General features: G+C 31.7%; 51 protein-coding genes and 1 pseudogene (1 of these 52 running past the window's edge). 35 read left to right on the top strand and 17 right to left on the bottom strand.

All coding sequences use genetic code 11. The features are described 5' to 3' along the window. Positions 1-1,630 carry the 3' portion of a TniQ family protein gene (locus ACWNMZ_RS20530; protein ID WP_016204949.1) on the top strand. Its footprint begins 182 nt before the window's first position, so only the last 1,630 of its 1,812 coding nucleotides appear in the window; its start codon lies off the left edge, out of view; its stop codon occupies positions 1,628-1,630. A gap of 76 nt (positions 1,631-1,706) precedes the next feature. Here ACWNMZ_RS20530 and ACWNMZ_RS20525 read toward each other — a convergent pair whose 3' ends face one another. The 5 genes from ACWNMZ_RS20525 to ACWNMZ_RS20505 form a co-directional block, all read right to left on the bottom strand. Then, the gene (locus tag ACWNMZ_RS20525; RefSeq protein ID WP_449598873.1) at positions 1,707-3,599 is read right to left on the bottom strand and encodes a TniQ family protein; all 1,893 of its coding nucleotides are present in this window, start codon (positions 3,597-3,599) and stop codon (positions 1,707-1,709) included. Between the two features lie 166 nt (positions 3,600-3,765). After that, complete coding sequence (locus tag ACWNMZ_RS20520) at positions 3,766-5,028, bottom strand: DUF3854 domain-containing protein (protein WP_016204951.1); 1,263 nt, start codon at positions 5,026-5,028, stop codon at positions 3,766-3,768. A 23-nt stretch (positions 5,029-5,051) separates the two neighbouring features. After that, a complete protein-coding gene (locus tag ACWNMZ_RS20515) occupies positions 5,052-5,345 on the bottom strand; it encodes a DUF4258 domain-containing protein (RefSeq protein WP_016204952.1) in 294 nt (97 codons plus the stop codon). A gap of 188 nt (positions 5,346-5,533) precedes the next feature. Next, a complete protein-coding gene (locus tag ACWNMZ_RS20510; protein ID WP_047943232.1) occupies positions 5,534-6,895 on the bottom strand; it encodes a hypothetical protein in 1,362 nt (453 codons plus the stop codon). After that, positions 6,867-7,103 carry a helix-turn-helix domain-containing protein gene (locus ACWNMZ_RS20505; protein ID WP_226793382.1) on the bottom strand — a complete coding sequence of 79 codons (237 nt, stop codon included), beginning with the start codon at positions 7,101-7,103 and terminating at the stop codon, positions 6,867-6,869. The genes ACWNMZ_RS20510 and ACWNMZ_RS20505 overlap by 29 nt, the downstream gene beginning before the upstream one ends. Before the next feature lie 379 nt (positions 7,104-7,482). On the opposite strand from ACWNMZ_RS20505, the gene ACWNMZ_RS20500 reads away from it, so the two are divergent. Genes ACWNMZ_RS20500 through ACWNMZ_RS20470 form a run of 7 tightly spaced genes read left to right on the top strand, consistent with a single transcriptional unit; the run spans position 7,483 to position 12,878 of the window. Continuing rightward, positions 7,483-8,466 (top strand): Rad52/Rad22 family DNA repair protein, encoded by a 984-nt coding sequence (locus ACWNMZ_RS20500; RefSeq protein WP_053215732.1) that lies wholly within the window; start codon positions 7,483-7,485, stop codon positions 8,464-8,466. Positions 8,467-8,522: 56 nt separating this feature from the next. Continuing rightward, a complete protein-coding gene (dnaN, locus tag ACWNMZ_RS20495) occupies positions 8,523-9,662 on the top strand; it encodes a DNA polymerase III subunit beta (RefSeq protein WP_016204957.1) in 1,140 nt (379 codons plus the stop codon). A gap of 51 nt (positions 9,663-9,713) precedes the next feature. Then, entirely contained in the window at positions 9,714-10,058 is a 345-nt protein-coding gene (locus ACWNMZ_RS20490) for a hypothetical protein (RefSeq protein WP_251628549.1), read from the top strand. Between the two features lie 14 nt (positions 10,059-10,072). Beyond that, entirely contained in the window at positions 10,073-10,627 is a 555-nt protein-coding gene (locus ACWNMZ_RS20485; RefSeq protein ID WP_251628550.1) for a hypothetical protein, read from the top strand. Next, positions 10,605-11,318 (top strand): prokaryotic E2 ligase family D protein, encoded by a 714-nt coding sequence (locus ACWNMZ_RS20480; protein WP_251628551.1) that lies wholly within the window; start codon positions 10,605-10,607, stop codon positions 11,316-11,318. Before ACWNMZ_RS20485 ends, ACWNMZ_RS20480 begins: the two co-directional genes overlap by 23 nt. Positions 11,319-11,345: 27 nt before the next feature. Beyond that, positions 11,346-12,299 (top strand): hypothetical protein, encoded by a 954-nt coding sequence (locus ACWNMZ_RS20475; protein ID WP_251628552.1) that lies wholly within the window; start codon positions 11,346-11,348, stop codon positions 12,297-12,299. After that, positions 12,300-12,878: a ThiF family adenylyltransferase gene (locus ACWNMZ_RS20470; protein ID WP_251628555.1), complete on the top strand. Its 579-nt coding sequence runs from the start codon at positions 12,300-12,302 to the stop codon at positions 12,876-12,878. Positions 12,879-12,943: 65 nt separating this feature from the next. On the opposite strand, the gene ACWNMZ_RS20465 is transcribed toward ACWNMZ_RS20470, so the two are convergent. Then, complete coding sequence (locus tag ACWNMZ_RS20465; RefSeq protein WP_251627554.1) at positions 12,944-14,281, bottom strand: ISLre2 family transposase; 1,338 nt, start codon at positions 14,279-14,281, stop codon at positions 12,944-12,946. Positions 14,282-14,519: 238 nt separating this feature from the next. On the opposite strand from ACWNMZ_RS20465, the gene ACWNMZ_RS20460 reads away from it, so the two are divergent. Beyond that, positions 14,520-14,798 (top strand): hypothetical protein, encoded by a 279-nt coding sequence (locus tag ACWNMZ_RS20460; protein WP_251627555.1) that lies wholly within the window; start codon positions 14,520-14,522, stop codon positions 14,796-14,798. 81 nt (positions 14,799-14,879) lie between these two features. On the opposite strand, the gene ACWNMZ_RS20455 is transcribed toward ACWNMZ_RS20460, so the two are convergent. The 10 genes from ACWNMZ_RS20455 to ACWNMZ_RS20410 form a co-directional block, all read right to left on the bottom strand. Then, positions 14,880-15,206, bottom strand: coding sequence for a hypothetical protein (locus ACWNMZ_RS20455; RefSeq protein ID WP_251627556.1), 327 nt, complete (start codon positions 15,204-15,206; stop codon positions 14,880-14,882). A 98-nt stretch (positions 15,207-15,304) separates the two neighbouring features. Then, on the bottom strand, positions 15,305-15,673 hold the full coding sequence (locus ACWNMZ_RS20450) for a hypothetical protein (protein ID WP_251627557.1): 369 nt from the start codon (positions 15,671-15,673) through the stop codon (positions 15,305-15,307). A 395-nt stretch (positions 15,674-16,068) separates the two neighbouring features. Further along, positions 16,069-17,346 carry an IS110 family RNA-guided transposase gene (locus ACWNMZ_RS20445; RefSeq protein ID WP_031536138.1) on the bottom strand — a complete coding sequence of 426 codons (1,278 nt, stop codon included), beginning with the start codon at positions 17,344-17,346 and terminating at the stop codon, positions 16,069-16,071. A gap of 193 nt (positions 17,347-17,539) precedes the next feature. Beyond that, on the bottom strand, positions 17,540-18,409 hold the full coding sequence (locus ACWNMZ_RS20440; protein ID WP_251629748.1) for a hypothetical protein: 870 nt from the start codon (positions 18,407-18,409) through the stop codon (positions 17,540-17,542). After that, the gene (locus tag ACWNMZ_RS20435) at positions 18,406-19,065 is read right to left on the bottom strand and encodes a hypothetical protein (RefSeq protein WP_251629749.1); all 660 of its coding nucleotides are present in this window, start codon (positions 19,063-19,065) and stop codon (positions 18,406-18,408) included. The genes ACWNMZ_RS20440 and ACWNMZ_RS20435 overlap by 4 nt, the downstream gene beginning before the upstream one ends. Continuing rightward, positions 19,062-19,637, bottom strand: coding sequence for a hypothetical protein (locus tag ACWNMZ_RS20430; protein WP_251629751.1), 576 nt, complete (start codon positions 19,635-19,637; stop codon positions 19,062-19,064). Before ACWNMZ_RS20430 ends, ACWNMZ_RS20435 begins: the two co-directional genes overlap by 4 nt. A 164-nt stretch (positions 19,638-19,801) precedes the next feature. Beyond that, positions 19,802-20,635 carry a tyrosine-type recombinase/integrase gene (locus ACWNMZ_RS20425; RefSeq protein ID WP_251629752.1) on the bottom strand — a complete coding sequence of 278 codons (834 nt, stop codon included), beginning with the start codon at positions 20,633-20,635 and terminating at the stop codon, positions 19,802-19,804. Positions 20,636-21,107: 472 nt separating this feature from the next. Then, positions 21,108-22,052, bottom strand: a complete 945-nt coding sequence (locus tag ACWNMZ_RS20420) for a hypothetical protein (RefSeq protein WP_251629754.1) — start codon at positions 22,050-22,052, stop codon at positions 21,108-21,110. A 708-nt stretch (positions 22,053-22,760) separates the two neighbouring features. After that, a complete protein-coding gene (locus ACWNMZ_RS20415) occupies positions 22,761-24,215 on the bottom strand; it encodes an FtsZ/tubulin family protein (RefSeq protein ID WP_251629756.1) in 1,455 nt (484 codons plus the stop codon). Positions 24,216-24,249: 34 nt separating this feature from the next. Continuing rightward, entirely contained in the window at positions 24,250-24,624 is a 375-nt protein-coding gene (locus ACWNMZ_RS20410) for a hypothetical protein (protein ID WP_251629758.1), read from the bottom strand. A gap of 1,190 nt (positions 24,625-25,814) precedes the next feature. On the opposite strand from ACWNMZ_RS20410, the gene ACWNMZ_RS20405 reads away from it, so the two are divergent. The 26 genes from ACWNMZ_RS20405 (at position 25,815) to ACWNMZ_RS20280 (ending at position 55,899) form a co-directional block, all read left to right on the top strand. Then, positions 25,815-27,107 (top strand): replication-relaxation family protein, encoded by a 1,293-nt coding sequence (locus tag ACWNMZ_RS20405; protein ID WP_251629759.1) that lies wholly within the window; start codon positions 25,815-25,817, stop codon positions 27,105-27,107. Next, on the top strand, positions 27,082-29,709 hold the full coding sequence (locus ACWNMZ_RS20400; protein ID WP_251629760.1) for a type IV secretory system conjugative DNA transfer family protein: 2,628 nt from the start codon (positions 27,082-27,084) through the stop codon (positions 29,707-29,709). The genes ACWNMZ_RS20405 and ACWNMZ_RS20400 overlap by 26 nt, the downstream gene beginning before the upstream one ends. A gap of 203 nt (positions 29,710-29,912) precedes the next feature. Beyond that, positions 29,913-30,815, top strand: coding sequence for a S1 RNA-binding domain-containing protein (locus ACWNMZ_RS20395; protein WP_251629761.1), 903 nt, complete (start codon positions 29,913-29,915; stop codon positions 30,813-30,815). Beyond that, positions 30,815-31,765 carry a replication-relaxation family protein gene (locus ACWNMZ_RS20390; protein ID WP_251629762.1) on the top strand — a complete coding sequence of 317 codons (951 nt, stop codon included), beginning with the start codon at positions 30,815-30,817 and terminating at the stop codon, positions 31,763-31,765. The genes ACWNMZ_RS20395 and ACWNMZ_RS20390 overlap by 1 nt, the downstream gene beginning before the upstream one ends. 354 nt (positions 31,766-32,119) lie before the next feature. Next, positions 32,120-32,566: a hypothetical protein gene (locus ACWNMZ_RS20385; RefSeq protein ID WP_251629763.1), complete on the top strand. Its 447-nt coding sequence runs from the start codon at positions 32,120-32,122 to the stop codon at positions 32,564-32,566. Next, positions 32,559-33,170, top strand: a complete 612-nt coding sequence (locus ACWNMZ_RS20380) for a hypothetical protein (protein WP_251629764.1) — start codon at positions 32,559-32,561, stop codon at positions 33,168-33,170. The genes ACWNMZ_RS20385 and ACWNMZ_RS20380 overlap by 8 nt, the downstream gene beginning before the upstream one ends. Positions 33,171-33,610: 440 nt before the next feature. Beyond that, the gene (locus ACWNMZ_RS20375) at positions 33,611-35,080 is read left to right on the top strand and encodes a P-loop NTPase family protein (RefSeq protein ID WP_251629765.1); all 1,470 of its coding nucleotides are present in this window, start codon (positions 33,611-33,613) and stop codon (positions 35,078-35,080) included. Beyond that, on the top strand, positions 35,077-35,826 hold the full coding sequence (locus ACWNMZ_RS20370; protein ID WP_251629766.1) for a hypothetical protein: 750 nt from the start codon (positions 35,077-35,079) through the stop codon (positions 35,824-35,826). The genes ACWNMZ_RS20375 and ACWNMZ_RS20370 overlap by 4 nt, the downstream gene beginning before the upstream one ends. Positions 35,827-35,841: 15 nt before the next feature. Then, a complete protein-coding gene (locus ACWNMZ_RS20365; RefSeq protein ID WP_251629768.1) occupies positions 35,842-36,996 on the top strand; it encodes a P-loop NTPase family protein in 1,155 nt (384 codons plus the stop codon). A 15-nt stretch (positions 36,997-37,011) separates the two neighbouring features. Then, positions 37,012-38,550: an ATPase, T2SS/T4P/T4SS family gene (locus tag ACWNMZ_RS20360; protein ID WP_251629770.1), complete on the top strand. Its 1,539-nt coding sequence runs from the start codon at positions 37,012-37,014 to the stop codon at positions 38,548-38,550. Next, the gene (locus ACWNMZ_RS20355) at positions 38,543-39,523 is read left to right on the top strand and encodes a hypothetical protein (protein WP_251629772.1); all 981 of its coding nucleotides are present in this window, start codon (positions 38,543-38,545) and stop codon (positions 39,521-39,523) included. The genes ACWNMZ_RS20360 and ACWNMZ_RS20355 overlap by 8 nt, the downstream gene beginning before the upstream one ends. A gap of 22 nt (positions 39,524-39,545) precedes the next feature. Beyond that, on the top strand, positions 39,546-40,454 hold the full coding sequence (locus ACWNMZ_RS20350; protein WP_016205133.1) for a hypothetical protein: 909 nt from the start codon (positions 39,546-39,548) through the stop codon (positions 40,452-40,454). A 194-nt stretch (positions 40,455-40,648) separates the two neighbouring features. Beyond that, positions 40,649-40,804, top strand: coding sequence for a hypothetical protein (locus tag ACWNMZ_RS20345; RefSeq protein WP_193224519.1), 156 nt, complete (start codon positions 40,649-40,651; stop codon positions 40,802-40,804). Between the two features lie 16 nt (positions 40,805-40,820). Further along, complete coding sequence (locus ACWNMZ_RS20340) at positions 40,821-40,997, top strand: hypothetical protein (protein WP_162837589.1); 177 nt, start codon at positions 40,821-40,823, stop codon at positions 40,995-40,997. A gap of 64 nt (positions 40,998-41,061) precedes the next feature. Then, positions 41,062-41,433, top strand: coding sequence for a hypothetical protein (locus tag ACWNMZ_RS20335; RefSeq protein ID WP_016205132.1), 372 nt, complete (start codon positions 41,062-41,064; stop codon positions 41,431-41,433). A gap of 9 nt (positions 41,434-41,442) precedes the next feature. Beyond that, positions 41,443-41,943 (top strand): hypothetical protein, encoded by a 501-nt coding sequence (locus ACWNMZ_RS20330; protein WP_016205131.1) that lies wholly within the window; start codon positions 41,443-41,445, stop codon positions 41,941-41,943. A gap of 341 nt (positions 41,944-42,284) precedes the next feature. Continuing rightward, positions 42,285-43,331 carry a hypothetical protein gene (locus ACWNMZ_RS20325; protein ID WP_016205130.1) on the top strand — a complete coding sequence of 349 codons (1,047 nt, stop codon included), beginning with the start codon at positions 42,285-42,287 and terminating at the stop codon, positions 43,329-43,331. A gap of 179 nt (positions 43,332-43,510) precedes the next feature. Beyond that, the gene (locus tag ACWNMZ_RS20320) at positions 43,511-47,620 is read left to right on the top strand and encodes a PKD domain-containing protein (RefSeq protein WP_251629773.1); all 4,110 of its coding nucleotides are present in this window, start codon (positions 43,511-43,513) and stop codon (positions 47,618-47,620) included. A gap of 363 nt (positions 47,621-47,983) precedes the next feature. Continuing rightward, the gene (locus ACWNMZ_RS20315; RefSeq protein ID WP_016205128.1) at positions 47,984-48,280 is read left to right on the top strand and encodes a hypothetical protein; all 297 of its coding nucleotides are present in this window, start codon (positions 47,984-47,986) and stop codon (positions 48,278-48,280) included. A gap of 343 nt (positions 48,281-48,623) precedes the next feature. Next, complete coding sequence (locus ACWNMZ_RS20310; protein WP_016205127.1) at positions 48,624-49,154, top strand: copper resistance CopC family protein; 531 nt, start codon at positions 48,624-48,626, stop codon at positions 49,152-49,154. A 436-nt stretch (positions 49,155-49,590) separates the two neighbouring features. Beyond that, complete coding sequence (locus ACWNMZ_RS20305; protein ID WP_016205126.1) at positions 49,591-50,190, top strand: copper resistance CopC family protein; 600 nt, start codon at positions 49,591-49,593, stop codon at positions 50,188-50,190. A 381-nt stretch (positions 50,191-50,571) separates the two neighbouring features. Then, a complete protein-coding gene (locus tag ACWNMZ_RS20300; RefSeq protein ID WP_156827888.1) occupies positions 50,572-51,282 on the top strand; it encodes a copper resistance D family protein in 711 nt (236 codons plus the stop codon). A gap of 291 nt (positions 51,283-51,573) precedes the next feature. Further along, positions 51,574-52,527: a cation diffusion facilitator family transporter gene (locus ACWNMZ_RS20295; protein WP_016205123.1), complete on the top strand. Its 954-nt coding sequence runs from the start codon at positions 51,574-51,576 to the stop codon at positions 52,525-52,527. Positions 52,528-52,698: 171 nt separating this feature from the next. Then, positions 52,699-54,267, top strand: coding sequence for an IS1182 family transposase (locus ACWNMZ_RS20290; protein ID WP_251629777.1), 1,569 nt, complete (start codon positions 52,699-52,701; stop codon positions 54,265-54,267). Between the two features lie 126 nt (positions 54,268-54,393). Further along, complete coding sequence (locus ACWNMZ_RS20285; RefSeq protein ID WP_016205121.1) at positions 54,394-55,425, top strand: flavin-containing monooxygenase; 1,032 nt, start codon at positions 54,394-54,396, stop codon at positions 55,423-55,425. Between the two features lie 174 nt (positions 55,426-55,599). Beyond that, positions 55,600-55,899: an ArsR/SmtB family transcription factor gene (locus ACWNMZ_RS20280; protein ID WP_016205120.1), complete on the top strand. Its 300-nt coding sequence runs from the start codon at positions 55,600-55,602 to the stop codon at positions 55,897-55,899. A 76-nt stretch (positions 55,900-55,975) separates the two neighbouring features. On the opposite strand, the pseudogene ACWNMZ_RS20275 reads toward ACWNMZ_RS20280, so the two are convergent. Beyond that, positions 55,976-57,547, bottom strand: a pseudogene (locus ACWNMZ_RS20275) (LTA synthase family protein); the annotation flags it as partial. Between the last annotated feature and the right edge of the window lie 124 nt (positions 57,548-57,671).

Here is a 57,671-nt window from a genome sequence, read left to right as displayed (position 1 = left end):
TTCAAACTTTTTACGCATCGAATATCAGCTTGCAAACAGTATGACTTTTACTTATCTATTAGAATTTCACGGTTTAAGAGTAGATTATACCAAGAACACTATTAAGTGCCCTTGGTTTTCATACCAAACAACAAAGGTTTGTCCAGTATGTTTAATAGAGGAACCGATTCACCGTTTAGACTGGAGTTTTACATATAGTTTTATATGTAGAAAGCACAAATTATTTCTAATTGATAAATGTATGTATTGTTCTAGAGATATAAATATTAAGACCGTTATTTCCGATAAATGTGTTTGTGGGATGCCTTTATCTTCAGCTAAACCCAAAAATGTTACATTATCTCTTCTATTTAATTATCAACAAGAGGTTGATAAATTTTTCTCCCATGATAAAACTGTTAATATTAATGATTGGATTTCAAATTCTTCGACATTCTATTATGCATTAGAGTTTTTAGCAACTTGGATACCACAAACAATCAATATTGATGAGATTATAACATTAGATGGTTTTAAATATAGCGGAAACGCAGTTGTTAATAGCCGTTTAAAAAAATCAAAAACACTTATTCAATCTTGTCCTTTATACATACACGCTTACATATTATTGAGGGATTGGCCAAAGCAATTTTATACATTCATTAGATTGATGAAAAATAAAAACAACCTTAATAGTTTTCGTCTATTTTGTAATGCTGTTAATAAGTTAATTGGCACTAATTTGGAACCATTGCACACTGAGTTTATGAACTATATACTTAAGAATCAATTACCAAATAGTTATCCAAATCAATTTATTAGTATAAAAAAGGCATGTGAAATTACTAAATTAAAAGAAGATACAATTAAAAGAAGTGATTATTTTCAGCTGTTTATGTGTAACTTCAAGGAAATGGAATTTTTCTTTGTGAAAAAAATTGAAATCGAAAAATGGTTGTCCCTTTACAAAGAATCGATTTCAAAAGAACACTTACGGAATACTTGGCGGACAAGCCCAAAAGTTACTTTTAACATACTTTCCAATAATGTATTATGGCCAGCTATTAACATACAAACTGGTTCTGTAATGCAATGGCAAATCCCTATTGGCAAATTAGAAGAAATCACTTTAAGGTTACAACAGAGAACCACTCTAATAATTGGACCAAAAATTATTTTAAATAAAGCCTTTCAGTGGGTTGGTGTACATTACTCTTTTGTTGTAATTAAAGCAATGTTGGCAGGGTGCTTACCATTCGAATTAGATAAAAAAGTTTTGGGTAATTCTTTGGTTTCAAAAAGAGTACTTTTTAAAATAGTTCGAAATATTGTTGTTAAACTGGCTAAACAAAGTGGAGTTTTATCGCAAAAAGATGTTGCCTTCTTGTTTGGTGTTAAGAAAAAGGATATTGAATATTGGATTTGTACAAATAGACTTAAAACTAATAGCTCAGGGGCTATTACAAACGATTCCTTTACTAAATTTGAATCCAAGTACTTTACAACCTTTCAAATTTCTATGATTAAATCTATTAGTACAAAAAGAATATTAAAAAAATATAATAAGGGGAAATTGATTGCTGTTTCAGGACCTGAATTAAACGATGGTAAACGCTTATTATTCTTAAAAAGCGTAATTAACATAATCTAATAAAGATTAAAATAGCTTTCTAATGACTGAATCTACTGAATTTTATTAATTATTCAAAAAAGCTGAGATTTTATATTTATTCTTCTATAATTAGCTTTACATCACTTTTACTATATATTTTAAATTTATTCTGGAAATGATTTAATACAGGGCTAATGTCTTTACTAGTTAATGTGTTTAACAGTAAGTCAATGTCTTGGGAAACAAGATCACTAAGCTGAGATAAATTAATATAATTATTTTTGTATTTTTTTGCTTCATTTACTGAAAAATATGGCTTTTCCATTAGTTCGGTTGGTTTTAATAGCCCATATTTGATTAACAAACTAATTTGACTATTTTTTATCCCTAGGTATTTAACTAGTTCCAGTCGAGATAATACCCCTTTTCCTGTTTCTAACTTATTTTTTAATGACTCTTCCCATACTTCATTTTTTCTAATAAGATATCGTTTTAAGCCTGTATCTTTCACTCTTTTATCAACCACACGTATTTTCCCCTTGACTATAAGTGTAATCATATCGGATAAATTAGTGCCTACTGAATATTTAATACTCTTTGTAATATCTGTTAGCTCTTCTTCATTACAAGAAATTTGATTACTTTGTAAACAATATCTTTCATACCTTTTCTCTATAATTCGGAAGATTTGGTCAATCTTCCGCCGGTCATATAATACTTCATTAGTACCATTAATGATTGGAGAACTTTTTACTTCCAAAAGAGTCTTTTCTAAAGAAATCACACCGTTAAGTGATATGTTTAAAATACTACTTGTTACTTTTCTATTAACCAAGAATCTTTTATTTGAAAGATATCTATTAACACTTTCTCTTGATATTAATAAAAATTCTTCTCTCTCCTTGGTAATACTCGCTTTAAGAAATCCATTAGCTATAAGTTTTTTTACAGTAACATGTTTGCATTTTAACATGTTAGCGACTTGTGATAATGAAAGATAATAAGCACTATAAATATCCTTGTTAAAACTCCTACTATTTGAAATTAATGAACTATCCCAGTTTTTAAATATATAATTTTCAAATTCATTTCTTAAGAAGTCCATTTGAGGATGATTATACTTATTATATAAATCAATAAAAAAGTAGCCAAAGTTATTAATATAACTGCCTCTATCATATTTAGGCTTACACTTCTTAAAATTTCTGTACAATTCCAAAAAATCAGAATAATTAACAGGCCAATTTTCGAATCTTTTTGTAATGTTCATAATTAAGGTAGTAAATTCCCTATCTTCATATTCAAATGGAATTGAAATACTCCCTACTCTACTCTTATCTCTATAGTACAATCTTATAAAAAAGTGATAAATCAATAAGATATATTTTAGATCAAGTTTAGTTAACAAATTTAGATTACTTTCTTTAAAATTTCTGGTATCAGAGTTAAATTTATAATAGATGATTCTTGACACGAAGGAATTGCTTTCGTCAGCATTTTTAACTTTTAAGGTCCTTAAGTCCTTATTACATTTACAATAATAAAACTTCTTTCTATATTGTTTAATTGGTTTTCCACAGCTACTACATGAAGAAACAAGGAAACAATTATGTATTGGACATACTAAAAAAATTCTTATATCCCATAATTTATGATGAATACCAACAGTTTCAAGGCATCTAGGACATACCTTAGCATGAGCATTCATCAAACTGTCTTGATACAAAGTAAAATTAAAATGCTTAAATTTTCCTTTTTCATAATCAAACTCGTTATAAAATGTAGTTATTAATAATTCATTAAGTGACAAGCCAGTTAAATTCATTAAAGATGAAAAATCAAATTTCCATGGTAGCAGATTGCGAGGACCAATATAGTGATTAAAATCAGAATCGTTTAATATCCATGTATTTGTTTCATACATATTTTCAATTGATAATCTATTAATATAACTAAAGATATTTTCATCTTTTCTAGGTTTAACTACACAAAGTAATTTTTGTTCAATAAATAATCACCCCCAAAAAAGTTATTTTACTTATAAGTTTAAAAGATATAATAATATATAATTGAGTAATCTTAAATCAATTTAAGATTACTCAATTTTTCATTCCGAATAATTATGAAAAACTATTCCGGTCAATTATGAAATTATTCCGGAGAATTATGAAAAATCACAAATAAATCCTTTTAATGTTAGGGATTTTATTTTTTAATAATAAATCATCAATCCCTTTTCCATCCGATTCTTTCCAAACAATTAAATTAGCATGAAATTTTTGTTTTTTTAATTCCTTTGCACACTCCAATAGATGTTTTTTTACATAAACATTCTCAATAGCATCTGCATCGAAACAAATATTAATAGTTTGAACCCCCATCTCTTTCAATACTGGGATTGCTAACCTCCATGCTCCTACACCAGGAAGACTAATGAAAGTATCTCCAATTTGATCTATCTCTAATGGATCATATAGATTAGCCATTAAGTCAACTGCTATATCTCCTTTTAAAGCTCCTTCACCAAGCCACACGGTTTTAGCTTTATAAAGAGTACCAGGAACCCATTTTTTTAACTTTGTACTAGGAATTGATACATGAATAGGTGCTGGATTACCAGAACCTGTCCCATTAGGTTTATTGGCAGAACTTAACCAGTAATATCTATTCGCTTTTTTAACTCTAATCCATCCCAATAACTCATTATTATCTGTAATAGTAGTCCATTCCTTTTGTAGAGGAACCTCGCCTTGAAATATGATATTTCCTTTATATTTTACTTCTACAACATTTGGCTGTTTGATTACTTTAGCCTGAAATTCTTTCCCATTAAGTTTAACTTCCACTATATTCGGTGGGTTATCAATTCTATATTGAAAGCCTTCGATTTGGTTATATTGGTTTCTGTAAGGAATGAGAATTCCTTTCATTCCTGCTATACTCCAATAACCATTTTGAAAATAGAACCCTGGTATCCCTTGAAAATCATTTATCCCTAAATCATTGCTAATGGCTTTAACAATAGTCCACGGCTTATCAGGGAATGATTTATAATTTCTGATAGTTATTTGTTCATCACTCAATTTGCGTTCATTTGAAGTTAAATGATTATAATGAAAATCATCTAAAATTAGATTATCTAAAAGCGCATGATAGATTGTATCTAATGTGATACTGTCCTTTTTGGGAAATCCATTTACTTCTTCAGCCATTTCCTTTACATTCACTTTATTTCTATTATCTTTTTTTAATACATGCAAGTAACTAATTAACGCGGAGTTTTTTGAAAAATGAATGTCACTTTCTACTCGAATGCATACTACTTTGCTATTATCTTCATTGGTCATGCATGCTCCTGTTTTGCCACAAATAGGACAAGGAGTACGATAATATTCATAAAACCCTTTTACTTTTGTTTTTCTATATAAGGAATTCATACTTATCCTCCTCTTTCGTCTTGTTAAATACAATATTTAAATCTACTACGATCAATTGGTGGCATAGTTGTAACAATCTTAAATTGATGATTTGATACTTTTGCAATTACTACAACCACTGGATTATCGTCAGTATCTCTTCCAAGTACTGCAACTTTTGAAATGGATTGCCTTTCCACTATTTCTCCATTTAATATGGCAGTAACTATATCTGCTTTGGTATAACCTCTTTGCTCTAATCGCTGCATAGTATGAATGCTGATTATGATTTTGCCTTTTCCACTAAATAGTACTTTTTTTACTTCTTGTAATTTCATCTCCTTCACCTCCAAAAAAAAAGACTTTGGTATGTAGTTAAAGGACAGAAATACTCCTCAAAACTACGAACCAAAGTCCGCTATTATTAATTATTAAACCGCTTATCAAAAAGAAAGCAACAAAATACTAAAATATATACAATTTATGTATTTATCATAGCACTTTATTTAAGTTCTATTCAACCTCTTCATTGGAAAAGTTTTTTGATAATTGTTTTGAGAGGCAATTTTTTTGGATTTGATATGGAATCCAATTGAAATCCCGCCTTAATAAGATGTTCATAATTCTCTTTTACTTTTTCCCTTACTTCATCAAATGAGATAAGAGGCTTCTTTTTATATTGTAATCGAATATATTCTTCTGTTAGATCCGGAAGGGTGCCTATTATCGGGAGTTCAAGGCCATTCACTAAAGAGTTAATCTTACTAAATGGAAAACTACGATTATAGATTAATTTCATTGATATTCCATGTCTTTCTCTTAATTGGTGAATATATTTTTTCCACATTAAAATATCTACAATTGAATTGTCTACCATTACCCAAAGTTCATCTATATTTTGAAGTACTTTTTCTGTTTCTTCGGTCATCTTTCCACTTGGCAAATCTGTTAAAATTACATCATGATATCGAAAAAATTGAAAATACACCTCTAAAAAGTCCTCAGTCCAGTTATAAACATAATCTTTTTCTCCAATAGGCAGCCACAGAACTCCCATATATTGCCAATTCGTTTTGTGATAATCTAATTCCATAAGTTCATATTCTTCTAAATGAAACACTTCTATAAAAGAACGAAAATTAACCGGCATTGGTTCATATCTAGACAAAACACTAGATAATTTTGGAGGTTGCATTGCCTCTATAACAGCTGTTTGTATTTTTTGTTCTTGAAGGTATATTGCAAAGTTTAGAATAAAACTCGATACTCCTATACGATGAAGTGGAGACCATACAGCAATCGTTTTGTTTTGTGGGTATTGTTTCCCTTTGTATACATATTGCTTTCTCATAGCTTCAATTTTATTTGTACTGAAATGACTAATACTAATAGGATATTCCGTCGATGGGAAATCATCTTTAATATTCACCGGTGGTGCATTATTACAATCAAAAGTTTCAATGGAGTCAGTTATTTTATTTTCTTGTGCCTCACCTGTAATTGAAGTATGTAAAGGTCCCTGGTCAACTTGAATCTCCATATTGAGTGTATTCTCAGAAGTACTAATATCTTTATCTTGATTATTTTTTACTTTCTTTGGCCAGATGAATAGAGCCTTTCTGAGCGAATCCTCATTCTCAAAGAAATACATGTTTCTCCTATTTGCTTTATTGTCATTTGAATTACCCAAAATGTAAATATCATGGACTTTAAGAGACGTAAGGAACTGATTGTTTATTTCATCTGAAGTAATAATTAACAAATTAAAGATGTAATTTTCTTCTTCATGGTTAATGAAGTTAGAATCATAGAATACAATTTCTACATCATTTGATTGTATTGCCCCGATGATCTGTTCATCACTTATAGAGGTTAGAACCTTTTTCATAGATTAAATGCTCCTGTTTTAAGTATTCATCAATTTTTTTTCGGAATTTAAATGGAAAAGGAATTGTTCTACTTTCCACTTTTCTTAAATAGCTGCTACTGATGCCTATCTCTTTCGCGAATTGAAATTGATTTAACTTCAATCGTTTCCTCAAAATAATAAGTCTTTCAACATCATCTTCAATACAAATTTGGTTTAAATTTCTCATCATTTTTCCCCTTCTTTCCAAAAAAATAAAAAAAACCGCTAATACCCCCTTAGATAAGAGGATACTAGCGGTTATCGCTTTCATGTTTACTATTAATCTAAATAGAGTATATCATAGACTTTAAAAAATATATAGAATGAATTATTTAATAGTTGTTACAGTTGGAGACAAAATGTATAATTTAATTATAACTTTTTTATATTTTTTAATTTTTTGGCGATCCTTTTGGATTTGCGGTTTCTAAAATAAACATACAGCCTTTGGGTTGATAGATTTTAAGAATAGCATTTTGCTATTCTTTCCCTATCTCTCCAAAGGCTTTTTTATGTTTATCGATGTAAAAGAGTTATAAATTATTCTAAGAAAGGGAGAGAAAAAAATGACGACGCAATCTACAGAAGAAATTCTTAACAAATTAAGACAACCATTCTCACAAAATGATATAGAATGGAAAGTTCAAACAAGTAACAAAGGTAACAACGGAGCTTATGCTTTTGTAGTAGCTTACGTGAATAACAGAGCTATTCAAAATAGACTAGATGAAGTATTTGGTATTGGCGGCTGGAAAAACTCATACGTAGAATTCTCCGGTGGTATAATTTGTGAACTTAGTTGTTATATTAATGGCCAATGGATTACCAAATCGGATGGTTCTGAACCTTCTAATTTTGAAGCCTTTAAGGGTGGTTTATCGAATGCGATGAAGCGAGCTGCTGTACAGTTTGGTATTGGGCGTTATTTATACAAATTAGAGCCTATATATGTTAAAATCTCTGAAACTAAAAGTAATAATTCTATCTACTTGAATGATAAAAAAAATAAAGTAGTGGGATATTATGATCCACCGCGTTTACCTGATTGGGCTTTACCACCTAATGAGCAAAAACAAGGAAAAAACAAAGAAACAACTAGTACTACCGATAATAACAATAAAAAAAGAGAAATTGATAAGAAGACTGGAAATAACAATTTCAATAGGAATTCTTATTTTATTTCCATCACAGAATTTATAAATAAAATCAATCTTAAACCAAGAGCAGCAATGGAGTTATTTCATCATATAAATTCTGATACTAAATCTGATTGTGTTGAAATAAAAGATATTAAGGAAAAGGCTACTGACAAAGAGTTAATTAAATACTATGATACTTTAAAACCCGTAAGTGACTTAGTTAAAATGAGTATTCATTATAAAATACCTGTTGAAAATGTATTAAATTATGTGAGAATTTTAAAACCACAAGAGAAAATCGATAGCCTTCATTCTTGTTTAATACGTTTGAACAGAGAAGATATTAAAGAAATCAATGGATTTATTGAAGGTGATATAAAAAATAATATGTTTGAACATCAAACAGCGTAAACAAACACAAAAATACTTTTGTGTTATTTTTTTAACCTTTTTTAGGAGGAAATTACATGGAATTTATTATTAATAAAGAGAGTTTATTAGAGGTCCTTTCAAAAGTAGAGAAATTAGTAAAAACTAAAACATCAAATCCAATACTACAAGGTTTTTATTTAGAAGTTAAGTCAGATAAGATAATCGTTATTGGATCTGATTTAAACACTACTATCCGTTATGAATTACCAGTTTTATTCGAAGATGAGTCAATACTTATTAATAAAGAAGGTAAGGTAGTTGTTCCCTATCAGTTATATGAAATTGCTAAGAAAGTTAAAACCGAATTAAGCATTTCGTTAGATGATACGCAATTAGTAATAAAACATGGGAAGAAAAAAAAGAGTGAATTTAAACTATCAGTTTTTAAGGCAGAAGAGTATCCTAAATTACCTAGATTTGATGGTATAGAGCCAACTCTGTCTATTAAAGGAACCGAATTTAATTCATTTATCAAAAAAACAGGGTATGCAGCTTCAAGTTCTGATGCTAGACCAGTTCTACAAGGAATTTGTTTTGAAATTACAGAAGATAAGCTACGACTTGTCTGTACGGATTCTCACCGTTTAGGCGTTATTGACGTCACAGAATCTCATAAGGAGTCCAGGAAGATTATTATCCCAGCAAAATCAATATTGGAAAGTTTGAAATCCTTTGATTTAAGTGAGAAAGTTACTGTGTTTTGTGAAAATGATCGAATGCTTATTTTACAAAATAATAATCTCACTTTTTATTGCCGTCTATTAGAAGGAACTTATCCAGATGTAAGCCGCTTAATTCCAAAAGAGCATCTTGCTGAAATGAAAATAAGCAGAAAAGAATTTTTGGAAGGCTTTGAAATGATTAATGGTTTGACTAATGCAGCAGATAATGAGACTAAAGGAATCGTTAAACTCCATGTAAATGGAGTTGCGACTTTATCAACATATCAAGCGCAAACTGGAAGCGGAAAAATTGAAATCGATTATGAAAGTTTAGAAGGTGAAGATAATTTTGATATTGCCTTTAATAATAATTATATGATCGATACATTAAAAGCAATGGAATCAGAGTATGTGTCCTTTAAATACCAAGGTTCTATGCGTCCATTTTTATTAACACCATGTGATTCTTCTCATGAGGAAATACAATTGATTCTTCCGGTGAGAAATAAATAACAAAATGTAAGAAGAAAGGCTCTCCTTTCTTCTTTTTCTATTGGAGGATTTATGAAAATAAATATGAGGAAACTCTCACAGGAAATTAAAAATAAAAATATTATTGTTAAACCAAATTCATCGGAAGCAGGAATGGCCTACTTTATGGATATAGTTATTAACCATTCTGCAACAGAAAGTATTAATTTCAATTCATTTACCTATGATGAAGCAATTCTTGCCTTCAATGAATTCTATTATTTACCATCGGATGAATATACGGATGATTTTTCTGAAGAAGACTATGACAATATAAAAAATAATATGTGGTCCTCTTATATGCAAACCCAAGAATTTTTTGTCCGTTGGAGTCAAGAAAGCAAAAAAATGTATTGTTATGAGGATGATTTTATTTAGAGAGGTGTAAAAAAATGACATCAATTTTGATGGATGCAGAGTCAAAGGCAAGTTATGAATATTCAATTTCTAACTTATTAATGTTAAAGATTCTACATGACGCTAATGTGGATGTAAGTGGATACGGCAATTATCGAGTAGAGATAGGTTTTATGTCTAATCCTGGATACGATTTTTTAATGCGAGGTATGAATGATTTGGGTTTCGTTACAAAACACGCAACAATTTATACTGATGATCCAGAAGAAATCTCACTTGCTAAACAAATCGAGAGTGTAATTAACCGAAAAGCAGAATGGTATATAGTGTTGAATAGCTTTAAAGTGGAAAAAATACTACGTTCTAGTAGTCAAAAAGATGAGTATATAGCCTTTGTTAAGTCAACTTTGAATCACATTGATTTAGAATGTGAAGCATTTGTAGAGGAGTCTTTGGGTATTATAATTGGGTTCATTTTTGATGGATTTTATCATGAATTATTATCAGCTCTAATAGAGGTGGCTGATGAGACTAATAATATTTACGAAAAACTGGAGGAACAGCAAAATGGACATTATCTTTCGGCTTAGTGATGAACCACAGCACTTAAATGCACAAGTCGAAGTGTTACAAATCACTTCTGATTTCAATAATACTTTAGAGTCATTGGATCAAATGATTAAGTTAAATGGAAGAATGGTAGAGGGATTATATAACATTACCCTCCCTAATCTTTTTAGTATTCTTCAAGAAAGTATAGAGGATAACATAATTGATTCTCAAACTCCAATTCTTCCAAAAAATTGCGTGAAACATGTTTGGATTAATGAATTAGCAAAGCATCAACTAGTATATATAGAGGTACCAAAACAACAACTTGATATGCGGTATGGAAAAACTCTATTTAAACAGGTTGGACTTCCAAGACTAATCTTCTTATATGAAGTAATGGAGAAAAAAGTAACATTGAAAAACATTGTTGCTGTTAAAGGCTCCAAATTTTTGACAAAAGATACGGAAGTATTTCTTTTCCCCTTTTCACATGTATCTTTAGGCGGTCATGTCTGCATGGGAGGAAATACTTTTCCTGAAATAGATGACATCTATCAACTAAACAGTTTGCATTTATTATTTTTACAGGCACCTTTTGGAGAAGATTATGGAGCAAAAACAACTACTAATTTAAGTGTGGCAGCATTATTTGAAAAATATGAAAATAAACAATTTGATGATGAAATCTTATTACCACATTCGAAAATTCAAATTTTAGAGAAACTATAATAAAAATACAATATGGAGGAATTCAAAATGACAATAAAACAGGATGATATCTTTTCACTATTTGATATTGAAGTGGAGACTAAAAAAGTGGACCTTAATAAAATGAATGATATAAAGGAAAATAAACCAAAGCTAAAGACTGATACTAATGATAGTTCTACAAAGAGTTCAACAAATAAGAAAGATAGCTTTAAATTAACAAGTAAAACCATTATTCGTTTTGGGATGAATGAATATCCAGTTACTAATTATTTTTCCAAGGACGAAATTGAAAGAGGACTTCCATCTAAAAAAACTTCTGAGGATGGAGAAATTGAATATAAACCTATTAGTGAGGAACAACTTAGAAAGAAATTAGAAAAAGACTTTCCAATCTTAGTACCTAAATATACCACCTTGGTATATGTAGAAAAACAAGATGTGGTTATTCCTATTATGCAAGCAAAGAAAAATGGCAGCATGGATAATAAAGAGTTCTCTTTCGAGGGCTCTTCTTTAAAACAACAAAAAAAGAAGATTCCATTTCAAATCTTATTAGATTTTATCCATATTGCTAAGCACTTTTCAGATAATCACGGTGCTGAAGTATTCGCTAATATTTACTTTGATCATGAAACCGAGGAATTTTTTATGGATATTCCTTCCCAAAGAGTTAGCAGATATTTAGTCACTATTACAGAAGAGGCACAAGAGACCGCTCTTAAGCTCATAGAGAGAAGATATTCAAAGGTAATGGAAATACATTCACATCATATTTTAAGCACCACACCGTCAAAAATAGACGATGACAACCAGCGTGCTCCTATTTTATATGCCATTATTGGTAATATTAATGGATTATTCCCTGATGTGTTAGTTCGTACATTCAATAAAGAATTAAATGAACATATTATTATTGATAGTAGCAAAGTATTTGAATTTACATTGACAACTAAACAAAAGGTAAATGGGTATGATCTAACTGTAGTGGAGGTTGAATAGATGCAACCTATTTCTATAGATTTAAGCCGCTCTTATCAAAGTGAAGTATATTATCAGATTCTAGTTATAGGCGCAGGAGGTACTGGAGGAATTGTTATTCAGCAATTGTGCCAAATGTTGAGTATGTTTGAGATATCGGCAAAGTTAATAATTGCTGAACCAGATATTTATGAAGAAAAAAATAGAAATAACCAACTATGCTTAGCAAAAGATGTAGGTAAAAATAAAGCAGATGTCTTAGCAAAAAGGTATCGTGCTGCTTATCAACTAGACATAGCCACTTTCACTGGAGGTTATGTAGAAGACACTAAAACAATAGACACATTGTTCCAACTCAATTATGAAAGAATTCCATATAACTATAGAATAGTCCCTATTCTTATTTCTTGTGTTGATAATAACTATTCAAGAAAGATATTCCATGAGTATTTTAACACCGCTCAGACCCTACTATATTTTGATGTAGGCAATGAAAATGTTATCTTACCAAAGGATCACAGAAATAGACCAATTGAGTCCTGGACGAGATTGAGTCAAGTTTTTGTGGGAGTTTTTTTTAGCTCCCTTTTTATAAAGTAAAACTTTTAATTTTGTATCCGCTTTCTAAACATTTTCTTTCATCAAAATTTCGTTTTTTTCTTTTTTTAAAAACCTTTTAATCCCTGTAAGGCAAAGTGAATGGGTTTTCCAATCGCTTGATTTAAGTATGGCATGTTCTGACGCACGGTTTCTGTTACTAATTTTGTGGGTATTTTTCTTTTCGGTCGATGCTCTTTCTTTGATTTTTCCGTGGTCTTTTCCCATTTTCCATATATCGTTTGGATGGATAGGTCATCCTTCAATCCAATCCACAAGCGCGCCATGCTCATGACCCCTTTTTTGCTCCATGCTCTTCCATTTTTTAATCGTTTGGCTAATTGATTCATCATTGCTTCTGCACTTCCCATTGGTCGATATGCTGCCGTGTCCACGCCTTTCTCTTGTAACCAACTACGATAATCTTTTATGGTTTCCTGATGATGCGTTAAAAAGGCGAGGAAATGCGCTAGTTTTTCTTCTTCTTCTGGTGTATCCATTGTTCCTACTGCACTATTCAACTCTAAAAATAAGGAATCAACCTGATAATTTCTTAACGCTTTTTTCATGTAGCGATATCGAGGATGGTTTTTCATAAGCTGCTTCATCGAACGAGCGACATGAAAACGATCCATGGTGAAAAAGGCTCGTTCCCGAAAATACTCTCGACATGCCGTTATCCAGCCTGCTCCATCGCCATTAATAATAAGCAAGGTTTGGGTTGGATCATACGCATAATGATTCTGTAAGAATGTTTCAAAAGCTTCCCAAAAGGGTTCTTTTCCTTCATAGAGAAAATGCCTTTTATTTCGGAGCCTGACTCGCTTTCCGTTTTCTTTCCATCCCTCATGTACAGCGGCGAATTTCAACTCCCATCCACGCTTTTTCTTTTCTTGACTCTTCACATATAATCCATCTACTTCGACAAACAATACCTTTTGAAAAGGGCGTTTTTCCTTAGCGGGAAGGACGCTTGTATGAAGAAGATGTTGCCGTAATGCTTCGTGGCTCATCGCCGAATAACCTAAAAATTGTTCGAATGTTTCCACCGCCTTTCGATAGGAAGAGCCATTTGTCGCTAATTCTAGCCCCCATTCTTCTAATAGTGGACTAAACCCTTTATTCCCTTGAAACTGTAAGTAGTGATCTAACAGACAAATATATTTTTTGGTTACACGATCGAAATAATAATTACGCTTCAACGCCACTGCTCCAAACGCTGTATCTACTCGTATTTCTCGTTTATCTCGTAAAGCAAATCTTCTTTTGTCTCGTTGCTGAGCAATCTCTTGATCCCAATTTTCTAATGTTTGAACAAGGATTTCTTGAAAGGACATTTGTAGTGTTCGAAATAAAGTTTTTTCCAATTCTTTTAATGATGGTAATTTTATGTTACATTCATTCATGAGAGCCTCTCCTTTTCGTAGCGTTCTAGGCAAACTCTACTTTACAAAAGGAAGCTCTCTTTTTTAATGCTTAATTTTTTCCAGCTACCGCGCTCTCGCTTGGTGGCCTTTTTGTCTAGTTGGGGGACGAGTCCCCCAACTAGACAAAAAGGATATTTATTCTCCCACAAACATTTTACTCATACCCTGGACGAAAGAGGAACTGGAAGAATATAAAGATTCAGGTTTCACTGGACAAATGGTTTGTGGCTTCAAGTCTGATTGGAAAATACTTTCAGAACCAATAGGTACGTTATATCCAGATATTTTAGAGGACAATGATGAAATAGCTCCTTCTCAATTAAGTTGTCAGGAACTAGCTGCATCCAATCCTCAGAGATTAATAACTAATCGTTATAGTGCTATATCTGTAATTACTGTACTGAATGAAATATTTGAAACTAAAAGTCTATCAACTCACAGGATTCTATATCATGCAAAAAGAGGTTATATGAAAAGTGAACCAATTTTAGGGTAAAAAAAGTAGCACAGACATAGATTATGTTTGTGCTACTTTTTTAATTAAAAGTTGCTATGTTTTGAAATAAGATTGATTAACCTATAATGTTTTTGTGAATATAGTTAGGTAATCTTCTAATCCATAACTATTCATAAAACTTTTTGCAATTTGCTTATATTGTTCTCCACATTGATGAAGTTCGGTTTCATATTCATCAAACAATTCTTTGATTTCGGGAAATATTAAAGAATCTTTATGTTGACATAAACCTACTCCTGCAATAGTAGTCTTAATAAATAGGGAAGCTACTTTATGATCTATCTCTGAATTTCTTTTATTTAGGATTCGAATGAATTCATTTAATTTTTCATAACCTCGATTACTAAGGCATCCGTCTATCCCATTATTCATTACTTGATAATCCATATATTTTTTACTTCTATTTCTTTTTCATTTAGCATATTTTTTCCCCTTTACACAGAAGAAAATCATTAAATGGTTTTTATAAAACAATAATTAAAGATTTAATTTTTACTATTATCCAACTTTGCTTTTCCAGCACCTACTAATATATCTATTTTGTCGCCTTCTTTGTATCTATTAAATTCACTTTCTGTAACCAATATATCATAAGGTTTTTCATTAACGAATATTTTAAAGTATAGCTTAATTTCTTCTTTTGATGTTGTTATCGGTACACCAGCTGCAGTCATTACAGGGTCAATTTCCATTGCTGTTTCTTTATTAGCAAATTTACTCGCTAACTCGACTTGATATTTTACACTAGTTGATTCGAATATATATCCTTCATAAAAATAAAAAAATATAGTTATTAGAGAGAGCATCCCTATCACTAAGAAAAACGGAGTTAAGAAGTTTCTAGTATCCGTCATTCATTCCCTCCCTCTATAAATATTGATTTATCAACGGTTTGAGCCGTTGTTGGGGTGTCAAAAAAATATTTTTCGACACGATTCCTAACAGAATTTATATATTATGTGTAATTATTCCAACCTACGGGTACGCTACGCGGTCACTACTGGATAATTATAGAAAGTAGTGATAGGGAATTATGCGATGCACAATGGATCTCTGCGTAGCTTATGATGACGTACCCTCCCATGTCTCTGGGCATCTATGTGCCTACATTCCTTCGTTCGGTCTAGTCATAAGGCAGAGGCTAGCGAAGCTCCTTTAGGGACTCAAGGTCGAATGGAAAATATATTGCCAGCTTCTCCGTGTCATCCTGTTGTCTAGGTCTTATTGTCTTATTAAGGGGATGTAGGGTTTAAACAGCCTCTGCGAGACCTGGAATATCCCTCATCATTCGCTGTGCGTCAAACGCTTTGTGCTTGGTACTAATTCCATGTAATACTTTTAATAGCTTACCGCATAAAACCACGATAGATTGCTTCTTGCGTAATGGATTAACCTGACGGTTTGTGTAATACTCGTGCAGCTTTCTAAAGGCTTCATTATGGCGAATCATAGGCATCATAACTCGGAACAGGAGGGCACGTAACTTTCGTCTGCCCCGTTTAGAAATACGTTTTTGTCCTTTATGCAGACCAGAGGAATTTTCACGTAACGTTAATCCCGCGAGTTTGATAAGTTGGCGTGGATCTTCGTAGTGTGAAAAGCTTCCAATTTCGGCTAATAAGTCAACAATGGTGGTATCTCCAAGTCCTTGGACGGTTGATAGCCATTCATACTCTACAGACGTTTTTACAAGTTCAACTAAGTGCACCGTAATGTTTTCGATATCTTTCTCTAATTGATGGTAACGGCGAACGAGCGTGGCGATTTCAATGTGGGCCATCTCACGTCCTTCTGTTACCCCGATAGAGTTAGCCGCGACTTCAATAAGGCGCACTGCTTTTGGTCTTTGTGGGGATTTTAGCCCCTCGACCTTTCGATAAAGGGTTAAGACTTCATCGGGTTGTTTTTGGTGAAAATCACTCGGAAATGGAGTACATTCAAGTACAGCTAAAGCCATTTTTCCGAATGAAGGAAACACCTGAGTAAACTCTGGGAAATAGCGATCTAACCAGCGAATCATCATGTTTTTGAGAGAGCCTAACTCCTCTACCAACTTGCTTCTAAAAGTTGAGCCAACACGAAGTTCTGCTTCCATTTCCTTTAAAATACGCGGATAACTGAAACGACCGTCTTTAATAAGACGAGCAATTACTAGCGCATCTTTTCGGTCATGTTTAGTTGGAAGATTGTCGTCTAACTCCTTTGAACGTTTGACGTGCATCGGATTTGTCATTACTAAGGGGATGCCCCGTTCCTCAAGGAAATAAGCTAAATTGAGCCAGTAATGGCCAGTAGGTTCAATCCCAACAATAACCTCTGTTTTTTCATTTTCTTTCATTGCGGTCAAAATACGTTGATAGAAATAATTAAAACCGCTATTAGACTGGGAAACAGCAAAAGACTTTTGAAGCACACGACCGCGATCATCTACAAAGCAAGCGTAATGCGTACGCTTGGCAATATCGATTCCGACCACAAGTGTTTTCTCGGTGACTTGATTTATTTTCTGATTTTGTTTAAAATCCATTATGGAGTCCTCCTTGGTTACAAATTAGGGGTCATTTCGTCGACGATTTGACACCCCGCATCATACCAAGAGGGCTCTTTTTGTTCAAGTCCCCGAAAATCCTTCTAACAGGAATGCTCCTTTCAATAATATATAATAGTATTTTTTGAAGAAAGTTTAGACTACTAAAGATTTTCATGCAGTAATTCCTTTATTAGTCTTCCGAATTTATCGATTCATCAAAATTTTCTTCTCTTATTTCAAAGAACTCTTCTACCACGGCCATAGTCTTAATCAATTTACCTGTTTTATAGTACTCTTTAAGTAAACCTTCAATTTGATTAAAAATCATGTTTCTTTGAACAAGAGATAATGAATTTTTCATTATCACATTTAAATAGAGATCACCAACTGAATTTTTGGCCACGAATATATCGCCTATCTTGTCGAAAGCATTCCAAAAAGATTGGGTAATTGTCCATACCTCTACATTGTTATTTACAATTGAAATATTCATAAAGACATCAGGAAAAAGGAAGTGTGTATCTTCTATATTAGCTAATATTCCCCCCTCTTTATTTTGATTCGGTAAATTTATCTCTCTTTTATTCCGTTCATCTTGAAAGGCAAGCTGTACACCTAAAACTGTTGTATAAAAAGCATAGTTCATTAATGTTGGAAGAATATTTTCATATTCTGTTACTAGCTTAGCAGTTAATTTTTTATGAGGTTCTGTAATTAACACATCCTCGATATTTTCCCCTAAGACATGACGAAGCATATCAAAAGTTTGTTGTTTAAGGTTAGCATTGCTTTGTTCAAATATTTCATTATCTTTAAATATCTCTTCAAGGTTGTTTAATATTTCCATACCTATAAAATAACCATTGAATAAAAGAGATTTTGATACAGTATAAAGTTGTTCCTCATATTCCTTAATCTTCTCAGTTTCTATAAACTGCTCAAGGTGTATACGAACATATTGGTTCAGAAGGAAAAAGTCTTTGTTAAATTCTCCATTTGTTTGATAGTGATACATTAACATTTCCTCTGTTTTCCCCTGAATTTCTTCTAATGTTATCATTCTTCTTCTCCTCCTTGGGTTTCTTCAAAAAAAGGGTCTGACGGTTCATCAGTAACGTATTTCCAAGCACCATCTTCTTTGAAAATGGAAGTAATAAAATAGTTTATACCTTCAGTACTAAGTACTTTTCGATAAAAATATCCCTGTCTTTTAAATCTATCTAAATTGATTACTGTAATATCATAAGACTCTCCTTTCACATTCGCTTGTATATAAGAATCTTGTATTGTTTTGAAAATATTAATGGCATCTTGTTTTTGTGGTAATTCTTCAACCGTCTGAATACTTCCATAGTTTAAAATAAAGTTGTAGAAATCTTCAGGTGATATTTGAAGAGATTGGAATTTGTATAATATATCTGCCGCATACCTTGCAAACTCCTCTGGATCTTCATAAGCAGCTTTTACTTCCACTTCTTTTTTATCTAGTATTTTGACTGATTCACCGTCCAATTCAGCTACAACTTCTTCTATAGGTCTAGCTTGATCTGCATAGAATGATTCTAAGTCGGAATTACTATCAGTTTCAGTTTCTTCATGTGTATCCTTTGTTTCATTTATTTTTTTTGCTTCCTTAACAAATGGATCATTACTACACGCAGAGAGTAAGATAGAACCTGAGATAAAAAGCGATAAATAACATGGTTTAAAGCTCATAATAAACTCCCTTCCTTTATTTCTTTTTTCTCTTGTTCTGTAAGAAAATCAACAAGTTCCACTATATGAATAGTCGAGGAATTTCTAAAAACATTCATAAAGAACTGTTTAACATTAAAAATCCTAATTCGATCACCATGGAATGTAACTGGGACATTAATGTTTTTATTTATACAGAAGCACAAAGTTTTAAGGTGATCCTTGTGAATGGTGGAGTGTATGCTAATATAATCCTGTTTACGTTCTCCAAACAAAATGGCAGCAATTATAATCGCTTCTTTATCAATTAATGATGGATCAAGCCGAAAACTAAATATTTTATGCTCTTCAATATACCAATTGCTTAGATAGAACTCTAAAGCATTACTATGTATAGTAAATTCTCCTTTTTTAAATTGTACAGACACACTATCTTCAAGTTTGTATTCTGCTAGTAAGTTAGATAAATAAAGTATCTTTTTTTTATTAAATGGTACTTTAAGTTTTCGCGAACTTGATTTAATCTCTTTTTCTCCTTCACTTAAGAGGGATGCAGTTATAACTTTGTTAATAAAGCTGTTTTCCCTTTCCATTAATCAACTTCTCTCCCTAAAAAAAGAACCCAGAATAAACAGCTCGTTTATAGAACTGTTTATTCTGGGTTCTTCCCATTGATTGATTTATTTAAATGTATTATAGCCTATAAAGTTATTTTATTTCAACCTATTAATAATATTAGAATCTTGAAATTTAATGGTTACATATTTTTGGTTAATTTACTTAAATATATAGATACTGTTTGTTCTTCTATACCCATAATCACTGCTATCCGTTGGACTGGGAATTTTTTATTAATATATAAATAGTAGCATAAAGCTTTTCTAATAGTTGTTAACTGCAGGTTGTTAATATCATAATCCTTTTGTATATTTTTCAAGTGATAATGTATTCCCATAAATGTTATAGGTATTATTCTATTATTTACAGAATCCGTATAAGTGAAAAGATACTCTGATTCATTTAGTAGATTATTATAATAAAACTCAAGAAAAATACTTGCTTCATTGTTATCCAATGTTATGACTCTATTGGAAAGATTAATCTCAATTCTATCATCGATTATAGAAACATCATCCTTCTTAAACTTAAATTCGGAGGCTTTTAATCCTTCCATAGCAAGTATAAACAATGCCTTTCGCTTTGCTGAGTAATTGGCGTTTGCTATTACAAGTTCCTTTACCTTAAGTAAATCTTCATAAAACAAACTAATATCCAGTTGCTTTTGAACCTTAAGTCTTTTTATTTTTGCTGCTGGGTCAATAGGTACTTTATTATTTTCCCATAAATAATCAAAGTAGGATTTTAAAATGGCCAACTCTTTATTAATTGTGGAAATTGCCTTCTGATTCTCTCCCTGGGTTGAAAGATAGTCTCTTATATCTTTAGATTTAATTTCATATAATTCTATTTTCTTTTTATAGAGTTGTTTTAGGAATGAGAAGAATTGATTTAAAACAAGTTCATAACTCGCTATAGTAGTTTCACTATAATTCTTTTCTTCTAAAAACGAAATAAAACCATCATACTTCATCTTCTATCCCCCCCTATATTAGTATTTTAAACTTTTATGTAATTCTCTGCTTCCAGAATTTTATTTACTTAGTCCTTAGTATCTTTTAGTATAAATTACGGATAGTAATCTGTCATTTTAATGATGGGATTTTAAAAGGGGAATACCCATTAATGATGTGTATTGTTTAAATATTCTCAGAAAGATTAGAGTATATATGTACTCTAACGAAAGTGTTAACACAATAGATTTCATTAAGGGAATTACTATATGAACAAATCAATAAAAAAGACTAAGCACTAATAGCTTAGTCTTTTTTATTAAGAAATCCACTTTTATATGCTTACCAGTATTGAACCAACTAGAGTTAATATAGATAATATTACAATTGTATTTAAAATAACGTTTTCAGATTTTTTTGTTTTAAGTAAAAACATTAAAACCACCTCTGTTCATTTATGTACCTATATTATAAAATAATATGACAGAATTTTCAATCTATTATATTATTCTCTATAGGATTATTTAGAAAGTTTTGAACTGAGTATTTCCCCTCTTCAAGAATTCTTTCTTGTTCTCTTAGAGCCAGTTCATATTCTTGCTCCGTTTCAGCTATTTCTTCTTTTATATTATTTAACTCTTTATAATAGTCATCTATCTTTTCTTTTAGTAAATCGGCCTTACCTTGTATTGCGGCTTCTTGCTTTTCTTTAAGTTGTTTATCTACTTCTATATTTAAAAGTTCTTCTTTAGAATCATTTTTAAACCTACTAAAAAAACCTTTTGGTTTTTTCTTTAATGATGCAACTAAAATTTGATCTTGCCTTTCCAAAAGATAATTGCTCATAGAATCATTTTTAAGCTCAGTAACTTCCGATTTAGCATCAGCAATTTTTCTTTCAATGTTTACTGACTCAATTCTTAAATTGCTCAACTTTTTTTCATAAGATAATAACAATACAGTTTGCTGCTGCATTTTTACTAACAATTGATTATTAAACTTGTACGAAGCTTCAACAAATTGAGATAACTTTCTAAGATCGTCATATAAAGGTGTATTTTTACTGGAAGGAACAGTTGTAGTTTTGTGACCTAACTCAGTTAGTATTTCAGTTGTAGACATTCCCCCTGTCTCTATTAATATAGAGACTAAATGAATTTTAAAGATAGTATAATAACTTAATTTATAATATCTTCCTTGTTTTTCCGGCTTTATATAAATATCACTTAGCTCATGTCTTAAGTAATATCTTATAGTTGCATCAGCACGTCCAATAAATTTACTTGCTTCTACCGTATCGTAAGTTCGTTCATTACTCATACTTAAAATTTTATCATTCCAAATATATTCTTCTAATTCACGAATAATAGCAACATTATAAAGAGGATCAAGTTTAAATTCATCTTCTAATAATTCTCTCATTAAAATTTCGCTCATTCACCGCACCTCCTACCACATTTATTGTCAAAAATGACACTTTACAATTGATTTTACACGGAAAGAACCAAAAAATCAAAGGAAGTAAACGATATTTTTACCTACCATCGATGCAAACTACGCTTACATAAAATATTAGTTCACAACAACTATATATATAATTTATAAAAACCTTTCGTAAGAATTACGTAAAATGAATGCATTGTTATATAAATTTTATATCACAACTATGTAAGTCTTACATAAATACATAAGATTAATATATAAATTACATCAAGATTACATATTTTTTTTGTTAGTAAAATGCAATAACCACGTCAATATCATGTCAAAATCCACTTTATCTAAATAGCCAACGTAAACAACACATAAAACATTCATTTACATAAACTTCTTTTGTTAAAATTCGTTTATCCAAGAGATATGATTAAACAAATCGATTATAATAAGTTTATTGACTATAAATTAAGGAAGTAAAAAGATGAATAAATATCTAATTAAAGAAGAAATCGATATAAATAAAATCTATGATTATAATTTATATCCTGACAGAATTAGTGGTAGATGCGATAATTGTAATAAGGCACATTTTACAAGTTCTATATCGAAGGGGAAACTACTAAGAGAATGCCGGAACTGTTCCATGAAGAAAATTATCTAGACAAATAAAAAAAGCAAAGAATAGGGTGATTCTTTGCTTTTTATTATTTATTTTAATTCATTCTCACTTATTTGTTGTAAAATATCATCGATATCTATATCCTCATCATCAGCGGAAGAGGCTACTTCTCCAACAGATTCTTCAAAAAGATCCTCCATTCCTAGTTCGGCAGCCAGTTCAGAAAGATCAAAATCATCTTCTTCGTTAGTTTCACTAATTTGCTCAATCCCTTGGGACATATAGGTTATTTCTTTTTGTCTCTGTTTAAATTCGTTATATTCTTCCACTAATCCCTTAGCCAATCGCTTAGGAAATGCCTCTGCTTTAAAGAATGTATAAACAGTAACGGAAAAATCATTTTGTTCCTCTATATATCCAGAAAATACTGTGCCGTTTAGGGGTAATTTATTAATAATTTCATCTCTAGCATCATCAATAAAGGAGCTACCAACTTTTAATTTTGAATCAATGATAGCTAAAATGCCTATATGATGAATTTTTGCCATTTGATTTGTTTCTGGATTAATTAATTCAATAGGATCATGAAAGCTATTTTTATCGAGAGATTCAGAAAACATTTTTTTAATATCATGACCATTTTTTATGTCAGAAGCAGGTTTAGTTACCTTACTTATGAATAAACAACCTTGATGCTCTAAAATTGTTCTTCTAAAATCAGCACTATCAAAAGTAACAGAGGTTCCACCACCAGTAGTGGCCGTATTTAGTTCATGAAACTCTTCAACTAGCTTAATATTAGCGTAATCTCTATAATTTTCTATACCTTTTCTTTCATTTTCTTGTAAACCTTTGAACTCATCATACATAAGTTGGTTATCAGGATAGACTACAAATGCCACACCTTTGTTTGGATTTTTTGCTATATCATCAATTTTTTTAGTGAAATTATTTACTTGTCTTAATACATCAGGACCATCTGCCCTAGTAGGAATAGTAGCAACCACACCAATCTTTGTAAATCTCTTACGAGCAATTTTAGTAGCTTCAATTAAATATTTTTTAGGCTCTTTTTTTATTTCATCGATTCCGTATTTTTCTTTTAATTTATTAAACTCTTCTTGAATTTTTGGTTTATTGTTATATTCATAGAATTCTTCAATAGCCTTTACGATAGTAGAAGTACCCGTTCCTCCACCAAGACCAGCAAAAAACATTACTAAGTCGTCAGTCGGTCTGACTCTATCTTTTATAAAATCTTTCAGTTGTTCTTTAACTTTTTCATTTGTTTCTAAAATTTGCATTGCCTCTTCAGGATTTTTACCTAAACCACCAAGCTCTAGACTCTCTCTATTATTGGGGGTTATGTGCTTTAATCCCGCTAAATCACCATCATTACTGTTTAATGCTAAACAATTATAAACAGAAGTGCCATCAGGATTCTTTATAGCTGCAAATTGATCTGCCATTCTTGAACCGGCTTGTCCAAACCCAACCATAGTTATGTTAATAGCAGGTTTATTTTTTGTGAATGTTTTAGCCATCATTTCCATCTCCTTATTTACTAGATAATTTTCTTCATCCATATAGTCTTTGAATTACTTGTTTGCCACGAATAGTTAAAAACAAATGCTTATATGGTGGAACAGCTTTATAATAAATCAACGACATTGCTAACAAACGCTCAACTATTTTTTCCGCTTGTTTTCTATGTATGTAATCGTCTTTGGAAACAAATGAATAACGTTTATTTTTTTCAACTCTATGCTTTCGTTCTACCTGTACTTTTTCAGATATTTCTCCAACTGTTACAATACTGTCCTTTTCGTTCTTTGCAATAAAGAGAAATACTTTTTTTAATACTGTGTCATTAGATACTAGATCAGTGAACATATCTAATGTTTCTGGATCGAATTTTGTATTTTTATATTTTTGATGAAGCTCTAAGTCCAATATTATCCTCCTTTGCTAAGATATTCTTATAGTTTAAATATATAATAACCAATTAAAGTTACTAATTCAAGTATCTACATTTCTAATTATCAATTTAACAAATGCGATAAATAACCTAAACCCTTTAATACCAAGACTTTATTTATAGTTACTATATATAGTTACTGTAAAGTTCAATTATTAATAATCTATCATAATTTTTCATTGATTATAGTTATAAAAACTATATTAAACCTATCTATTCGTTTTAAATTTATAATTTTAGTTATTTCGCAATCTTTTTAAGGCATCTATTTGTAGTAAAACTATATATAGTAACTATATATAGTTACTATATCAAATCCTTATAATCATAGAATTTTTATCTCTATTTTATTTATTTAAAATCAGGGTAACTTATTATAGTCACCATTATTAGTTACTACTAGTTTGATTTTATTTTTATTTTGTATTTACATATGAATTATATAAACCCTGCACATATAATTCATATAAATCTATGTTTTACGTAACTCTTACATCAACTCAATAAACAATTTCTTTAATCTAAACATACGCTTTACATTAATCAAACATAAATGAGAGATTAACTTGGTTTCTCCTATAAAAAAAGAACTATAAGTCCAGGTTATTCGCAATTAAATTACTACTTGAATAAATCACTCCTAATTTTATAGTCCCTCAACAATAAAATTTGGGGTGAAATAAGGCATATTTTTTATCCACTTTTTTATACAGTTGTCTTTTTATAAATAATGCTGAATTTTTTATTTAATTCTAACAGCTTGCGGATATCCTTTTACGGATAACGTTACTTGTCCCTAAGCGGACATCCGTAACGGAGGATGATGTTAACCCTTGACATACTTAGATTTTTTTATGCTTTAAAACCCCAACTTCATATGTTTTTTGAATTAGAAAACCCACACCATTTTTATGATTTTTGTACTCTAATCATAATACGCTTTTCACTGTAGTTTTCTCGGGTTTTTATACTAGCAATTACTTTAAATAGATATGCCTAATTTATGAATACTACTAATATTTATGCATAAAACTCTAGTTGTTAGGATCATCCCAAAATGATATACTAATCACAGCTTTATAATACAAAGGGAAAAACCCTCAAAATGATGAAGAATGTTTTCTTCACTATTTTGGGGGTTTTTCTGTTTTAAGGAGGAGGAAATTTGGAATCAGCCAGAGTATGGTATGGATTTGATAATGAACATGAAAAAAGAAAAGGGGCCTGGATAAATTCCATTGATTTGGAGCTATTATCACTTATTTGGACTAACCGTTATTTAACTAATAAGCAGTTAACTAAGTATGGTAATCAATTATTTGGATATAAAGGGGATTCTATTCAAAAGAAATTAAAAAGGTGGTCAAATTACGCCATTGTAAAAATAGAATATCAGTCTGTCCTAAATAAACCACCTATATCATGTTACTACTTAGGGAAAAATGGTATTAACATTTTAAAACAAGAAGGAATTATAAAAGAAGAAGAAAAAGCTATAAATATCAATAATTACATAAGAAACTCTTCTCATTATTTAGGAATTCAAGATGTGGTTATTGATACTCTCATAGCTTTAAAATCAAATAGGAAAAACATAATATCTTTACACCCCAACAAAGATACTTACAAAAATGAAGTTGGTGAACCATTTATTGTCCCTGATTGGGTATTTAGAAAAGGTAGCCGCACTCTAAATATTGAATATGACACCGGTTTACAAACAATGACAAAAATTAAAGAAAAGATAAAAAATTACATTAAATTAAGTAAACACAAAGCTGAAGAAGAACATTATGTATTAATATCAGTTGCTGATAACAACAATATTTATACTGTAAAGTATCATGATGATAGAAGAACTAGGGTTTTAAATATAAAAAACACCATAATTCATAAAGGCGCTGATAAGATATCTAACCTTCATTTTTATGTTACTACAGCTAGTCGCTCACCAATTATTGCAAACAATATCTTAAAAGGTATTTATCCATTTGATAAAACTACTATTAAGTCCGAACAAGAACTTTTTGAACTATCAATGGATATAAGCAATTCTAATTATCAATTGGTGCCTCTTGCAAAAAATGAAATATTTCATAGTGATAGTTATAACATTGGAGAGGTAGCACAATATGAATTGATTCATAAAGAAAGATACAATTCAAAACAAGTTTTAGTTTTGAATATAGTGGAAGAGGCGAGTGTTGCTGCATTAAACAAAATAAATTATTTAGAAGAAGAAAACAAAAATAATAAATTTAAACAAAAGGTTTCACACCTTCTTATTGTTTATCAGAGTAGATCCGAACTAGAAAATGATATTGTAATGAAAAATTATGAAACAATAAAATTTACAGATACTAAAAATTGGCCATCACTTCTCCAAGGAGAAAAGCAGCTAACATTGAAGAAGAAAAAGGGGGGCAGAGTACTTGAAAGAACTAAAGGTTCATCCTAAGCTCCCAGGGATTACTATTTTAGTCACTGGTTTATTTTCTGTTTTTTTATCGGTTAGAAGTATTTGTAACTATCTTTTCTTAGTTATTGGGCAGTTTTACAATAGTGTGCCTAGTTTTGTATTGTTTGGTAACAGTTTAAGTCCAGGATTAATTGGTTTTCTTACAAGTACAGTTTTCTTGATTCTTTCTTGGTTAATAAGTACAAAATACGAAAAAACTCAAAGAAAGTTTTGGAGAAACATATGGTTTTGGAATATGTTCATTGGAATAACAGCCTATTATATGTGGTTAATCACAGCACCAGTTTATAATACACTTATTCCTTACCTCGGAAATCTAATCAATAGCATACATGTAGATAATATTTGGTTTACCGTAGCTGTTGGGGATATTAACACTTTGTTTTACACTTTAGTTTTTACACCTTCTATAGTTACAAGTATTATTTTAATTTGGTTGGGTGGACAATATTCCCAATACTCTAAACAAATTAAAGAAGCGTTTGAAAAATTTGAATTTAAAAATGTATACCTACAAAAATGGTTTAGAAATAGTAAAGAAGAGGTTTGGCCAGACGTTGTACTAGGTCCCGATTCTCAAACTAAAGAACTTATTGTACAACCTGGTAAAGATAGATCATTACATAATGGTATATTCGGACCACCAGGAACGGGTAAAACATCAGCATTAATATTACCTATCATTAATCAGGACTTGCATTGGTTAACAAAGTTTATCAATGCATTTCCTAAAGTTTCTAAATTAGCCAATTATAAAACAGAAGAAATAAGAGGAACATATTTAAGTAGTATTAGTATAATTGAACCATCTAACGATTTGTGTCAAAAAGCATTTCAATTAGTTAAAGCTCATGACATACCTGAAGAAGCTGTTTTCTATATTGACCCCACTAATCCCAATACACCATCTATTAATCCAATGCAAGGACCAGTTGACCAGGTAGCAGAAGCATTTGCAATGGTAATGGACGGAATTCAAGAAGGGGGAACAGGAAACTTTTTCTTTCAGCAAAGTCAAAGAAACCATTTAAAAAACTATATTTATTTACTAAAATTACACGATCCTTCTACCGAGGCACAATTTGATACTTTATTAAAAATGTACAATGATCCTCAAATTGTTAGGCATATGCATTTAAAGTTAAAGGAAACTATCCCTAAAGATTATCACCTTTTAAAAGATAGGGATGAACGAAACCATTGGGATATCGTAAAACAAATTGATAATTGGTTTAACATGAACCATATTCCTAAAACTAGTCGAAATGGAGCTAATGAACAAGTAAAAGAAGGCGAATACTATGGGGAAACAGCTTATTATGACGCACAAGGAGAATATGTACAAGGGCTAAGAAACGTTCTAAATGATATAGGAGCCAATAAACTGATAAGACGCGTACTATTTGATAAATCAGAGTTTTCTTTTGACGAGCACTTAAATAGAGGCGGTATATTATTAGTAAATACGGCAAAAGATGATTTAGGAGGTCTTTCTAACGTTTTAGGGAAGTTTGTTTTGTTAAGCCTACAGAATGCTGTATATAGGAGAACACCTCTAACTAGTACTTTTGCACATATAATCATCGATGAATTTCCAGACTATATTTATCTACCATTTAAAGAATTTATATCGCAAGCTAGAAAATATAAAGCTATTATTACTGTTGCAGCACAAACAGTAGCTCAATTGGCAGACAAATATGGAGAAATGTACATGCATACTTTGTTAACTGGTTTTAGACACAAAATGGTTTATGGAGATATCTCTTATTTTGACGCACAATTATTCTCAAAATTATTAGGAGAAGAAGATAGTTATGAAGAGGGGAAAAACGAACAAACTGTTAGCCCTCTTCAAGAAGAACCTGTTATGCGATCCGGTAGTAGCTATCAACAAAAAACAGATGTCATTCTAACACCAAATAAGTTAATTTTTCAGGAGCCATTCCAAGCTGCTGTGAAAATAGTAGTTAATAATAAACCTATACCTGTACGTCAGATTGATGCAAACTTTGTTCCAAAGGCTGAATTCAAAGAGGCGAAAGTAAAAGTAATCCAAGAAAGCGCTAGTATTTGGTTAGAGTCAAAATCCTTAAATACGGAATTGTTTCACGAAACAGATAAAGCGCTATCTGAAATAATTGATATACCACTTCAAGAGGAAGAACCATTAATAGAAATTCCTCTTCCAGAAGAAGATGCTGTAGAGGATATTGAATTAGAATTAGTTGAATTCGATAGATACCCTGATAAATATTTTTCTAAAAAGGCAGCGATAAAAGAAGCATGTAAAACTCAGCCGATATCACAACAAAAAGGAACTTCTTTAGGTGAAAAAGTAATTAACATAAATGATGAGGTGATAGACCTTGATGTATCAAGTCTATTTTCCAAAAATATACCTACTACCAATGAAGTACCTAACCAATCAGTATCAGTATTAGATGAAAAAGAAGAATCATTCTATAATGATTTAATAAAGGAGATAGATGATAATACAAATGAGGGGGAGGTTGAGAAAAAGGAAGAAGGAAAATCTAGTCCTTTTGACTTTATTACTCCATTTTCTGATAAAAGTTAAATATATATTCTAGGTAATTTTCAGTAAGTATTGAAAAAATTAAAAATATAGGTTAAAATTCCAATAAGTTAGTAAACATAAAAAACAAATAATAAAATTAAATATTTAATGGGAACGACCCAAGACGAAGTAGTTTGAATAACTGCTTTTGTTTTGGGTCGTTTTTTATGTTTACAGAAAATTCACTATTAGGAGGGAAAATGATGGCTGAAACACTAAAAACATCATGGGTTAATGACAACCAATTAAATGAACTAGCAAAGATTAAGCGAGATAGAACTATAATCAAAGGGGCTGTGACAGCAGTTTCAACGAGAGAAACAAAAGTATTAGAAGATGGAAAATATGTAAAAAAACACATGGAAGTAGCAACATTTCTATTAGAAGGTACAAACATAACAGCATATTGCCCAAGCAACGAATTCTCTGACCATGACTTCCGCTCCTTAAACGGTTTTACTGGATCGATTCAAGAAGTGATTGTAGACCAAATAGACATTGAAGATAATATTGTCTTGGTATCCGTAAAGAAGGCCGATGATATCAGAAAAGCGGAATTCATGAAACAATTAGTAACTCTAGAAGCAGAAGATTCCTTAAAATCAACAATTTTTGATGGTGTAGTAAGAGGTTATAATCCAAACACTAGGAAGGTATTTGTCCGTATTAATGGTGCAGATTGCTTTATGAACGCTAGACATTGGAGCTGGGAGAATGGAAATATTCAGCATGAGATTAATCGCGGCGAAACAATACAAGTAAAAGTTTTGAGATTTGATAAAGAAAATAACCTTATTCAAGTTAGCAGAAGAGATACTCAAGAAGATCCATTTAAAAAATTAATCGAACTTTATAATCAAAAAAGTACCGTTGCTGGTAAAGTGAGTAATCTAGACCCCATTCATGGGATATTTGTTAAATTAGATGCAGGATTAGAAGTTAAAGGGATCCGTCCCCGTCACTTGCCAGAGCCAGTAGTAGGAGATATCGTTTCTTGCACTATCCGCTCCATCGATAAAGATAAAAGACATGCCAAAGTAACTATTACGGGATATCCAAGGGGTAAAAAGAAAATCAAAGATGTCGCTTCATTCCTCTTTGAATAATGAATATTTCTGAAAATAACTTAGTAATGGACGATTTCCCTGTTTTCACCACAAGAAATGGTGAGATTCCTTTTTGGGACCATCCACTACTTAAAAGTAGTTATGTAAAACCTTCGAAATACTACCCATATACAGGGATAGAAGGTGCTATGACACTATTAAACAGAAAAATTATTGATGAAGCGGATTTTACCCTTATTAAAGTACTAGGTGACGCTGTTTGTGCAAATGAGGACCAAATTAGAAGATATATGTCTTCTCAAATGAGTAGGTCAGAAACCTCTAAGCGTTTAGATCGATTGAGAACCAATGGTGTTGTAGATAGATGGAAAGTTAGAATACGTGGTGATGAAGAAAAACGCCCTCCCGCTCCCTTTACATTAGGGATAGCGGGATATAGGCTGCTAAAACATTATTATAACGATCAGTTCTTTATGGCCCCTGATAGATGGGATAATTATGGTGTTGGTGGATTAAAACGATATGTATCAATGAATGAACTTCGCTGTCAATTCATTGAAAAGAAAGTTATTTCTAAGTGGAAATGGAATGCTCGTCTGGCAAATAATGCTCGATATAAATTCCCAATGAGTGCAGCAGAAGTAAAAACTCCTAATGGGAATATTAACTTTCTTATTGACAGAGCACAAATGAACCAAAATTTTATAGGTTATTTTAGAGATAAATTTGAGAATTGGAAATATGTCTATGATAAATATGGTAGTTTACCAATTTCAGATTTTCCAGAAAATCCGCAAATCGTAATTATTTATACCTCCACCATATCTATCGCTGAAGCAATTCATAAAGAATTATTATTAGATACATTACCATTTAATATACTTTTCTTAGTTGAAGAATTAATAAATGAAAATTTAGGAAGCGCCTATTATCAGCCACTGAAACATCAAAAATTACAAAGAATTAATGTTCATTTACAGGGGAATTAAAGAAATTTTTCCCCTGTAATATCTTTACTGAAGAATATATCGTTTGGAAAGGTCGTAAAGAATACGGCTATTTTTTTATTTTTATTTTCTTAACTGATTTTGATTTTTTCCCTAGCTCTCCAAACTGCTTTAATAATTCTTTCGATACGTTACTACTTTCGGTATTTCTTTTTCCCATATAAAATACTCCTTTTATATTAAATTATTCGTCTATTTAAAGTTTGTCCAAAATTCTTGTTTCTATACGTTCTAAACCTCTCCCTCCCCTCATACTCTAGCAATATAACAATTTGGCACACTGACACTGAGATAAAGTAGGGAAAAACAAAGAAGGAAGAGGGGGAAGAGAGAGCTATGGATGGAAGGAAGCCATTAAATCCTATTTTTAACAACAAACAAAAAAAGAAAGAAGAACCATTAATAATAAGGAATGTTCGGAAAATCCCAATAACTAAAGAGGAGGGACGCAAAAAGAGGATTGATAAGAAAAAGGATGTTAAGATCCCTCTTTCCGATGAAGAAAGAAAACTCATTAAAAGATTGGCCAATAGGAGAGGACTACAGCCAACACCTTTTTGTTCCCTCTTAGTAAAAAAAGCTCTAACAGAATATAAAGATGCCCAGATTTTTGAAGACTCCTATAATCCAAATGGAAAACCATATCCTGCAAAATTAGAAGTTTATTATCATGACCTACTCTTTGATAAGACAGTTGAATGGGATTGTAGCCTTAAAGAAGCAGCGTACCGCCTATTGAAATTCATGTTAGTTAAAGAAAGAGATGGTCATTTATATGGCTAAATTCAATAAACCAATATATCGTGTATATGAAGAGGAACTTAATGAGTTATCTTATCAACCGGATGGATTTTTTGACCGATTATTAAACTTTTCAATAAATAAATTAACAAATCCAGTTAAACTTTCTTATTTCTTTTTCATCCCTGTTTCTGAATATTTAAGAGGGGAGTTATTTTGTGAAGATGTTTCAGAAGCGATGGGAAATTATGAATTTACCCAACGAGATCTAATAAGCATTTTAGTGGATGACTTTCTATATCAAGTTAAAGATAGGAACAATCCTTACGACTTATATCATGAACTAAAACAGAGAAATGATTATTTCGTAAAGATTTATAGTTATGCGGAAGAGAAGCACCAACCTCTTTCCTTTACAAAACCAAATAAAACACCCAAAACTAGACGTATCGAATGTACACTAAAAAGGAAAGTAGCACTTAGACTTGAGGTAATGTTATCGGATATTACTGATATTGAGCCAGAAAATGAGTTTGAAGTAGAGGATATATTAAGATTACTATATAGTGATTTCATACAGCAGTATAAGAAAGGCAACTTAGGAAATGTAATTCCAAATATAATAAGAAGATTAAATTCCGATTAATAAAAGAAAAGAAAATAGAAAAGGTCATACTGGACTAACTACTCTATTTTACCTTACACTGATTGTAACAATCATGCAAAATAAACTCTCAAAACTAGAATTAGAAACAACTGTAATTGTAATATCCATTGTTTAAGTTTCACATATCTATAAAATTCTAATTGTAACAGAGATTAATTTAGGTGATAATTGAATTTCCAATACTTTTTTTGTGAATAATTAACTTGAATCTAAATTAATAACATGATACTATGTGTTTAAAGATTGAATCGTCGTCAATCTTTCTCATTTAAATGTAAATGTCTTCTAGTTTTCTAGGAGACCTTTCACTCAATAATACACAAAATTAATATATGACTAACGGGAAGCACCCGAATGTAAGACAATTCTTTGTAATTGCCTTGTGTTCGGGTGTTTTTTTGTTTTAAAGGAGTTTTAGTATGTCAAAGAAGGTTCTAATAGCGGTAGGTGATAAATCATATACCAAGATTTTATTTGAAACATTTTCAAAATATCCTGATGATTTTACATTGAGTAAACAAGAAATATTACATCGAAGATATCTTTATGAAATTGTTAAAGAAGAATCACCTTCCGTGTTAATTGTCCATGATACTTATTTAGAATCTGTTCAAGAGAATCAGAGAGACAAAGATAAAGAGCTGATAAGTATTATAAAACAACTCCGACTTGATTTCGACGACTCATTGAGAATAGTTTTTCTGTGTGAACGATCAACCAATGACCCTCTTCTTTCTCGACTAGTTAGCATGGGGGTACTTGATATATTTAATACCCAACGAATTGATATTGAACAATTTATAAACCAGTTAAAGGGGAAAGTTTCATTTGCAGAGATAGCACCTTTTCTCAATAACTCTCTTAGTATCGATGGGGAAGAAATACCTGCTTTACTTGAAGAAGATTTGGAAGAGGAGGACGTTACTGAAGAGAAAACTGATAAACAACAAATAGAGAAAAATACGAAAGAAAAAACTGTTGTACAAAAAATAGTCCAAAAAAATGTAATAAAACGTGAATACTCCATTCATGTACATAATGCACCTAATGAAAAAGTAGTGGGTATACCAGTAAAAAGAAAGACTATCCTAATAGGCAGCTTTTATCCCCGCAATGGTACAACCTTTGTTTCACATCTATTAGCTCGCAGTATAGCTAATTACCAAGTAAGTACTTTATATGTGGAAGATCCTTTGCTAAAGCCTTATACATATGACCGTTTTTATGGCCATGAATTTGCTCCAAATTACATAAGTAAATGGAGTACACAACAAGAGAATAACTCAGATATTCAAACAGACTGGATTCGAGAGGGCGTTCAACTTATATGTCATAATCCCACTTTATTAAGTGAAGAACCAGCAGGAATTAGCTTTGAGGATTATATAAAATTACTCTACACTAATTCATCACTTGTAACGATTATCGATGTCGGTAGCAACTTAGACAATGAGATAGTCACTGATTTATTGGAGATAGCCGATCATCTATTCATTGTTCTTGACTCCGATGTCACCCAACTTCAGGGCCTTGGTGAAAACTCACTTTTTGCTAGCCTTATAGAATCCGAGATAACGCATATTATCGGTAATCGTTTCAATGAAAAAATAAAGAAAAATCCATTAATACAGGATTTATTTAAAGATAAATTAATTTCTATACTTCCTTCTTTTCAAGATGAAGATGTATATGTAGCTCAATATCAAGGCATGTTCCTTAACGACTATAAAGATTATAGAAGTAAGGTAAATGAACTTTTGGTACCTATATTAGAGCTTTTGCTACCTAATAAATTATTGAAGGCTAAAGGCAGCGGGATATTAAACAAACTCTTCAATAGAAAAATTAAGATAGAAAAAAAGAATCCAGGAGGTAATCAATACGAATGAATTTATTAAAAAGACCTTCCATCAAAATAATTAGCGGCTTATTGGTAGGTTTCTCAGCTATCGGTTTAACCTTATTCTATGATCAGTTCTTACGTGTACGAATTGATTCAACAGAGGTTGTAGTGATTAAACCCTCTTCTGAAATATTAAAAAACGAACCTATTACAGAAGATAAGTTACTTATCGAACGGAGACCTAAACAAACTTTAATGAATGATGTCATCCTACCTTCAGAAGTGGATGACATTATTGGATTAGATGCTAATCAGATTATCCAAGGGAATTCTCTTCTTACAAAAACAATGATAGATTACGATGAACTTTTACCAAATGAAAAGGAAGGCGAAGCTATTCGCCCTATAACGAAAGAAATGATTTATGCAATGCCTGGTTCTTTAAGAAGAAAAGATACCGTAAATATTTATTTGATTTATAACGATGGAACTACAAATTTAAATAAAAATGGTCCTTCTACCACTAGCTCTGAGGATACAGAAGAAGAGATAGAGAAAGTGTCAAATTCTATGGAAAGTGAACCTTTCTTAAAATCAATAAAAGTTGTCTATGTAAAAGATTCGAGTAATAAAGAGGTAATCTCATCTTCAGAAAACAACAAAGAGGATAAACGCCTTAATGCCACTTCAAGCATAAGTGATTTGGAAATTATTTTAAATGAAGAGGACTTTAAAAAGTTAATGAACGAAGTGCTCGGTAAAGGAGCAAAATTATATATAACTTATCAATAGGGAGAAGGACATGTAATGGAAATATTAATTTTTAGTCAAAACTCTATCTACAAAGAACTAATTGACAAAATGGACAACCTCCATGCTCATATGGGCAATATTGATTATTCAAATAAGGAAAAAATTGACGCTGTTTTATTAGATGGAGATTCATTTGACATCAATAACATAGGAGTAGTTAGAGAGAAATATCCCTCTATTCCCATGTATTTTAAGCCTACTCAAATCAAGAGTGAACAATTTACTAAGACAATTACAAGACTATGTGCAGCATATAAAGTAACCCTTATTCATGAATATTCTACAGAACTTCAAGTAGTTGAATACTGTATCAATAACCTAACGAATAAAGATGATTATTTATCAAAGAGAATCATTGGCATATTTGGCACACATAATGGTGCTGGTGTTTCCTCTACCACTTTAAATTTAGGAAGAGCATTATCACTCAAAGTAAAAGAAAAGGTTTTAGTTTTGAGTTTAAATAGTTGGGATCCAGCCGATTATTTTTACTTGTATCAAGGTCAATATTTAAATGATTTGAAAGTAGATCTCAATGTCAAAAATTTAACGATAAACAGGTTATCTGAAGCTATTTATTATCATGATTCCTTTTATCATTTGGCCGGCAACCGCGATATTAAAATGCAAAGATTTTATAAACCTTATGAAATTGAACATTTGATTCAAACAGCTCAACAGTTATTTGATGTAATTTTAATCGATGCGGGCACTCACTTTGATTCTGCACTTGCAGCACAAGCTTACTTAAGTAGTAATATGAAATTTCTTGTTACTAATCAAGAAGAGAAAGGCTATAGAGGATATTATCCTTATCTATACCAACAAATAATTGAACCTTCTGGTGGGAAAAATGATGATTTTATGCTTGTTATCAATAAATTCCAACCTGCGAATGCATTAATAAGCGAAAAAAAACTTGAGGAAGAACTAAATATGAATCGAGTTGTCACAATACCAGATATGAAGGAGCTAGGATCCATTGCTACTTTTGAGAAAAAATTACTATACGATTTTTCAGATAGTAGCTATAACAAGCCAATAGATGTTTTAGCTAATGTAATAATTGCTGAAGCTAAATTAACAGAGAAAGAAGATACGAAGGAGCACAAAGAAAAGAAAGGATTTTTATCTATATTTAACCGGTAATAAGGAGGCGAAAAAATGACTTTAAATGCAGTTAAAAATGATACAGAACAATCATTAGGATTAGAAAGTGAGTTTGAGCCTTCCCAATGGTTATCTAAAACTATTGAGGAAAAAGGGTTAAAAAAAGATTTTGTAACTACCTATGAAAGAAAAAAGACATTTCGTTTAATTTGTAACCAAGTTAAAGAAGAGCTACAAAGTATCATAATAGCTGAATCTGTAGAAAATGATCAATCTTCCTCTTTAATAAACGATGATTCAAATAGTGATGATGTTTGGTTAAACAGGCAGCACCAAGCAGTTATTGGGGACAAACAGGCTATATCTTACTTTATAACAAAAATTAACGAAGTCTTACAAAAAGAGAATATTACGTCCGATGAATATCCCTCTTTTTATGATTCTTTACCAGAAGCAATTTTCCATGAAGTATGGGGCGTAAGTATTCTACATAAATGGGATAAAGAACCTAATAGTGAATCAGCTGTTATCAGAGGGACTGAATTATGGATCGATAAACATGGTTATTTTCAAAAACAGCCAGAAGAATTTGAAAGTATAGCAGTAGTAAATCGGATAAAAAAAGCTTTTCAAATTAGAACAAAAGAAGCACTAATTAATGAGCAGCAACCAGAACTGGAAATAGAACGAGAAGATGGTTCGCGAATCACCATGATGATGAATCCTAGAACTAAACTAGACATTATAGTATTTAGACGATTCGTAATTAAAAATAACAGTTTAGAAGAACAAGCAAGATTAGGAACAATCCCACAAGATGATGTTCCTTTTTATCGAGCCTTATCAAGAAGCATGGCTAACACCATTTTTGCTGGAAGAGTTCGATCTGCAAAAACAACTTTTATGAAGTCAATGATACGCGAAAGACCACCTGAATACACAATTGCAGTTTTAGAAAAACATTTTGAATTAAATCTAACCGAGGATTTAAAAGATCGTTTAATTTATGAAGTTCAGGCCACAGAAGGAGACTTACATCATGCCGTACCAAGACTTCTTCGTATGGAACATGACTATATTATTGTTGGGGAGATTCGTTCTCTAGAAACAGAGGGGTACTTACAAGCTTGTGAAAGAGGAGAACGCGGTGCCTTTTCTACTTATCATTTAACAGCCGTTAAAAATATTGTTGCTCAGATTACCCGACATTTATTAGATGAATTTCCCAATCGGAAATTTGATAACGAACAAGAGAGGGTAGCGAGAAATATTGACCTGGTCATTTCCCTGAGCGCAGAAAGAGATAGAAGAAAGAAAAGGGTTATCGGTGTAACAGAAATTATATGGGATGAGAACGAAAAGAAACCAAAAGAACAAGATCTAGTTCGCTACCACCCAATAAGCGGACAATACTATTATTCTTCTAACATAAGTAAGGAACTTCTATATCTAATGGCTGAAGAAAGTGTAGAGGATACTAAAATTCTATTAAATCATCTAAAAAAGAAAGAAAAGCTTTTTCCAATGAGCGAATATGAGAGACAAAAAGATAATATTCTTAATGATTTATTAGATGGTGCTTTAAATGAATAATTTTCAATGGCTTTGGCAAGCTGGTATCAATTACGTTCTCTATTCCATCTTTATCGTTTCTGGGCTTTATATTTCCTATCAGATTATGATGGATTCAGTCAAAATAAAGTATCAAGAAGTTAATTATAAGTACCGAATAAGAAGAATCAAAAGTGGTAATGCTTCACCAGAATCTCATACCTATAAGCACCCTTTTTTTAAACACATAAGCTTATTAATAAGAACTACAAGTGATCATCGTAGTGACAATGATACTGGTGTATTTCTCTTATTCACCACTTTACTTGGTTTGACTAGTTTCGCTTTTATCTATTATTTAATAAAAGATTTTGTTATCGCCCTACTATTCGGGTTACTTCTGATGACCGTACCATATTTAATATTAAGGATAAAATTAAACAAATTGAGATATGTCATGAGTACAGAATTTCTAAGTATGGTTCAGAAACTAACCCAAGCCTATAGTGTTAATAAATATGATATTTATTACGCTTTAAGTGCCATGCAAAACGAAATACAGAATAAGAGTTTAAGAAAAGTAACAGTTCGCTTAATTACTGATCTTCAGTTATCTCGAAATGAACAAGAATTGAGAGATAGCATTCAAGTTTTCACTTATACAACTGGAACCAATTGGTCAAAAAGATTAGGAAGTATTATTTTAAAAGGCTATAAGTATAAAGAAAACGTATTACATTCCCTCTTAGTTCTAACAAAACAAATAGAGGATACAGAAGAAATGTTAGAAGAAGAACAATCTCTAACTGTTGAATCTATTTATGATGGATTCCTAACGGTTCCATTGTTTATTGGCTCACTATTATTAGGTTATTTTACAAGTGGAGCACAGGATTGGTTTAAGCTTCAATTTGGAGAAAAATGGACATTATTTACCTTTTGCCTTTCCGTAGTAGGGACTGTTTTTTCACTTATAATTTCAATTTATTTAAAACATCCTAAAAACGACCTATAACAAGGAAAGGAGTAAAATTTTTATGGAATCAGAAGTTCTATTATTTAAATACATAGATGTATTTAAATACTTAGTTGTGATTGTTCTGTCTTTTACTTCAGGATATTTAGTGTATTTGGGAATGAACTCAACATCTGAACGAATGCAACACCGTTTACGGTTCAAAAGCAATTTACAAAAAAATAAGAACTCTATTTTAGGACTTGCTAAAAATTCTAAAGCCGAGGAATGGTTTAAACAAGCAAAGTATCCATTAGGACTAAATGGTATTAAATACTATTTAATTCTATATTCAGTAACAGCATTTTTAGTTCTTTATTACATAGTTTTTCCGGTTTTATTAGGGAATATGGATTATCTTGCACCAAAGGCTGCTGTTATATTACTTCTATTTGTTTTCGCTCTTCCTAGTAATCCTATTTCGTTATTTGTTTATATCATGAAAAGAACCATTGACTATCAAACATCGAAATTACATTCAGAGATTTTTATGCTCTATGATTTAATCATTAACGAAATAGAAATGATGACTGTCCATCGTCTTAATACTTATAGTATTTTGCAAAATATAAAGCCATTTTTCTATTTGCTACAAAAACCGTTAACGGAATTACTAAGTTCATGGACTAGTGATGGACCAAGTAAAGCATTAGAACAATTTTCTAAACACTTAGATTCTAAACCCAGCGAGGCGCTAATCGGAGTTTTACAAAATCTAGACAGTATGAAAAGAGAGACCGCACTTGAACAGTTAAATGGAATGCATGGAACATTTGCAAAAAAACAAGTTGAAAATTACAGAAGAAAAAGAAAAATAACAACAGATCTATTAAAAATTCCTATCAAAGCTACACATTTTATTCATATATTAAACTTTGTACTTGTAGTAGTAATGATGGTAATAGCTATATTAGATAAATCACAAATGTAAAGGTGGAATCTATTATTCTTTTAAGGAGGTGACCAACAATAAATACGTCGCTAAGTACTTTCATGAAAGTCGCCATTACAGCCATTGTGATAAGTACATTTATTTTTGTAGCTTTGTATCAGGAATTATCTGGTTTCTCTGATTCTATGGCTCTATATACTGCAAAAAGCGGTGGATAACGAGGGGATATTATTATGAATAAATCACTATTAACATTTATGATGATGGCAGCAATTGTATCCATTATGACTTATTTAATTTTAGGAACCTCATTTAATGCTTATAAAGCAAAAAACAATCAGTATCAAGATATGCTACAAAATGAACATCAAATAAAAATCAAATTGTAAAAGGGGAATTTTAAAAATGAACACAACTTTAGCTCAATTCTTGAAAATCGGACTTACAGTAGTAACAATTAGCGCATTCTTATTCTTCATCGGATACAATCTAGTAGGTTCAAATACTACTACTTATTCCGCAAAAATTAACGGAGCACAAAGCAACCTTCCTACTGGTGCTGGTGTATCTAGTAATAATTAAAAGATCAACATTTACAGTCAAAGGAGTTTACCGCTCCTTTGATTTTTTCAAAGGGGTGTTCTAAATGGCAAGAACGTTAGCCGAATGGATGGTATTGTTTATCACAGTAAACCTTATATTCACACCAATATTAGCATCAATTGATAGTATGCATCGTGAAGCAATTGAAGTTACTTTAACTGAAGGAGCAAAAAAAGCATCTATTGAAGGCAGATTAACACCAGAAATTATTAAGGAAATGAAAAAAACTCTAGTAGAGGGTTATAACTTTGACGAATCTAAAATTATCATCACAGGAACATCTAAATTAACCCCTCGAAACGAATATATAGAAGCTACTATTGAAGTGCCACGAACTTTTATATTTATTCTTAATATATTCAACCAAGGTCCTAGAACTATTTCAAAAAGCACCAAAATCTTAAGCGAATATTAGGAGTATATAATGAGTACAACATTAAGAACTTTATTATTTGCACTACTTTTTGCATTAATTATGCAATTACAGCTTAATTTAGATACAGACAAAACCGCTTCTAGACAATTAAAGAACTCTTTAGAATTAGCAGTTCATGATGCTGGTCTTGCGATTAATCCAGCTGCATTATCTGAAGGAAAGATAATCTTTGATAAAGAAAAATCATTAGAAAATCTTAAAAATAGTTTAAATAATAATTTAAAACTTAAAAGTTCTCAGGGCTATGTTTATACACCTACCGCAAACTCTTTTTTTCAGAAAGAATTGTACTTAGTTCATCTAGAATTTATTGATGATAGTATATCCAGGACCTATCCGTTTGTATATTATAACGATAACTACCAGGTATTCGAAAACGTAGAAGGTCCTTGTGTAATTGCCATTGTAACTACTGAAAGCCCCCGCTGGTTCAAAGGAGATCTTGCAATGATACGACAAGCAGCGGTTTATGAGTATAAAAATAAATAACAGGATAAAAGAACCATGCTAATTGTATGGTTTTTTCTTTTAATATTCCAAAATTATCCGATATAAACAGTGAACATGGTTAAAACAACCAATTTTTTTTACTTTTATAATGAAATTATCTTAAGAACCGGGTATAATTAAGGCATATCAATACTATTTTTTATTTTTTGTGCCATCAATGGCTATTCGATTAATGAAAAAAGATGCGGTTCTTTGGGACTATGTTTTAGAAGTTGATTAGGGTGATTATACTCTGATCCATTAAAACGTCCCATTGGATCGCTTTTTTTCGTTTATAAAGGACAAAAAATAAAGTAAAAAAATTGAGAGGGGAAATTTATATGAAAAGAGTAATAACGTTATTAACATTAATACTAATTTTAGGAGTATTAAAACCAGTGCATTTGCTTGCAGATGAGTTACCTTTAGCATCCTGTAGCATGACAATTAATTCAGATAAGGCTACACAAGCTAACCCAGCAAATGCAAGTGGATTATGCAGAGATATAGTGTATGGATATTATGCAAAGGCTGCAGATACTTTTAATATTTTTGGTGGGGTTCATCAATCTGTAACAAAAAGTGGTCAAAAGTTTATAGTACCCGTTTTTTCAGATAAACACACTCATGCAGAATTAACGGTTTATATTAACAGGGTTGCTACTAAGCCAACTCCTAAACCTACACCGAAGCCTGAGCCAAAGCCCGAACCTAAACCTACACCAAAGCCTGAGCCTAAACCAGACCCTAAACCTGCACCAAAGCCTAAACCAGAGTCCAAACCGGTTACACAACCGAATTCTGATAATAAAGCAACAAAACCTTCTACTTCTACAGGTAGTAAAAATTCAAGCAATACCAATACTAGTAAAAATAACTCAACTAATACTTCAAAATCGAGTTCTAGTAAAAGCAACTCAACTAATCTATCAAAATCAAGTGGAACAAGCAATAATTCAGAAAGTAAAAAAACAAACAGCAGTTCTTCTTCCAATAGTTCATCAAAATCAAGTCAAAGTAGTTCTTCCGATAGAAGCAATAACGAGGAAAATAAAGTTGTTGCCTCTGTAACAAAGATAAAGGAAGGAAGTAATACATCTACTGATAAAAATGATAATAAAACAAAAGAAAGCACAATGGAAACTGAGCAGAAAAAAGAAAGTTCTGATAAAAACGACCCTTCTACTGAAAACAAGGAAGATAACATGGATACCAATATTACAAATGAAAACAATGATAATATTAAAGAAGAAGCAACTCGTTCTTCAATTCTAGATGAAGATGAGTCTAAATCTAGTAAACTCCCAATAATTATTTCGGTAGTAGGAGTACTAATTATCGGAGCTGCAGTAATCTTCATTATTAGAAAGAAAAAATTAAAAATTTAAACTTGTTATTTATTGATTCCCCATTTAATTTGCTTTAAAATATTTAATATAAACTTTTATATTAAATGGGAACGACCCAAGACGAAGTAGTTTAATAAACTGCTTTAGTTTTGGGTCGTTTTTTATTATTAGGAGGTGAAATGTTAATTTTTTTACAAAGAATAGAAAGCGGGATTTAAATGAGAAATGCAAAGATTTTTTTTCTGATTCCTATTTTATTTTTTTTATTTTTACTTTTTATTCAAGAGCATCATGCTCACGCAAGTACTGGTGATGAAGATATATATAATGTTTCATCAACGGTTAAGAATAATTGGAATAACCTAATGGGATCAAAAGATTTCACTATGACTAGTGGAAGAAAAATAGTTTACGATGTATATTCAGACAAGTTTGTTACAAATGGTTATCAAGTTACAACAAAAAATTTTGGGAAAGGTAGTCAAAAATATATTAGATTTTCGGGTTGGTCAGTATTATTTGGACATCGTGAACATACCTCTTCTAACCAAGATACGTATATAGTTGCTAGAAAATCATCTGGTGATAGTGGTATCGGCACAGTAAAAATTTATAAAACAGTTCAAGGAAGTTTAGATGCAACTGAGGATCTAGAATATAATAATCAAGGGGCTGGCATATGGAACCAATGTCCATCTAGTGCAACAAATAGATGGAACGATGATTGCAATATGAAATATCAAGATGTAAGTTTTAATGCTTATTTACCCTTAGAAGAGCTTTTCAATAAAAAAGAAAAAGCTAATTGGGATTTATTTATCGTTAAAAAAGTGCAAAATCAAATTGTGTATACGCCACTTATTCTTCCTTTCGAATTTAGTAATAAAGCATATGAGGGAGGAAAGTTATCGCTTTCAAGTGGTACCAATACTAATACCTTAGAAATGAATGCAGAAGGTGTATTACGAAGGAAAACGCCCAGAGAAAGTGCACCCTCTGTCATTGATGAATTAGGTAATAACAGATACTTCACTCAAGGGAAAACTTATACAAAAGTCGATTTTGAAGAATCACAAACAGCTGTTTGGTATGGAGTTAGAAGTCCACATGATAGTAATAAAACCAAATGGGCAAATACCGCATATTTTACTTTTAAAGGAGATCAAGCTAAATTATCATTTCAACCAAATAGACCTCCTATTGCAAAATGGGAATGGGATCCTTCCAATAACGTCTATAATGATACAACTGTCAAAATGATAAACAATTCGTCTGATCCCGATGGCGACCCTTTAACTTACAAATGGTACAGGAAACCATATGGATCAGCTGATAGTAATTATGTTCAAATATCAACTGCTAAAACGCCATCTAGCTTTAAGATTGCAAAAGGAAAGTATACCTTTAAATTAGTAGTTTCTGATGGAAAAGAAGAGGCAGAAGCTGGACATGCTTTATATGTAAATAACAGGCCTCCTGTTGCAAAATGGGAATGGGATCCTTCCAATACTATTTATAATGATACACCAATCAAGATGGTTAATAGTTCTTCAGATCCTGACGGAGATTCTTTAACATATCGCTGGGAAAGAAAACCATATGGCAGCGCAGATAGTAATTATGTGACTGTGTCTACTGCAAAAACGCCGTCAAGTTTCACTATAGGAAAGGGAGACTACACCTTTAAACTCACTGTTTCTGATGGAGAAGATGAAAGTGTTGTCGGTCATGCCTTATATGTTATTAATAGACCTCCAATAGCTGATTTCACTTGGAATCCTAGTACCATTTACAATGATACTTCTGTTTCTTTCAGTAATAAATCTTCAGATGTCGACGGTGACTCATTAACGTATAAGTGGGAAACTCAAAAGCCTAATGAGACTACCTGGAGTACATTTTCTACTTCTAAAGACCCTCCTTATACTTTGAATAAAAAGGGCGTTTGGAAAGTTCGTTTAACTGTCTCAGATGGAGAGGCCAGCCATAATGTAACTAAAAATATTACTGTACAGAATAGAGCACCAGCTGCCGATTTTTCTTGGAGTCCTAGTACCATTTACAATGATACTTCTGTTTCCTTCAGTAATAAATCTTCAGATGCTGACGGTGACTCTCTAACGTATAAGTGGGAAACTCAAAAGCCTGATGACACTAATTGGAGTACGATTTCGACTTCTAAAAATCCCTCTTATACCCTAAATAAAAAGGGGATTTGGAAAGTTCGTCTAACTGTTTCCGATGGGGAAGCAAGCAATAATGTGACTAAAAATATTATTGTAAAAAACAGAGCGCCGAATGCTGATTTCACCTGGAGTCCTAGTACCATTTACAATGATACTTCTGTTTCCTTCAGTAATAAATCTTCAGATGCTGACGGTGACTCTCTAAGGTATAAGTGGGAAACTCAGAAACCTAATGAGACTACTTGGAGTAGCATTTCCACTTCAAAAGAACCTTCTTATACTCTAAATAAAAAGGGCGTTTGGAAAGTTCGTTTAACTGTCTCAGATGGGGAAGCTAGTCACAACGTAACTAAAAATGTTACTGTGCAGAATAGAACTCCGGTTGCTGACTTTATATGGAATCCTAGTACCATCTATAATGATACGTCCGTTTCTTTTACTAATAAATCTACGGATGCTGATAAAGATTCTCTAACGTTTAAATGGGAAGCTCAGAAGCCAAATGAGTCTACTTGGAGTACCATCTCTTCTTCTAAGGACCCTTCTTACACTTTAAATAAGAAAGGGGTTTGGAAAGTCCGATTAACGGTTTCAGACGGAGAAGCTAGTCATAATGTGACTAAAAACATTACCGTTCAAAACAGGATACCTGTAGCAGATTTCACTTGGAGTCCTAGTACTATCTATAATGATACGTCCGTTTCTTTTACTAATAAATCTACGGATGCTGATAAAGATTCTCTAACGTTTAAATGGGAAGCTCAGAAGCCAAATGAATCTACCTGGAGTACTATTTCTACTTCTAAGGACCCTTCTTACACTTTAAATAAGAAAGGGGTTTGGAAAGTCCGATTAACAGTTTCAGACGGAGAAGCTAGTCATAATGTGATTAAAAACATTACTGTTCAAAACAGGATACCTGTAGCAGATTTCACTTGGAATCCTAGTACCATCTATAATGATACGTCCGTTTCTTTTACTAATAAGTCTACCGATGCTGATAAAGATTCTTTAACGTATAAGTGGGAAGCTCAGAAGCCAAATGAATCTACCTGGAGTACTATTTCTACTTCTAAGGACCCTTCTTACACTTTAAATAAGAAAGGGGTTTGGAAAGTCCGATTAACGGTTTCAGACGGAGAAGCTAGTCACAACGTGACTAAAAATGTTACTGTTAAAAATCGAGCTCCTGTTGCGGATTTTACTTGGAACCCAACAACCATTTATAATGATACCACTGTCTCTTTCACTAACAAGTCATTTGATACAGACGGTGATCCATTAACAAATATATGGGAATATCAGGAACCAAATAAAACGACTTGGACCAAATTCTCGACTGAAAAAAATCCTAAAAATATTTTCACTAAGGTGGGAGATTATAAAATAAAATTAACTGTTACAGATGATGATGGAGCTACAGGTACAAAAGAGAAAACTCTAAAGATTACCAATAGACCACCACAAGTTACTCTTACATATACACCAAAGGATGTATATGAAGGTGATACCGTAAATGTTTGTATAAAAGTAATTGATTTAGATAAACAACCAATGACAGTTAAATTATTTTTAGAAAAGGATTATGGGAATAAACAAACCGTTTTAACAAAATCAAATATTAACTCTGGTGAAGAGGTTTGTTATGTTTTTGTTCCAGACGTAGGGAATTATGATTTTACTACCGAAGTGGATGATGGCCATGATAAAACGACTGTAGATATGTCCTTTTATGCTAAACCACTAATCATAAAAGGACATGTAAATCATACAGCCGATTGGAAGAAAAAGCATGAGAAACTTGGAAATACACTAGATAAATTTTTTAGTGGTGAAAAGTTTTTACTTGAAGCAGATACTTCACCTTATGAAACTATTTATGTAAAGAGTACTTTATCCGCGGTTCAAATGGATAACAAAAATACTACCTCTCCTGTTGATTTAAATAAAGTAACTAATATATTGTATAATGGTTCGCTTTATGAAGAAAAACATCAGTACTATCCAACTATGTTGAAAGTAGGAGAAGCTAAATTTGAATTTGAAGTAAAGTATAAGAATGGAGTAATTAAAAAGGATACCGTTAAAATAAATATAATTGATAACGCATTTAACTCATCTAGATATCATCGCAAATTTTAATTAATGTGGTCAATTATAGTATGGCTTGTCATAATACCAGTATTAACAAACTATTGTTAATACTGGTTTTTTTATTTATATTGGTGTTCACGAATAATAATGTCCCTTTAAACAACTATATAGTTGTTTAATAAACAATAAAGTTATTTAAAAACGAATAGTATTCATCGTAATCTTGCCAGTTCTTCTAGAACTAACGGGGCAGGAGAGTTAAAGAAGGATTTACATATTTTTTGGTGAATATTTGAATGAACTTACTAAATTTAACAGAAGATGATGTAATCCATATGGCTAGTAAATCAGATTTATAATGAAAATTTCGCTTTTTAGAAATTATGTAGATATATGCGAAGGAGGATATACATGACTGAAATAAAAACACTTTCAATTCCAGACCCAATAACTGCCCTGCTAAATAACTATGAGATGACTATTGAAAGGTTATATATATTTAATAGGTTACTACCAGAAAGGGATACCAAAGAGAATGATTTATATCAACTAGCTGCAGAGTACTATAAAGTTTTAAAGCATGTTTCTAAAGAGCTATATAAGGATTTTTCAGTGGAATTATTACCGGTTGGAGAGTTCTTCGAAGAAATGTCCGAGAGATTGGATGACGACGAAATTCAGGAATTAATTAAACCATTCTTAGAATAAATCTTGAGTAGCAAGTCCTAAATAGTGTTTCCCTAAGTTTATTATTTTTGCTCTAGTGGTGTTTTTAACATTTATCAATAAAACCTAATGAAAAATTCTTTAGAAAGATCGTGCTACATTCCTATAATAAATAAGATGCTTCTTTTGTCGCTATAGGGGCAGGATAGTTTAAGTGAATTTCTTCACAAACCTACGAATAGCAGCTACTTTACTTTTTGGATCTGGGTATACTTCCACAAAATAAAAAATATAATGATTGGGTTTCATTAGTTAATGTATTTGTCACATTTCCTTAGATAATACATATGAACATATTAAGAATGCAGAAAGGAGAATATATATCGTGAAAAAATTTCTGTTTTTCGTTTTATGTATATTAATGATATCACCTTCAATTGTTAGTGCTCATTCAGGCATTGTATCATCTAATCCAAAAGAAGGAGAAATATTAACCGAGGAATTCAATCAAATTAACCTTTATTTTAATACAACTATAAACGAAATAAGCACAATGAAACTTTTGAAGGATGGAACCGAAATTTCGTTTATTGATATTGAAGTTAAAAGCAAAAAAATGATTGGAACCTTAACAGAACCTTTAGACAATGGCTCGTATAAGATTGAATGGTATATTGTCGGGAAAGATGGTCATCCAATAAGAGGTGAAATTAACTTTCTTGTACAAATAGAACAAAAAGAGGGAGAAAAAAATACAACTCAGCAAATCACTAATGAAGAGGAAAAAAGCCAAGTCCAAAATAATAATGATGGTATAAGTGAAAATACAGATGACAAAAACATCTTAGTAACATTAATGGGGCTATTTCTTATCTTTGCAATTGTGGTTATATGGTTAATAAGGAAAGAACTTTAACAAAACGCACTTTAAATATTGGTTTTTGTCAGTACTTAAATTACTTACTTTTCAATATAAAGAATTAAATCAAAAGTTAAAGTATGTTATGTGTTTATATAGAAGATGCAGGTAAAAAAGGGAACTTCTGTCCAGTCAGAAGTTCCCTTTTTTACCTGCATCCTTATTTACATATAACTTTCATTATTTCTTTATTGTATTTAAGGACCCGAAGGGTGAGGCATCAAGTGGTGATCTACTAGTGTATCATAATAAGAATGATTCGAATTTTTCAGGCTCGTAAAACGTATGTCCGTATATAATTCATATGTAAAAATAAAACTTCAATAAATAGACACATTTAATAAATTTTAATTTATGTATAATAATGATAGCACTACTAAAATAGTGTTAATGTTTTTTCTACAAATATAATATAAATTCATAGGGGGTTACGATGAAGAAAGTCATTTCTTTACTTTTAGTAGGATTGTTTTTTCTAAATGCAAATAATGCTTTTGCACATACAGGTTTAAAAAGTTCTTCACCAGAAAATGGGGAGACAGTAAAGGAAGAATTTAATCAATTAACACTCACATTTGAGACGAAAATTGAACAGGGAAGTACATTTACTCTTGTGAATTCAGCCGGAAAGGAAATTTCCGTTCAAAATATTGAGTTATCAGATGACCAAATGACTGGAAGGTTGTCTTCACCTTTGGAGAATGATAACTATGATGTAACATGGCAAATTATTGGAGTAGACGGGCATGTTATAGAAGGGGAATATTCATTTATAGTTGATTCGCCTGTTACAGAAGAAGAAAATACTGGTGTAACGGAGGAAAAAGCAACAGATGAATCTGTAACGGAGGAATCCACACAAGACGAATCACAGGAAGAAGTGGATCATTCCTCCATGACTCCTGAGGAACATGCTGCTTATGAAAAGAGAAATTCAGACCCTTCCACTGTTTTAATTCCTGCAATAATAATCTTAGTAGGAATTATCCTTCTTATCATAGCTGCGGCCTTCATTATAAAAAGGAAGAAATAAAAAATGGTGATTATAGGTACTCTTACTCAAGCTTTGTTATATGTTTGTTATGCCATGCTAATGGGGAGCTTTATTCTCGATCTTGTACCTAATAAGCACCGACCAGTGGTGCATGTACCTAAAAAAATATTACTATTCTCCCTCGGGGGGATAGTAATATTTTCATTTATACCCGTTTTGCAACTCATCTTGTACTTAAGTTCATTACGTGGGTTCTTAGAGGCTTTACCTTTGGTTTTATTAACTTTTGAAACAGGGAAATCCTGGTTCTTTTGTTTTATTGTCTCTATTATATTCTTCTTCTTTTTGTTACATTCTGATAATGAAAAGAAGTCGCACAACTTTATAGGGATATTGCTTACCTTTATCTTAATATGTTCCATGGGTTGGTCAAGTCATGCTAGTTCAATAAGTCCGATTAAAGGATTTTTTAGTGATACTGTCCATTTTACAGCAGTCAGTGTTTGGGTTGGTGTAATTCTTGTAGTTAGTTGGTTTTCCAAAGGCGAATCTAATTGGCTTCCATTTTTAAGTTGGTTTACACCAACTGCTATCTTTTGTTTAGGTTTGACAATAATATCTGGTTTTTTATTAATGGACCTTGTTGTTGACTATGAAAGCTACTTTAATTCATGGATGATACCTTATGGGCAAGCATTATTATTGAAACATCTTTTGATTATTCCTTTACTTGTCTATGCAATGATCAATGGAGTTCTTATTAGAAACAAATTAAAAAAAGATATAAAATTTAAGCCGAGGTCATGGGTAAAGGTAGAAAGTATTGTTATATTGTTGATTTTTTCTGCAACAGCGGCATTAGGTCAACAATCACCGCCAAAAGAAACAGCTATTACAAATGAAACTATTTCCAAAATGACTTCACTCTTTTTTAGAGGAGATGTTGTACCTGATATACAGGTGCAAATAAGCATTCATTTAAACAGTATCATACTGTTAATATTTGCTTTACTTTTTTTGGTTTTATTAGTACTTTCCTTTATAAATAAAAGGCATGTGATTTTATCGTTCTGTATGTGTCTCCTGTCCGTTATTAGTTTGTATATTTCATTAATGCTTAGCATGGAATAAAAACTTAATTGGAAGAAAAGTTCCTATTTCCTTCGATCAATTCAATTAATGAATTGATCTTTTTTATCTTATGGATTATTTCCCTTTTTTAATTTAGATTTTACATATTATAGAATTTTTTTGACTTTTAATAAAGACGAGTATATAATAATTATATGAATATATGTTCATATATTGTAATAAGAAGAATATATAACATCTTTTAGTTTCAAGAGTGTGCGCTAAAATACATTCATTTATTTTATTGGGGTAGTATATAATCAGATGTTTTATTAAGGAGGTATTATTATAATGGGGCATGATCATAGTCATAGTCATAATCATACAGGTGGATCAAACAAAAAGGTGCTTTTCATTTCTTTTATTATTATTACGAGTTACATGGTAATTGAAGCAATAGGAGGAGTTGTTACAAATAGTCTTGCGCTTCTATCCGATGCAGGACATATGTTAAGTGATTCCATTTCATTGTTGATTGCACTCATAGCATTTAAATTAGGGGAGCGAGCAGCTAGTCATAGTAAAACCTTTGGGTATAAACGTTTTGAAATAATAGCAGCTGTTATAAATGGAGTTACTCTAATACTTATTTCTCTTTATATCTTTTATGAGGCAATTAACCGTTTTGCCAATCCACCAGAGGTAGCAACAACAGGTATGCTTTATATTAGTATTATTGGTTTACTTGTTAACATATTGGTAGCTTGGATTATGATGCGAAATGGAGATACAGAAAACAATTTAAATATGCGTGGTGCCTTTTTACATGTTATTAGTGATATGCTTGGTTCAGTTGGTGCCATAATAGCTGCATTGCTTATCATGTTTTTTGGATGGGGTTGGGCAGATCCATTGGCAAGTGTATTAGTAGCTGCTCTTATTTTAAGAAGTGGTTACTATGTAACCAAAGATGCTATTCACGTTCTTATGGAAGGAACTCCTTCAAATGTAGACGTAGAGGACATTATTACCACAGTTAGTAAAACACCAGGAATACACTCTATTCACGACCTACACATATGGTCCATCACAAGTGGTTTGAATGCAATGTCTTGCCATGCTGTCGTTGATAAGCAATTAACTATCGCCGAAGGTGAAAATATTCTTCGGAAAATAGAACATGCACTTGAACACAAGGGGATTACTCATGTAACCATCCAAATGGAAACTTTAGCACATAACCATGAAAATTCAATCCTTTGTGAAGCAAAAGGTGAACCAGCCCATGATCATCATCATCATTAATTAGAAAAGAAGAGGCTGGGACATAACCCTCCTCTGAAATGAAAAAGCCTGTGAAATTTTACTCATAGTAAAATTTCACAGGCTTTGATTTACTTTTTTGAAGAAAAATAAGGATCACTTCTGATAAAATAAAGTCACCACAACAAAATCTAATCAGAAAGAAGGATCCTTATGTTTAAAGATTATACCATGAATCAAATCGTTTTACCTTTAGATTTAGAAGTAAAATTACAAAATAATGATATTGCCTTCCATGTCCATCATTTAGTGGAAAGTATCCCTCAAGAAGCGTTTGAACCATTTCTTCGAAATGAAGGTTGTCCTGCCTATCATCCACGCATGATGCTTAAAATTATTCTATGTGCCTACACTCAATCTGTCTTTTCAGGGCGTAAAATGGAGGCCCTATTAAAAGACAGTATCCGTATGATGTGGTTAGCTCAAGGGTATGAACCAAGCTATCGTACAATTAACCGATTTCGCGTTCAACCAGAAGTAAAAGATTTAATTCGTCAATGTTTCATCCAATTTCGCTGCCAATTGATCGAAGAAAAACTGATCGATCAAGAAGCGATATTTATCGATGGTACAAAGATTGAAGCGAATGCGAATAAATTTACGTTTGTCTGGAAGAAAGCGATTGAGAAATTTCATCAGAGTTTAATTGATAAGTCAAACCAGTTGTACAATGAGTTGCTTGAGAACGAAATCATACCCCAAATTGAACGGAAAAGTGATGAACAGCTATCATTTGGAGAGCTCACTCAAATGGTTCAAAAAGTAGACGAAGTAGTGACCGAATATGATAAACAAATTGAAGAATCTTCAGACGTTACTGAACGAAAAGCCTTACGAAGTGAACGAAAATACCCGAAACAAGTGCGTAAACAGTTGATTGATTTTGTCTTGAGAAAACGGAAGTACCAACAGGATTTTACAATCTTTGGACCACGTAATAGCTATTCTAAAACAGATCTAGATGCGACATTTATGCGAATGAAAGATGATTATATGAAAAACGGGCAATTGAAAGCTGGTTACAATGTACAAATCGCAACGGAAGGTCAATATGCGCTTGCTTATAGTTTATTTCCAAACCCAACAGATACACGTACGTTAATTCCATTTTTAGATGAGATAGAGCAACATTATTTCGAGTTACCGAAACATATTGTTGCAGATGCAGGTTATGGTAGTGAACAAAACTTTAGTGATATTCTCTCAAACAGAAACCGAGAAGCACTGATAACATATAACATGTTTTTGAAGGAACAAAAGAAAAAGTACAAACAAAATACATTTAATCCTGATAACTGGGTATATGATCAAGAAACCGATACATATACGTGCCCTAATCAGAAACGTTTAGAATTTCAATATCATTCTGTCCGAACCGACGCTACAGGTTTCCAAAGGAGTTTCAAAATCTACGAGTGCGAAGACTGTTCAGGATGCCCATTCCGTTCATCATGTACCAAGGCAAAAGAAGGAAACAATCGAAAACTAATGGTGAACAAAAAATGGGAACAGCAAAAAGAATATGTGAGAGCGAAGCTTTCAGAAGAGAAAACGAGTGCCATCTATCGAAAACGCAAAACCGATGTGGAACCAGTTTTTGGATTCTTGAAGGCTAATTTGCGTTTCACTCGATTTTCTGTACGAGGAAAATCGAAGGTGGAAAACGAAATGGGCCTCGCATTAATGGCAGTGAATTTAAGAAAATTCACTGCCATTAACTAAGATAATAGAAGAATTAACACGAAAAAAAAGAGAAAAGTGAATTTGAGTACCTCAAATTCACTTTTCTCTTTTTTAGAGGCTAGTTATGTCCCAGCCTCTTGTTATATATTAAGGGGGATAAATACAATGTTGGACACACTAGTTATTGGAGCGGGCCAGGCTGGTATTTCCATGGGTTATTATTTAAAAGAAACGGGTATGAATTTTCTTATTTTAGATAAAGGAAAAGAAATAGGGGAGAGTTGGAAGTCCAGATATGATTCCTTGATTTTATTTACTCCTAGAATATATAGTTCTCTACCTGGTTTTGCAATGGAAGGAGATAAGCATGGGTTCCCTACAAAAGATGAGGTAGCTTCTTATTTGAAACAATATGTTAAAAAGTTTGAACTACCTATTAAATTTCAAACAGTAGTAACAAGTATAACAAAACAAGAAGAGGAATTTGTAGTATGTACAAATAGAGATACGTACACGACACGTAATCTAGTTATTGCCACAGGTCCCTTTCAAACACCTATGATACCGTCATTCTCCAGTGATTTATCTAATGAGATTTATCAAGTGCATTCTTCTCAGTATAAAAATCCACAGCAGTTAAAGGATGGGAATGTCTTAGTTGTAGGCGGTGGAAATAGCGGTGCTCAAATAGCAGTTGAACTATCCGAAGAAAAAGAAACATACTTGGCACATAGTAATAAATTAGTATTCTTGCCATTAATTTTTAAACAAAAAAGCATTTTCTGGTGGTTTGATAAATTGGGAATTTTAAGTGCAAGTAAGAATTCTTTATTGGGAGGGTTCATCCAAAAAAAGGGTGATCCTATATTTGGATTCGAACTGAGAGATGCCATTAAACGAAATAAGGTGAAATTAAAAGAAAGAGTAATGGTTATAAATCGCGATAAAGTAATATTTAAAGATTTATCATCACTAGAAGTTAACAATATTATTTGGGCTACTGGTTTTACAAATTCATTACCTTGGCTGAACATAGATGATTTATACAATAAGGATGGAAAACTAATTCATCAACGAGGCGTTACCAATATTAAAGGTCTATATTTTATAGGTTTACCGTGGCAGCATAGACGTGGTTCTGCTTTACTTCAAGGAGTTGGATACGATGCAGAATATATAGTTGCAAAAATAAAATAGAAAAGTTGTTTAAGGGAAGAGGATGGACTTTACTTGTATAAGATAAAGTGGGTAGAGTCCTCAATAAAAAATAAATTAATTGACAAAGAAAATGTTTTTCAGATATCCTTTATATATGCATATCTGTTCATGTAAGAATATATTTATGTATAGGAAAAGAAGGTGGGGGAAGTGATGAGGAAAGAAGTTCTCTCTTTGTTATCGGATGAGAATATAAAAGGAGTTTCTCAACTATGCAAGGTGTTAACCAATCCAACAAGAATAAAAATCTTATCTTTAATTTACAAAAAGGACTTAACGGTTAACCAAATTTCCGATCGACTTAAAATGTCTAACTCAATGGTTTCTAACCAGATAAACTACTTGAAAAATATAAATTATATCGAGTGCAAAAAAGGTACAGAGAACTTTTATAGGCATGACGATGAGAAATTAATTGTTACCATTAATCGACTTTTAGAGCAATCTTGTTAAAAAGGTTGCTATTAAAATAAATAAAAAATATAAAGAAACCTGATAATCCCAGTGGACTATCAGGTTTCTTTATTAATTACTCATCGTTCTCAAATTTTTTATAAATGTATTGAGAAGGATCGATAGGGGTAAAGTTCTTAGGTGTATAAAATCTTAATAAATCACCATTAACCACTTGGTCTGAAAGGGATAGGATGTTAGCAACCTTTTTTTGAGTTTCAATGGCTTCTTCAATTTTATCAGCTTCTAATAACTCTCCTGTCTCCGAGTTATAAAAATTGTCATCAACTGAGGAAATGGTTGGGCTAACAAATTCACCGTTTCTAAAAGGTACAAGTTGATTATGTTCTTCTGACAGTAAGTCTGAACCAAATTGAATATACTCTTTTGTATCCATACCAAGAAGGTGTAGAAGAGTAGGCAATAAATCTATCTGACCCCCGTACTCTTCTTTAATTCCACCTTCTTGTCCAGGTACACGGATAAATAGTGGTACACGCTGCAAGCCAGCTGATTCAAATGGAGTTATTTTTTTCCCTATAACCTTTTCCATTGCTGAGTTATGGTTTTGGGAGATACCGTAATGATCCCCGTACATAATTATAATGGAATTATGGTATAGACCAGAATCCTTTAGGTAATCAAAGAAATTTTCAAGTGCTTCATCTGCATAGCGGGCAGTTTGAAAATAATCATCTACTGACTTATCACCTGTATTATTTGCTTGGATAGTAGTTTCTTCTTGATTTATGGAATAAGGATAGTGATTAGAAACAGATATAAATTTTGCGTAGAAAGGTTGTTTCAAAGAATTAAGCAATGGAATGGATTTATTAAAAAAGGGCTTGTCCATAATTCCATAATCAGTCATCTGTTCCTCGTTAATGCCACTATAATAGCTTTCATCAAAAAAGTTGTTATAACCTAATGATTTATACATCTCATTCCTGTTCCAAAAACTGCCTGCATTTCCGTGGAATACTGCTGAAGTATAGCCTTTCTGCCCTAGAATACCCGGTGCTGCTTGGTAGGTGTTCCCACTTTTCATGGTAAAGGCTGAACCACTAGGTAAGCCATATAGAGAATTTTCTACCATGAATTCTGCATCAGATGTTTTTCCTTGTGCAGTTTGATGGAAAAAATTTTTAAAATATAAAGTATTTTTTTCCTTCGTTAATGAGTTTAAAAATGGAGTAACTTCTTCTCCATTTAATTTGTAGTTAATAACAAAGTTTTGAATCGATTCTAAATGAAAGTAAATTACATTCATGCCTTTGCCAATACCATAATATTCTGGATTAGGTTTTGCATAATTTGATTTAGTATAATTTATTACTTCCGTCATTTCATCACTTGATGCCATGACCCTTTGGGCAGATGCTTTTGAACTCTGTATGCCATCATAAATAGTGTAGTTATATAACCCCAGATATTTTACAATGTAATTTCGATCGAATCCCCTTGTTAACAATTGTGGTCTGTCAACTTCAGCTAAAACGAGGTTTAAAATAGAAAAAATCATAGTAACTGTAAAAATACCTAGTTTAGTTCTTCTTCTAGGTTCTTTCATATCTATTTTAACTAACCGAAAGACTAGGAAAAGAATAAGAATTAATAAATCTAGAAAAAACAGAACATCATAAGGCCTGAATTATTCATAGAAAATCATTAATTGGTTACAATCGTTATTCCAATAAGCTTTTTTGTTAAATGTTAATTCACTTGATAAATGAAAAAAGAATCCATTTCTGATAAGGTTAAAACAACGACGA

It is taken from the genome of Niallia sp. Marseille-Q9988 (assembly GCF_976954375.1).
Note: the sequence above shows the minus strand (reverse complement) of the source record. Positions and strands in the feature narration are given on the sequence as shown.

Bases quoted from the DNA above. Each gene is read 5' to 3' on its own strand.
- ACWNMZ_RS20520 (WP_016204951.1), bottom strand. From the start codon at position 5,028: ATGAATTCCTTATATAGAAAAACAAAAGTAAAAGGGTTTTATGAATAT.
- ACWNMZ_RS20515 (WP_016204952.1), bottom strand. From the start codon at position 5,345: ATGAAATTACAAGAAGTAAAAAAAGTACTATTTAGTGGAAAAGGCAAA.
- ACWNMZ_RS20510 (WP_047943232.1), bottom strand. From the start codon at position 6,895: ATGAAAAAGGTTCTAACCTCTATAAGTGATGAACAGATCATCGGGGCA.
- ACWNMZ_RS20505 (WP_226793382.1), bottom strand. From the start codon at position 7,103: ATGAGAAATTTAAACCAAATTTGTATTGAAGATGATGTTGAAAGACTT.
- ACWNMZ_RS20500 (WP_053215732.1), top strand. From the start codon at position 7,483: ATGACGACGCAATCTACAGAAGAAATTCTTAACAAATTAAGACAACCA.
- dnaN (WP_016204957.1), top strand. From the start codon at position 8,523: ATGGAATTTATTATTAATAAAGAGAGTTTATTAGAGGTCCTTTCAAAA.
- ACWNMZ_RS20490 (WP_251628549.1), top strand. From the start codon at position 9,714: ATGAAAATAAATATGAGGAAACTCTCACAGGAAATTAAAAATAAAAAT.
- ACWNMZ_RS20485 (WP_251628550.1), top strand. From the start codon at position 10,073: ATGACATCAATTTTGATGGATGCAGAGTCAAAGGCAAGTTATGAATAT.
- ACWNMZ_RS20480 (WP_251628551.1), top strand. From the start codon at position 10,605: ATGGACATTATCTTTCGGCTTAGTGATGAACCACAGCACTTAAATGCA.
- ACWNMZ_RS20475 (WP_251628552.1), top strand. From the start codon at position 11,346: ATGACAATAAAACAGGATGATATCTTTTCACTATTTGATATTGAAGTG.
- ACWNMZ_RS20470 (WP_251628555.1), top strand. From the start codon at position 12,300: ATGCAACCTATTTCTATAGATTTAAGCCGCTCTTATCAAAGTGAAGTA.
- ACWNMZ_RS20465 (WP_251627554.1), bottom strand. From the start codon at position 14,281: ATGAATGAATGTAACATAAAATTACCATCATTAAAAGAATTGGAAAAA.
- ACWNMZ_RS20460 (WP_251627555.1), top strand. From the start codon at position 14,520: ATGGTTTGTGGCTTCAAGTCTGATTGGAAAATACTTTCAGAACCAATA.
- ACWNMZ_RS20455 (WP_251627556.1), bottom strand. From the start codon at position 15,206: ATGGATTATCAAGTAATGAATAATGGGATAGACGGATGCCTTAGTAAT.
- ACWNMZ_RS20450 (WP_251627557.1), bottom strand. From the start codon at position 15,673: ATGACGGATACTAGAAACTTCTTAACTCCGTTTTTCTTAGTGATAGGG.
- ACWNMZ_RS20445 (WP_031536138.1), bottom strand. From the start codon at position 17,346: ATGGATTTTAAACAAAATCAGAAAATAAATCAAGTCACCGAGAAAACA.
- ACWNMZ_RS20440 (WP_251629748.1), bottom strand. From the start codon at position 18,409: ATGATAACATTAGAAGAAATTCAGGGGAAAACAGAGGAAATGTTAATG.
- ACWNMZ_RS20435 (WP_251629749.1), bottom strand. From the start codon at position 19,065: ATGAGCTTTAAACCATGTTATTTATCGCTTTTTATCTCAGGTTCTATC.
- ACWNMZ_RS20430 (WP_251629751.1), bottom strand. From the start codon at position 19,637: ATGGAAAGGGAAAACAGCTTTATTAACAAAGTTATAACTGCATCCCTC.
- ACWNMZ_RS20425 (WP_251629752.1), bottom strand. From the start codon at position 20,635: ATGAAGTATGATGGTTTTATTTCGTTTTTAGAAGAAAAGAATTATAGT.
- ACWNMZ_RS20420 (WP_251629754.1), bottom strand. From the start codon at position 22,052: ATGAGCGAAATTTTAATGAGAGAATTATTAGAAGATGAATTTAAACTT.
- ACWNMZ_RS20415 (WP_251629756.1), bottom strand. From the start codon at position 24,215: ATGGCTAAAACATTCACAAAAAATAAACCTGCTATTAACATAACTATG.
- ACWNMZ_RS20395 (WP_251629761.1), top strand. From the start codon at position 29,913: ATGGCTGAAACACTAAAAACATCATGGGTTAATGACAACCAATTAAAT.
- ACWNMZ_RS20390 (WP_251629762.1), top strand. From the start codon at position 30,815: ATGAATATTTCTGAAAATAACTTAGTAATGGACGATTTCCCTGTTTTC.
- ACWNMZ_RS20385 (WP_251629763.1), top strand. From the start codon at position 32,120: ATGGATGGAAGGAAGCCATTAAATCCTATTTTTAACAACAAACAAAAA.
- ACWNMZ_RS20380 (WP_251629764.1), top strand. From the start codon at position 32,559: ATGGCTAAATTCAATAAACCAATATATCGTGTATATGAAGAGGAACTT.
- ACWNMZ_RS20375 (WP_251629765.1), top strand. From the start codon at position 33,611: ATGTCAAAGAAGGTTCTAATAGCGGTAGGTGATAAATCATATACCAAG.
- ACWNMZ_RS20370 (WP_251629766.1), top strand. From the start codon at position 35,077: ATGAATTTATTAAAAAGACCTTCCATCAAAATAATTAGCGGCTTATTG.
- ACWNMZ_RS20365 (WP_251629768.1), top strand. From the start codon at position 35,842: ATGGAAATATTAATTTTTAGTCAAAACTCTATCTACAAAGAACTAATT.
- ACWNMZ_RS20360 (WP_251629770.1), top strand. From the start codon at position 37,012: ATGACTTTAAATGCAGTTAAAAATGATACAGAACAATCATTAGGATTA.
- ACWNMZ_RS20355 (WP_251629772.1), top strand. From the start codon at position 38,543: ATGAATAATTTTCAATGGCTTTGGCAAGCTGGTATCAATTACGTTCTC.
- ACWNMZ_RS20350 (WP_016205133.1), top strand. From the start codon at position 39,546: ATGGAATCAGAAGTTCTATTATTTAAATACATAGATGTATTTAAATAC.
- ACWNMZ_RS20345 (WP_193224519.1), top strand. From the start codon at position 40,649: ATGAATAAATCACTATTAACATTTATGATGATGGCAGCAATTGTATCC.
- ACWNMZ_RS20340 (WP_162837589.1), top strand. From the start codon at position 40,821: ATGAACACAACTTTAGCTCAATTCTTGAAAATCGGACTTACAGTAGTA.
- ACWNMZ_RS20335 (WP_016205132.1), top strand. From the start codon at position 41,062: ATGGCAAGAACGTTAGCCGAATGGATGGTATTGTTTATCACAGTAAAC.
- ACWNMZ_RS20330 (WP_016205131.1), top strand. From the start codon at position 41,443: ATGAGTACAACATTAAGAACTTTATTATTTGCACTACTTTTTGCATTA.
- ACWNMZ_RS20325 (WP_016205130.1), top strand. From the start codon at position 42,285: ATGAAAAGAGTAATAACGTTATTAACATTAATACTAATTTTAGGAGTA.
- ACWNMZ_RS20320 (WP_251629773.1), top strand. From the start codon at position 43,511: ATGAGAAATGCAAAGATTTTTTTTCTGATTCCTATTTTATTTTTTTTA.
- ACWNMZ_RS20315 (WP_016205128.1), top strand. From the start codon at position 47,984: ATGACTGAAATAAAAACACTTTCAATTCCAGACCCAATAACTGCCCTG.
- ACWNMZ_RS20305 (WP_016205126.1), top strand. From the start codon at position 49,591: ATGAAGAAAGTCATTTCTTTACTTTTAGTAGGATTGTTTTTTCTAAAT.
- ACWNMZ_RS20300 (WP_156827888.1), top strand. From the start codon at position 50,572: ATGGGTTGGTCAAGTCATGCTAGTTCAATAAGTCCGATTAAAGGATTT.
- ACWNMZ_RS20295 (WP_016205123.1), top strand. From the start codon at position 51,574: ATGGGGCATGATCATAGTCATAGTCATAATCATACAGGTGGATCAAAC.
- ACWNMZ_RS20290 (WP_251629777.1), top strand. From the start codon at position 52,699: ATGTTTAAAGATTATACCATGAATCAAATCGTTTTACCTTTAGATTTA.
- ACWNMZ_RS20285 (WP_016205121.1), top strand. From the start codon at position 54,394: ATGTTGGACACACTAGTTATTGGAGCGGGCCAGGCTGGTATTTCCATG.
- ACWNMZ_RS20280 (WP_016205120.1), top strand. From the start codon at position 55,600: ATGAGGAAAGAAGTTCTCTCTTTGTTATCGGATGAGAATATAAAAGGA.